This is a genomic window from Acidovorax sp. GW821-FHT09B03, from assembly GCF_059418305.1.
In genome coordinates, this window is the sequence record NZ_JBWKPP010000019.1 from 71,510 (window position 1) to 115,612 (window position 44,103).

Here is a 44,103-nt window from a genome sequence, read left to right on the forward strand (position 1 = left end):
GGGGGAAACCCCCCCCCCCCCGCGACGAATTCGCACGCCTTCACCCCTCCACGCTTCGGGACCTTGGCATGGGCCGCTCGGAGTTCGCCTCGTTCTGGGCGGAAAGCCAGGGCCTTGCAGAGCGCACCCGGGTGCGCGCGGAGCCAATCGCCAAGCCCTGCCGCGAAAGATCGGCAGCTCCAACGTAGAAGCAGCGCAAAGGCCAGAATCAGCGGCGCACAGGTGCTGCGGTCCACGTTCAATGCAGGCCGAAACACCGATAGACTGCCAAACCGCATGCAGGTGCCATGCATGGTGCTGGTGCTCCAGGATTCGCCGCAACACGTCAGCCGCCCCCTCCCCCCACTACTCCCTCTTCGCCATGCACCTCACGCCCACGCACCTGCAGGACCTGCTGCTCGACCCCGCAACCCACCCGCGCGGCCAGGCCCACCTGAGCGCGGCCAGCGGCCTGGTGCGGGCCGGCGCATGGCTCTACCTGGTGGCGGACGATGAGCACCACCTGGGCCTGCTGCCTGCCGGCGCAGCCGTGCTGCAGCACTTGCCACAGGCACCGCTGGTGCAGTTGCACCGCATCCTGCCAGGCGACCTGCCGGCAGACCCGAAGGCCCGCAAAAAGCGCAAGCCCGATCTGGAAGCGCTGGCCCTGCTGCCAGCGTCGCCCGCACACCCGAGCGGAGCGCTGCTGGCCCTCGGATCCGGGTCCAAGCCCAATCGGCAGCAGGGCGTTGTCATCGCGCTCGATGCCACCGGGCGCCCCGATGGCGTAGCGCAGGTGGTGGACCTGTCTGCGCTCTACGCGCCCCTGCGTGCGGAGTTTGCCGACCTGAACATCGAAGGCGCATTCATCGCGAATGACTGCCTGCACCTGCTGCAGCGCGGCAACAAGGGCGACGCGCGCAATGCCTGCATCAGCTACACGTTGGCAGCATTACTGGCCTGGCTCGCTGGCACGCGCACGGAGCCACCGGCGGCCTTGCGAACCACCCAGTTCGACCTGGGCATGGTGGATGGGGTGCCACTGGGCTTTACCGACGGCGCGGCCTTGCCCAATGGCGAGGGCTGGCTGTTCAGCGCCGTGGCCGAAAACACCGACGACAGCTATGCCGACGGCGAATGCGTGGCATCGGCCATCGGCTGGGTGGGTGCGGATGGGGTGCTGCAGCGCATGTCGCCGCTGGAGGGTGCGCCCAAGGTCGAAGGCATTGCGCTGGCGGGCGACCGGCTGCTGATGGTCACGGATGCGGACGATCCGGCGTGCGCGTCGCGCTTGCTGGCGGTGGCGCCGGCCCCATCGGCGTACCCTGCGGGGTTCTTCTTCCAGTGACTACGACAACCATGGTTCCCTTGGCCTTGCCCCTACGCAGTTCCTCGCTCGATACCGCCGATGCCTGGACCGGGCCGCGCCACACCTCATTGCTGAACTGAGAAAGCTCATTGCCCGGCCTGTGCCTGACACACGGTGCGGGAGGCCAAGGTGCAGATCTTCATGGCCGAAGATGGTGAGGCCGCGCCTGACGCGCGGATCTACTTCACCAGCCCCGCCAACCGAGTGGACCGGTCGGAAAGGGCATCCATCTTCGCCGGCCAGTCCCTGTAGATCGCCTGCGGGCTCGATGGCATGGACCGGTTTGATGCGCGCTATTTCACCGACGATGATGAGGACTTTGGCGGCTTGGGCTTAGCGGCCAACGCCGCGAAAGCCTGGTTCGCCGAATACTGGCGGAAGCCGGCGGCTGGGGCTACTCGGTGCCGGCCAGCGTCTTCGTTCACGACGATAAAGGCGATGGGAATGCCATCGCACTCTCCGAGAGCCGCAGGCGATGAAACCGGTCAGTCGGGTTCAGCTTCCAAAGGCGGGGGGCACCGCGAGGCCACGAATTCTGGTCTAGTATTCGGCATGCAAACCCATGTTCACTGTGGGCGCGATGTGGGGTAGGCACTCGCATCACGCCCATCCGTACGCGAGCCGGCGATAGAGCAAAAGGAAAAGGAAAATTTCGTGACTGCGATCAACAAGCTCATCGAATTTTTGCGGTTCACCACAAAACACATTTACCTTAAAAATTATCACATCACCCGTTAAAAATATCAAAACATTTCAACTCAACATCACAAAACGGAGGAAACATGAATGAGAGTGCCGCTTTAAAATCACTCGGAGAGCTGGGAAAGCGAATGGAACGACTATTTTATTTTGGAATAATAATTTTATTACTTGGATTTCTAGACTTGTATTTTGTAAGCATTGCAAATTTCGTCGAGCGGGAAAAACACAATGATATAAAAATTTTGATATCTGCAATGGAGGAAAACATTGAGAAACTGGATCGACTATTCCGAAACCCGCCCAAAGAACCGCCTCCTGCCAGCTCCCAAGCAGAAAGCCGACGATCAATAGAGATTAGAAAAAAGCTTGGCCTTGAGCCAGCAATTGACGACCACGATAAGTCCGTTACCTCAAAATTAGAAAATTACCCAAACACATTAAAAGAAATTATTGAAGATACAAAGTTTAAGACCCGAATTGGCTCAGATTTTACCTCTCTTGCTCTAGACTCATCAAAATCCCCCCGAGAAATAATTTTATCACTTCAAAATAAGAGAGATCAATTAATTCAAAAACCCGTAACAATCTGGGGAGTTGAATCTCCGTTGATTGTTCCAATACAATACGGAGGCGCACGCTATCAAATCCCCTCAACTTTCATTGCAAAATCACTATTACTAGCATTAATTCCAATATTCTCAGGCTGGCTTGCATCGCTCTATCTAACAAGGCAACGGGAATTGCTTATAATCAGAAAACTGAGATATTTTGGATCAACTTTTCCTCATATTTTGAATGTTTTCCCTATTACCCTCGGAATGGGAGAGATTCTTGAATCAAAACTTCGGCTAAGAAACAGACGTAAGACTAGATTTGATTTATGGATGGAAACCATCAGCCCAATTGTTTTCAGGTCAATCGTCATACTAGTTATAACCACCCCTTCAGCGGTTATTTTAGGGTACAACTCCCTGCAACTACTCCTCATAGATAGCGAATCCTCACTTGGGTTATGGTTATCATTTATGGCAATATGTTTTTTATTCTTCCTACAGATATCATATTTAATAGCACAGGAATGCCTATTGCTCTGGGAAAAATTTTACTATGCATAATTTAAAAATTTTTACTCCCCTTTTATTTTTCAGCACAATCCTGCTCTCACACTCCGAAATCAGAGCGCAGGAAACTTACACCCTATTTTCCCCTGTGACATGTAAAAAATGGACTGAAGACATAAAAAAATTCAACCAGAAAGATAACTCTTATGCATGGATTGGTTTTGCGCAAAATAGAACGTGGCTACTAGGATTTGCAAGTGGGGTAAATTCAATGATCAGCAAAGACAGGCTGGGTGAGCTTGATCATAAAATAATTGAAGATTGGACAAGCAAATATTGCAAAGAAAACCCAGAGAGGCACATATCGGATGGCATCTTCGAGTTAACAAAATTCATGCGGGAAAAAATAAAAAAGAAAAATGAAAGATACTCAAAAAAATAATCAACTACACCCTGAACGCCGCCCCCAACACCCCCACAGCCTCCCTCCCCCGCCCACCCCGCACCCGCGAATGCAACACCACCGGCAGCCGCGGCAACGCCGGCAAGCCCAGCCGCGCCCCAACATCCACCGCCCCCAGCGGCAGCATGCGCGACGCCAGTGCCGCCACGCCCAGGCCGGCGATGACAGCCGCAGACACAGCCGCCACCCCGCCCCCCACAAACGACTCGCGCCAGGGCACACCAGCCTCGTCAAGCAACCGGCTGGCCATCACGCGCACGCCACAGGGTTCGGCCAGCGTCACGACAGGCAAAGGCTCGCCCGCATGGCGCTGCCAGGTGGGCGCGGCAAACCAGCCAAAGGGCTCTTCGGCCAGCACCTGCCCATCGCTGCGGTCGGCGTGAAAGCGCACGATGGCCACATCGAGTTCGCGCCGGTCATAGGCCTGGAGAAGATCGCCTGAGGAGCCGATGCGGATCTCGATCACCAGGCCCGGGTCGTGTGCGTTCATGCGCGCGATCAGGGCCGGCAGGTCGGGCCCCGCCACGTGGTCGCTGATGCCGATGGCAATGCGCTCGCGGTCGCGTTGCTCGGCAAAGGTGGCCAGGGTGCGCTGGTGCACGGCCAGCAGTTCGCGCGCGGGGGCCAGAAACGCTGCGCCGCGTGCGGACAGCTCCACATGGCGCGGGGTGCGTTCGATAAGGCGGCAGCCGAGGCGGTCTTCCAGGCGCTTGAGCTTCAAACTCACCGCCGCCTGGGTGGTCTGCATGGCCTCGGCCGCGCGGGTAAAGCTGCCCAGCTCGGCGATGCGGACGAAGGCTTCGATGGCGTCGAGGTCGAGGGGGCGGTGCTGTGGTAGCGATTGCGGTTGCTGCGCGTCTGTGGCCATATGCAACCATTATCACTGGTATAAATTGCAATAACAAACCGTGATGATTAGCATGGCGCCATCACCACTTCACAGAGCTGACCTACATGCCCCTGCTCCACATCGCCATGCGCTCCGGCAAACCCGAGGCTTACCGCCAGGCCCTTTGCGACAGCCTGTACCAGGCCATGCGCGAGACCTTTAACGTGCCCGAGGACGACAAGTTCATGCTCATCACCGAGCACGATGTCGCCAACTTCAGCTACAACCCCACCTACATGGGGGTCGCGCGCAGCGATGATCTGGTGTTCATCCAGATCACGGCCAACAACACGCGCACGCTGGAGCAGAAGAAGGCGCTGTACCAGCGCATCGCGCAATTGCTGGGCGAGAGCCCCGGCCTGCGGCCAGACGATGTGTTCATCAGCCTGGTCGAAGTGGCTAAAGAAAACTGGTCGTTCGGGCACGGCTTGGCCCAATACGCTTAGAGCCGCGCTCGGCGCAACACCGACAGCGTTAACCTGCCGGGCTACGCATCAGATCAGACGCGCTGGCCATCCCTGATGCGGTAGCTCGGCTGGTACATGGTCACCAGCTCTTCCGACGCCGTGGGGTGCACGGCCATGGTGCGGTCGAAATCGTCCTTGGTGACGCCGGCCTTGAGCGAGATGCCCAGCAACTGCACCATCTCGCCCGCATCGTGGCCGAGGATGTGGGCGCCCAGCACCTTGCGGCTGGCGGCATCGACGACGAGCTTCATGATCATCTTTTCCGCGCGGCCCGACAGCGTGGCCTTCATCGGGCGGAACTCGGCGCGGTAGACCTCGACCTCTGCGTAGCGTTGGGCAGCGTCTTCCTCCGACAGGCCCACAGTGCCGATCTCGGGCTGCGAGAACACGGCGGTGGCGATCAAGTCGTGGTCGGGTACAGTGGGCTTGCCCCGGTACTCGGTGTCGATGAAGCACATGGCCTCGTGGATCGCCACCGGCGTGAGCTGCACGCGGTTGGTCACGTCGCCCAGCGCCCAGATGCTGGGCACATTGGTGCGCGAGTAGGCGTCCACGACGATGGCGCCGCGCTCGTCCAGCGCTACGCCAGCCGCCTCCAACCCCAGGCCGCGGGTGTTGGGGTCGCGGCCGAGCGCCAGCATGACGGTATCGACAGCGATGGTCTCGCCGTTCTTCGTGGTGGCGATGAGGCCGCCGCCCTCGCCCTCCACCTGGGCCACGTTCTCGATGACATCGGTGAGCAGGATGCGGATGCCCTTGTCCACCATGGCCTTGTGCAGGCCCTGGCGCATGTCGTGGTCGAAGCGCGAGAGGATTTCCTTGCCGCGGTAGATCAGCGTGACCTCCACACCCAGGCCGTGGAAGATGTTGGCGAACTCGACGGCGATGTAGCCGCCGCCCGCGATCAGGATGGAGCGCGGCAGCGCGGCCAGGTCGAAGGCCTCGTTGGAGCTGATGCACAGTTCGTGCCCCGGCAGCGCCGCATGCGGGTTGGGCGTGCCGCCCGTGGCGATGACGATGCGCTCTGCGGTCACCGTCTTGCCGGTGGCCACGATGCGCACGGTGTGCGCGTCCACCAGCTCGGCGCGGCTGTCGATGATCTCGGCACCGTTGGTGTCCAGGCCACGGCGGTACAGGCCTTCGAGCCGGGCGATCTCCTTGTCCTTGGCGGCGATCAGCGCCTTCCACTCAAACGTGGGCTTGCCCACCTGCCAGCCATAGCCCGCAGCGTCCTCGAAATGCTCGTGGAACTGCGAGGCGTAAACGAACAGCTTCTTGGGCACACAGCCACGGATGACGCAGGTGCCGCCAAACCGGTGCTCCTCGGCAACGGCCACGCGCTTGCCCAGCGATGCGGCCACACGGCCGGCCCTGACGCCACCGGAGCCGCCGCCGATCACGAACAAATCATAGTCATACGTGCCCATGGCATCTTTTCCTTGTCACTGTGTTCTGCGGCCCTGTGCACGCACATGCATGGCGCTGGCAGGCAATCTGCATGCGCACGGGGATGGTAAAGCAACGCTGAACAAGAGAGCGTTGCAGGGCCAAGTTCGGCCGCGTGCCGCGTACCAAGCTGGCGGCTCAGGCGCCGACGGCAGTGCCCAGCACCAGGCCCCCGGCAAAAAGCAGCCAGTCATTGGCGATGTGGGCCATGGCCGACACCGTGAGGTTCTTGGTGCGCAGGTAGGCCAGCGACAGCACCAGCCGCGCCGAGCCAATCACCAGCAGGCACTGCGCCACGTTCCAGCCATAGGTGGGCAGGTGCAGGGCGCCGAAGATCAGCGCCGACACCAGCCAGGCCCCCACGATGGCCTTGCCCCGGCCCAGGCCCAGCGGGCCCGACAACCCGGCGAGCACGGCGAGGAAGGGCAGCACGGTGATGATTTCTTCGCCAATGAGCTGGGGTATGGTGCGCGCAAAAAAGGCCATGCGCTCGCCCGTGTCCATGCGCCCGAGCGCACCGAACGCGGGGTTGGAAGCCTCCTCGCCGAACAGGCGGCTGACCAGCAGGGCCACCAACACGGTCACCGCGATATTGAGCAGCGCCACGCCCAGGGCCAGGCCCAGGTCGCGCCAGCCCACGCGCCGGAACAGCACCTGCCAGTGCGGCCCGGCCACCAACCGCAGCGCCAGCAAGGGCACCAGGGGGAACAGGACGGCCGGCACCATCGATCCCCAGCCACCCCAGGCTGCAGGCATGGGCAGGTAGAGCGCGGCAAAGCCCAGCGCGGCGCCCAGCAGCAGCACGCACCAGCGGCCCGCACCCAGGGCGAGCGGCCGGCCGCTGTAGAAGGGGAAGTCGGCGTCGCCAGGCGTGGCTGCGGGGGGCTGCGCAAGGGTCATGCGGGTAGGTGCAAGGGGCGGCATGGGCCGCATTGGAAGGCATATCGGAGCGCCGGTAAACCCCGGCTGCTGGGTTTGTGTTTCAGGCGCTGCACCGGTGGCCAGCACTTCACACTGGCCTCACCATGCCGGGCAACACTGGTGGGCACCTTGTCGTGCGCATGCCGACCCTGAAAAAATGACCTACTTGCTCAACCAGCTACGCTGGTTCTCCCTGCCCTTCGTGTTCATAGGCGCGGCCTGCCTTGCCATCTGGCTGTGGCTGGCGTTCGGGGCCATTGCCGTGGCCCATTGCCCGCCTGACCTGGTGTGGCACGGCGGCCTCAGCGGCAACAAGAAATGCAGTTGGCCACTGGCCGTGTACCTTCTCAAGGACATGGGCGGGGCCTCGGCCATGGGTGCCCTCACCGTGCTACTGTGTGCCGTGGTGGCCCCGGCGCGCAAGGCGGCCACGGCCAGTGCGGCAGCCATCGCGGTCTGCGCTCTGGCACTGCTGTTTCTGGTCGGCGGGGACCATGGGGCGCGCCCCGCCAGCCTGGTGTTTGCCGTCAAGGTGGCTTTCGGGGTGTCTTCATGGTTTGCGGTGTGGGGCGTCTCGCGCTGCGTACAAAGGCGGCAGGCATGATCTCGTCAATGGCTCAGCCGATGATCGCCCCCAGCAGCAGCACGAAGCCCAGCAGCAACCAGTCGTTGAGGATGTGCGCCAGCGCAGCCACAGACAGGTTCCTCGTGCGCAGGTAGGCCAGCCACAGCACCATGCGCGATGTGCTGATGATGACCAGACTCTGCGCCACGTTCCACCCGTAAGTGGGCAGGTGCAAGGCACCGAACAGCACCGATGCCAACACCCAGGCGCCCACGATGGCCCGACGCCGTGGCCAGCCCACCGGGCCGGCCAGCCAGGTGAGGAAGGCCAGGAACGGCAGCACGGTGAGGATCTCTTCGCCGATGAGGTGCGGGATGGTGCTGGCCATGAAGACCACCTTTTCTGCCATGCCCATGCCGGTCAGCGCCTTGATTACGGGATTGGGCACGGCGCCGAACAGGCGCGAGACGACGAGGGCCACCACCACCGTTACGGTGATGCTGAGCAGCACCAGGCCGATGGCCAGCCGCACGTCGCGCCAACCCATGCTCCGAAACAGCACCTGCCACTGCGGCCCCGCCACCGCGCGCAGCGCCAGCAGCGGCAGCGCCGGGAACACGATGGCCGGGATCGCGGCAGCCCAACCGCCGGACATGCGCCACGCCACCATGGCGGGGATGTACAGCGCACCATAGGCTGCCGCCAAGGCCAGCAGGACGAAGCACCACTGCCGCGCACCCAGCGCCACGGGCTGGCCGTTGTAGAAGGGGAAGTCGGCTCCCTGGGGTGCGGTTGGGTGGTCTGGTGTCATGCAAGGCAGAAAAAGGGCCCGGTGGGCAAGGGCGGTATCGCAGTGGCCGCCAGCGGCATGTGCTGTGCAGAGCATAGCGCGGGGCAGCACTTCATACTGGCCTCACTGTGCGGGCCAACACTGGGGGCCATTTGCTGTCCCTCCACTGTATGAACCATCTGAAAACCTGGCTTCGCTGGTGTGCCCTGCCCTTCGTGTTCGTGGGCGCCATCCTTCTTGCCTTCTGGTTGTGGTCGACATTCCCCTATGTTTCCGCGGCGACTTGTTCACCGCCGCTGGAATGGGGCGGCAGCGCCCCTCCCAGTGTGAAATGCAGCCTGCGGCTGGTCGCACGCGTGTTGCAGGACATCGGCGGGGCGTCGATGCCTGGTCTGATGGCGGTGTTTCTCTGCGCGGCGGTGGCCCCGGCGCGCAGGCCCGCCACGGCGTGCGTTGCGGCCCTCGGGGTCTGTGCGGTGGGCCTGGTCTATGGTCTGTTCACCGCCTCACTGCGCAGCCCGATGAAGCTCACCGTGCGGGCCGACCTGGTGGCGATCTTCGCATCGCCCTGGCTGACGGTCTGGCTCGTTGCGCACCTGGACCGGCTGCCAAAGGCCGGGTTCAATCCGCCGTGGCGTCCAGCCGGTAGCCAAAGCCGCGCACGGTCTTGATGAGCGCCAGCGCGTGGCCCTCGTCGATCTTGCTGCGCAGGCGGCGCACGTACACGTCGACCACGTTGGTCAGCGGATCTTCGTTGGTGCCCCAGACGTTGGAGAGGATGCGCTCGCGGCTGTACACGCGGCCCGGGGCGCTGATCAGCAGTTCCAGAAAGGCCAGCTCGCGGGCGGTGAGCGCGATGGGCTGGCCGGCGCGGCTGGCCTGCATGCGCTCCAGGTCGAGCACCAGGTCGGCCACCTGCAGGGTGCTGGCGCGCGGGCGCTGCTCGCGGCCCCGGCGCAGCAGGGCCTCGATGCGGGCCAGCAGTTCCTCGAAGGCGAAGGGCTTGGTGAGGTAGTCGTCCGCCCCCAGGCGCAGGCCGTTGACCTTGTCTTCGGTGTTGCTCAGCGCGCTGAGCATCAGCATGGGCATGTGGCGGCCTTCGGCGCGCAGGGTCTGGCACAGCTCCAGCCCGCTCAGGCCGGGCAGCATCAGGTCCAGGAGCAGCAGCACGCCGGGCTCGGCGCTGCGCGCCAGGGCCAGGCCTTCGGGCCCGGTGCGGGCCAGCTCCACGCGGTAGCCCTCGGCCTTGAGGCCGCGCACCAGGAAGTCGGCCACGCGTGCGTCGTCTTCCACCACCAGGATGTGCTTGTTCATGTTCATGCCAGCGCTCCCTGCTGTGCTCCCACCTGCGGGGCACCCTGCGGCGGTGGTGCCATCACCCGCGGCAGTTCGATGCGCACCACCGTGCCCTGCTGGGGCACGCTGGTGATGGTGATACGGCCCTGGTGCACCTGCACGATGCCCTGGGCGATGGACAGGCCGATGCCCGTGCCGTCGGCCCGGTGGGCGCGCGCCCGGCGCCCGCGCACGAAGCGCTCGAACACGCGGGGCAGTTCGTCCGCGTCGATGCCGATGCCTTCATCGCGCACCACCACCGCGACCACACCCACCCCATCCGCCCCGGCCACGCCTTGCAGGCCGATGCGCACGGTGGTGCCGCGCGCCGAATAGCGCACCGCGTTGTCCAGCACGATCACCAGCGCCTGGCGCAGGCGGTCGGCGTCGGCCAGCACGGTGACCTGGCCGGTGGGCAGTGCGCCGCTGCCATCGCCATCCCCTTCGGCGCCGTCCAGCAGCCATTGCACCTGCACACCCTGCGGTGCGCCCAGGGCGGCGGCCTGCTCTGCGGCATCGCCCAGCAGGGCGCGCAGGTCCACCGGGGCCGGGTGCATCACCAGCTGGTCGGCCTCGGCCTTGGCGATGAGCAGCAGGTCGTGGATGACGCGGGTGAGCTGGTCCACCCCGCCCACGATGCGCGCCAGGGTCTGGCGGTACTCATCGGCCGGCTTGTCGCCACCGCGCAGCGCGATCTCGGCTTCGCCGCGGATCGAGGTGGCGGGGGTGCGCAGCTCGTGGCCCAGGTCGGCAAACAGCTGGCGGCGGCGCTGGTCCAGGCGCTGCAGGGTGTCGTGCGCGGCGCTCAGCTCCTGGGTGCGGGCCTGCACCGCGTCTTCCAGCCCGCGGCGCGCGGCATCGGCGCGCGCACGGTGCTGCTGCAGCTCGGCCGCCATGGCGTTGAAGTGCTGGGCCACGCGGTCGAATTCGTCGTTGGAGCCGGTGGCCACGCGGTGGTCCAGCGCCCCGGCCTGCAGGGCCTGCGTGCCTTCGAGCAGCCGGTCCAGCGGGCGCTGCAGGCGCCGCTTGAGGTGCAACGCCAGCACCACGGCCACGGCCAGCGTGATGAGGGCCATGCCGATGGCCTGCGCACGCAGCACGTCGAGCCCGCGCTCGGTGGCGGCGCGGGCTACCGGCACGGCCGCGCGCTGGTGCGCGATGGCACCGTTGATCAGCTCGCGCAGGTCGCGCCCGCGCGCCATGTCGAACACCTGGGTGAGCTCGCCCCACAGGGCCGGAAAGTCGGCGCCCTGCTCCAGCGGCACCAGCTGCGCCAGCCGTGCCTCCACTGCCTGGATGTTGTCGCGCAACAGCTCCGTCACGCCCACGAGCTGGGGCACCTCGGCGGGCATGCTCACGCCTTCGCGGCGCACGAGCTCGGTCCACAGCGCCAGGTCGCGCCGCACCAGGTCGTCGAGGTTGGCGGCGCTGGCGACCATGCTGGCCACCAGGCGCTCGCGCTGTTCGGGCTGGGCATCGGTGTCCATCAGGCGCTGCATGGCCCACACGCGCAGGCGCTGCTTGTTGGCCGACAGGTCCAGCAGCTCGGCCTGGATGTCGCTGGCCAGCCGGCTGTGCTGGGCGTAGTCGTTGACGCGGTTGGCGCCCCAGTACACAAAGGCGGCCTGGATGCAGACCAGGGCCACCAGGGCAGCAAAGGCCAGGGAGAGTCGTGCGCGGTACATGGGGGCGAAAGGCCTGGTCGGGAGGCTCGGATTATGAAGCCTGGCAGGCGCGCCGGCGGTGCGTCCGGCAGGCTGGGCACGGGGGTGACGTACCCGGCCCAGCCATCCATCGATCAGTTGCCGGTGAACGGCAGCGACGAGTGGTGCACCACGATGCGCAGCTTGCCCGCATCGTCCTTGACGAAGGCCCAGGTCTTGTCCACCGTGGTCACCTTGCCGGCCTTGTCGGTGAACATCACGTTGCCCATGGTGTTGGCCGAATCACCGGCGATGAACACGGCGGCATTGGTGATTTCGCACTTGGTCCAGCCCTTGAGGGCGAAACCCGTGTCCTTGGGGTAGGCCGGGTTGCCGCCCACGAAGTAGGCCAGCGCGCCCTCGCGGGTGGTGCGGAAGGTCTGCGGCGTGGTGGTCAGGGTCGGCTTGAACAGCACGGCGCCCATCTGGTAGCCGTAGGCGGCGTCGATCACCTTCTCGGCCAGCGCCTTGGCTGCCACCGGGCCGCTGGCGGTGTGGGTGGTGCTGATGTCGACAAGCGCCTTGCACCAGGCCTGCTGGGCCGCCAGCACTTCGCTTTCGGAAATGGCGTGGTTGACGACCGGGCCCTTGGCGGCGGCAGGCACAGCGGCGGCGCCCACCAGGAGGCTGGCGACGGCGATGCAGATGGATGTTTTCATGGTTTTCTCTGGTTGAAATGGTTGGTTTCCCCCGGCGGCCGGATGGCTGCCTGGGGGACCTACAGTTCACCAAAGCGGTATGGATGCGGCCTGAATGCCGCATGAAAAGGCCGTGAGCAGAAGATGAACGCGTGATGAACGGCCAGGGCAGCCGTCGTCCGCCACCCGCCTCCCGGTGACGACTGGCCTCAGCCCTGCTGCACCCGGTTGCGCCCCGCCTGCTTGGCCGCATACAGCGCGGCATCGGCGCGGCCATAGATGCGCTCGGCGTCCTCGCCCTCCACCAGCGTAGCGGTGCCGACGCTGATGGTCACGGGCATCTCGGGCCAGGGACCGTCTTCCACGGCTCTGCGCATGCGCTCGCCGACCTCGTGGGCGCCGGCCTCGCCGGTGCTGGGCAGGATGACGGCGAACTCCTCGCCGCCCACGCGGGCCACCACGTCCACCGTGCGGGCGCAGGCCTTGAGGTGGCCGGCGATGGCCTGCAGCACGCGGTCGCCGCCATCGTGGCCCAGGGTGTCGTTGACGCGCTTGAAGTGGTCCACGTCGAGCATGAGCAGGCTCAGCGGCGTGCCGCGGCGCTGCACGATGGCCAGCTCCTGCGCCATGTGGGCGTCGAAGGCGCGGCGGTTGCGCAGGCCCGTGAGGGGGTCGGTGGTGGCGAGCTCCTCGAGCTTCATGTTGAGCTCGGCCACGCGCTGGATCTGCCCGACCAGTTGCTGGTTGACGTTGGCGGCATGCTGCAGGGCAACGCGCAGGCGGATCTCGCGCAGGGCGGACTGGCCCAGCTCGGTGAGCACATCGATGTCCTGCCCGGTCCAGTGCCGCGGCGCGAAGTCGAGCGCGCAGAAGGTGCCCAGGGCGTCGCCCTCTTCCGTGAGCAGCGGCACGCCGGCATAGGCGCGCACACCCTTGGCCTTGACGCCGGGCAGGTCGCGGAACACGGGCAGCAGGGTGGCGTCTTCGATCACCAGGGGCTGCCTGGAGGCAGCCACGTAGTGGCAGAAGGTGCGCCCCATCTGGTCGCGGCTGCCGCCGGGCGTGGCCACGCCAGGCCCCAGGGCGGTGGTGCTCATGTGGAAGTCGCGCGCCCGGTCCAGCAGCGAGACGAAGACCACGGGCGCGCCGGTCAGCCGCGATGCCAGGCTGGTGAGGCGGTCAAAGGTCTCTTCGGGCGGGCTGTCGAGCAGGCCCGTGCGCTGCACGGCGTCCAGACGCCGGGGGTCGGACAGCGCGGTGTGGATGCTGGCGTCGTCCGGCGGGGGGGAGAGCACGAGGTCCATGGCGTGGGGTACCTGGAAGTGGTGGACGAAAGGTACATCATCGCCACCCGCTGCGGGCGCCTTGTAGGGAAGACCCTGTCACGGGCCGTCGGCCGATGCCGCGTACGTCGCTGCCGGTATGCCCCCGAAACGCGGCCCGCCCAGCGTGGCGCCTTCGAGCGATTGGCCGCCGTTGAGCGCGTTGTTCACGGCCTGCAGCAGGCCGCTGCGGTCGGTGACGGTCTGGAATTTCAGGCGCGGGCCGGCATGGAACATGCGCTGTGCGGCCAGCAGGGCCGCGACAAAGACCGGCTCGCGGGTGAGGGGAAAGTCCACCCACTCGCCAGCCGCATCCTGCACCGAGAATTCGGTGGGCAGCTGCAGGGTGGCGGCGGGCTCGACGTGCGAGACCAGCACCAGGCCAAAGCCTTCGGGCACCACGTCGATGAGCCGGCGTGCCAGCGTGGCATCGCCGCCCGCAAGGGCCAGCACGGCGGCCTCTATCTCAGCAGCGGACAGTTCGGGGTTGCCCAGGGCATCGATGGCCTGCTCGACCAGGGCGGTGATGTCTGGGTCCATCACTGCTGGCGCGGCCGGATGGCCACCAGCACGTTCTCGCCCTCCACCCGCTCGGCGCGAAACTCCACGCGCGCACCGGGCTGCAGGCCCTTGAGCAGTGCCGCATCGCGCACCCGGTAGGTGATGGTGGAAAACGGAATCTTCACGCCCGGCGCCACCTTGATGTGCGCAAAGGTGTCGCGGCTGCCCTGCTCCTGCGAGACGGCGCGGAACTCGCCGTGGGTGTAGATGGTGGCAGGCTCGGCTGCTGCTGCGGGGGCCGTCGCCTGGGCCAGGGCAGCCACCGGCAGGCAGCACAGCAGCGCCGCAGCGGCGGCCAGGGAGCGGAGCGTGGGCAGGAGGGGTGTGGCGGTCATGCGAAAAAGCATACCGCACACCGCCGCCGGATACCAAGCGGGCAATGTCCACTGCCCATGCGGGCAAGGTCCATTCATTTGCACAGGCTGCTGTCGCCCGATACCGCCAGCTCGGTGACCTTGGCGATGGCCCCGTACTTGCCGGCGGGGCCGGCCTGGTCGTGCTTGCGCACCGACGCCTTGACCCGAACGGGTGCCACCCACAACGGTGCATCGCCCTGCAGCGCCTTGATCTGCGCCATGACCTCGCGGCTGACCTCGACAAAATAGATCTGGTCCGGGGCCGTGCGCAGATCAAACCGGCCCGGCCCGACCGCCATGCAGCCCGACAAGGTGTCTGCCGCCATGGTGCAGCCACTGGCCGCGGCCGCAACAATCACGGCGGGAATGCGCTGGATGAGGTTCATGCAATGCGATGAAAGGGTGACACGCTACCAGACTCATTGCCCGGCAGGAGGTTCCGCCGTTCTGCCAGCCCCCGGGCGGAAAGACGGCCGCGCCGCCAGCGCAATCCCCAGCGCCGCCACCACCAACGCCGCCGCCACGCCAAAGGTGGCCTGCATGCCCGCCGCCACCGCGCCAGGCTGCACCATGGCACCGCCCTGCCCGCCTGCGCCCCAGGCGAACACGGCACCCATGGCCGATGCACCGGTGACCAGCCCCAGGTTGCGCGACAGGTTGAGCAGGCCGGACACCACGCCGCGCTGCTGCGGCTGCTGCACCGTGGCGGCCATCACGGCCGTGTTGTTGGCGGCCTGGAACAGCGCATAGCCGGCGGTGACAACGGCCAGCGGCAGCACATAGCCGGCCACGCCCAGGCCTGCCGGCAGCAGCGCCAGCGCAGCCGAGCCCACGGCCATGGCGATCAGCCCCGCCCGCGTGGTGCGCTGCGTGCCCAGGCGGTCCACCAGCCGGCCGGCCGGCACCCCCGCCAGCGCAGAGACCAGCGGCCCGCACGACATGGCAAGCCCCACCTGGGCAGTACCCAGCCCCAGCGCCCCCGACAGGTAGAACGGGCCCACCACCAGCGTGGCCATGACCACGGTGGTGACCAGCGCGCCCATGGCAAAGCCGGCGCCCAGGGCCGGGCTGTTGAGGAACAGCGCCAGGGGAACCAGCGGTGCGGCGCCATGCTGCTCTGCCCGGCGCTGCGCGCCAATGAACAGCGCCAGCCCCAGCCCGGCACCTGCCAGCAGCGCTGCGTTCAGCGCACCCCACTGGCCCCGGCCCAGCGTCATGGCCAGTGCATAGGCGGCCAGCGTGACGGCCAGCAGCAGCATGCCCACCACGTCGAAGCGCGGGCGCTGCACGCCTGCACGGGCACTGTCTGTAGGCAGGTAGCGGCGCGCCGCCCACCATGCCGCCCCGCCCAGCGGCAGGTTGATGGCAAACAGCGCCGGCCAACCCCAGCCCGCGATCAGCGCCCCGCCCAGCGTGGGGCCCAGCGCCGTGCCCACGGCCGACATCGTGCCCAGGAGGCCCATGGCGCTGCCGGTGCGCCCTGGCGGCACGGCATCGGCCACCAGGGCCATGGCCAGCGCCATCATGACGGCAGCACCCAGGCCCTGCACGGCGCGCGCCGCTACCAGCCAGGCCAGCGACGGCGCCAGGGCACACAGCGCCGAGGCCGCGGTGAACAGCGCAATGCCCGCTAGCAGCAGCCGCTTGCGGCCCCACAGGTCGCCCAGGCGCCCCACGCCGACCACCGCGGTGGTGATGGCCAGCAGGTAGGCCAGCACCACCCACTGCACCTGCTGGAATGTGGCGCCCAAGGCCTGTGCCAGCGTGGGCAGGCCCACATTGGCGATGCTGGTGCCCAGTGAGGACAGGAGCATGGCCAGCGACAGGCTGGCCAGAACGCCGCGTGGCGTGGCGGAAGATGAAGACGGGTTCGCAGTGGTGGTGGTCATGGTGCAGCGGCAGACAACTGATCGATGCAGTGAGCGTAGGCATTTGCCAGCCATGGCGGAAGGCGCAGCATTTGCATTCAATCAGTGCACCAGACGCCATGCCAACCCATAATGGCGAGCGTATGTCCCGCCCCGACCTGAACCTGCTCGTCACCCTCGATGTGCTGCTGACCGAAGGCAATGTGGCGCGCGCCGCCAAGCGCCTGCACCTGAGCCCCTCGGCCATGAGCCGGGCGCTGGCGCGGCTGCGCGAGACGGTGGGCGACCCGCTGCTGGTGCGCGCCGGCCGCGGCCTGGTGCCCACACCCCGGGCGCTGGAACTGCGCGAGCGCGTGGGCCAGCTGGTGCACGACACCGAGGCGGTGCTGCGCCCGGCCCGGGCGCCGGACCTGGCACAGCTCACGCACGTCTTCACGCTGCGCACCAGCGATGGCTTTGCCGAGACCTTCGGCCCGGCGCTGATCGCCCGCGTGGCGGCCGAGGCGCCCGGCGTGCGCCTGCGCTTCGTGCAAAAGCCCGACAAGGACAGCACACCGCTGCGCGATGGCGAGGTGGACCTGGAGACCGGCGTGCTCGGCCCCGCCATGGGGCCCGAGGTGCGCGTGCAGGCGCTGCTGCGCGACCGCTTCGTGGGCGTGGTGCGCATGGGCCACCCGCTGGCGGGCGGCCGCATCACGGCCAGGCGCTATGCCGCGGGCCGGCACATCGCCGTGTCGCGCCGCGGACTGGACCAGGGGCCGGTGGAGCAGGTGATGGGCCCGCTGGGCTTGGTGCGCGACATCGCCACCATCGTGAGCGGCTTTGCCACGGCGCTGGCGCTGGCCCGCGCCACCGATCTGATCGCCACCGTGCCCGAGCGGCACACCGCCGGCCTGCGCGCGGGCCTGCACACCTTTGCCCTGCCCGTGCCGGTGCCCGAGATCACCGTGTCGCTGCTGTGGCACCCGCGCCTGCATGCGGACCCGGCGCACCGCTGGCTGCGGGCACTGGTGCTGGAGGTCTGCGGGGGCGCTGCGCCGACCTGAATCGCTGCGCGCTACAGGCTGTCCAGCGTGCTGCGCAGGTGGCTGGCATGCCCACGCAGTGCCTGCAGCTGCGGGCCCTGCATTTTGTGCAGCTGGCGGTACACCATGCCCAGGCGCAAGTTGCTGCCCAAGGTGGCTTCGTGGCGGGCAAAGAAGTCCCAGTACAAGGCGTTGTAGGGGCAGGCGCGCTCACCCACTTTCAGCTTCTTGTCGTAGTGGCAGCCCTTGCAGTAATCGCCCATGCGGTCGATGTAGGTGGCGCTGCTCACATAGGGCTTGGTGGCCAGCAAGCCGCCGTCGGCAAACTGGCTCATGCCCACCGTATTGGGCAACTCCACCCACTCGAAGGCGTCGACGTACACGCCCAGGTACCAGCGGTGCACGGCGGCAGGGTCCAGCCCGGCCAGCAGGGCAAAGTTGCCGATGACCATGAGCCGCTGGATGTGGTGGGCGTAGGCACCATCGAGCGACTGCCCCACGGCATGCTGCAGGCAGCGCATGCGGGTGTCGCCGCTCCAGAACCACTGCGGCAGCGGGGTGCTGTGGCCCAGGGCGTTGCGCCCGTCGTAGCCGGGCATGTGGGCCCAGTAGATGCCGCGCACGTACTCGCGCCAGCCCAGGATCTGGCGGATGAAGCCTTCCACCGCCGCCAGCGGCGCAGTGCCGGCCTGCCATGCGCCCTGGGCGCGCTGCACCACCTCGCGCGGGTGCAGCATCTTGGTGTTGAGGGCGAACGACAGCAGCGAGTGGAACAGGTGCGGGCTGCACGTGCTCATGGCGTCTTCGTACTCGCCAAAGTGCGGCAGCGTGGTGGCGATGAAGTGGTCGAGCCCGGCCAGGGCCTCGGCCCGGTTCAGCGGCCAGCGCAGTTGCGCGGCCTGCGGGTTGCCAAAGCTCTGCACACCGGCGGCCGTGATGGTGGCCCACAGGGCGCTGTGGTCGTGCACGGGCCGCGCGTCGGGCGGGGTGGCGGGCGTGCCGGGCCAGGGCTTGCGGTTGTCGTGGTCGTAGTTCCACTGGCCGCCTTCGGGCTCGCCGGCCTCGTCGATCAGCACGCCATGCCGGTGGCGCATGCGGCGGTAGAAGTGCTCCATGAGCCACTGCTTTCGGCCCGCAAACACCTCGGCCACCTCGCTGCGGCTGGTGTAGAAATGCTCGCTGCCCACGGCCTGGGTGGCAAAGGGCTGCTCTGCGCACCAGTGGCGCAGTTGCTCGTCGAGCCGCCACTCGTCGGGGTGCTGGTACTCAAGCCGCTGTGCGCCGTAGCGCGCCATGAGGGCGGCCAGGTTGCCGGGCAGGGACTGGCGGTTGCTGGCGTCGTCGATGGCCACGTAGCGCACGCGGTGGCCGGCGCTGCGCAGGTGGCGCGCCAGGTCGCGCATGGCCGCAAAGATGGCGAGGATCTTTTGCGCGTGGTGGAGCACGTAGTCGGTCTCTTGCCGCACCTCCATCAGCACATAGACCACGCCGGCATCGCGCGTGGCAAACCAGCTGTGCCCGGGGTTGAGCTGGTCGCCCAGCACCAGGCGCAGGGTGTGGGCCGGTGCGGGCTCGCGGCTGCTCATGCCGTGCCCCACAGGCGGCGGTAGCTGCCGTCGGCATCGTGCTCTTGCGCCTGCTTGGCGGGGTTGAAGCGGCGCCCGCCGCGCGGATCGGTGCCGCGCCCGGCGATGTAGAGCCAGTTGCCCTGGTTGCTGTAGGGGTCGTAGTCCAGCAGTTGCGATTCGAACCAGGCGGCGCCCGCGCGCCAGTCGCCCTGCAGGTCGTGGATGAGGTAGCAGGCTGCCACCTGGCGCAGGCGGTTGCTCAGGTATCCGGTGGCGGCCAGCTCGCGCAAGGCGGCGTCCACCAGCGGCTCGCCGGTCTGCCCAGCGCACCAGCGCGCAAGACCGGCCGCGTTGTGGGGCGCCAGCGCCTGGGCCGAGAGGCCGCGCGCGCGGTACAGGGTGCGCCCGTGCTGCAGGTGCAGCAGCCGGAAATAGTCGCGCCACAGCAGTTCGAACCACAGCCAGTAGGTGCCCTCGTTGGCTCCGTGCGCGGCCTCGAACCGGCGCAGCGCGGCCATGGCATGCCGGGCCGAGAGCGCGCCCGTGGCCAGCCAGGGCGAAAACTTGCTGGAGTAGCCCAAACCCGTGAGCCCGTTGCGGGTGGCCTTGTAGGTGTGGGGGTGCCCGCTGGCCAGGTACTGCTGCACATGGGCCAGTGCGGCGGTTTCGCCCCCATCGCAGGCGGGGGTGCCGTAGGGGAAGGAGGAGCGCACGTCGCAGCCGGCGCCCTCACCCGCCTCCACTCCGTCACCATGCCCGCCCTGCCGTTGCGCCGCACCCACGGCACCGGTCGTGTGCAACACCTCTTGCCACGCTGCATCGGTCAGCGCTGCGGGCGGCGGCAGCAAGGCCGCAGGCGCCGGCAGCGGCTGCGGCGGCTGGATGCCAGCCTGCTCCACCGCCTGCCGAAAGGTGGTGAACACGCCGGGCAGGGCCCCCACAGGCCACGGCAGATCACACGGCTGCAGCAGGCTGCTGTGCCACACGGTCTGCACCTGCAGGCCGGCTGCGCGCAGGGCGGCCACCTCGGCCTGCTCTTGGGGGGCGGCAATTTCTTCACACACCACGGTGGTGGCGCCCACGGCGCGGGCCAGCACGGGCAGCACGGCGGCGGGCAGGCCCTGGCACTGCCGCAGCGGGTTGCCCAGCCCGGCCATGCCAGCCGCCAGGTCGCGCAGTGCAGCCCCCTCGAAGGCACGGCGGTGCGGGCCCCGGCGCGCAAAGCCCCAGGGCGTGGTTTCGTCGGCCACGGGCTGGCAATGCACGGGCACCAGGTGGGTGGCGCCGCCGCCCAGGGCAGCGGCCAGCGCGCCCGGGTCGTGCAGGCGAAGGTCGCGGCGCAACCAGAGGAGCACGGTGGGGCTGGTGCTCATGGCGTGCCGCCGGATCGCTGGCGCCCGTTGCGGCAGCGGTCAGAGCAGTACTTCACCTCGTCCCACACCTTCTCCCATTTCTTGCGCCAGGTGAAGGGCAGGCCGCAGTGCAGGCAGACTTTCTGCGGCAGGTCGTGCTTCTTGCGCATGCGCATGGGGGGCGATCGGTGACACGGGGCCATCAGGCCGGCCACAGTGTGGCACTCATGGCTGCGGGTCGGTGCGTTGCTGGCTTACCCAGATCAGCGCCTGGGTATCGATGCCCAGCGCACTGGCGCGGGCGACGAGCTGCTCGCGCACACCCGGGGCCAGTTGCTTGCTGCGCGACAGGATCCAGCAGTAGCTGCGATCAGGCCCCACCACCAGGGCCCAGCCGTAGTCGGCATCGAGCGCAGCGACGTGGTAGCCGCCATAGAACGGCCCGAAGAACGATACCTTGAGCGAGGCGGTCTGCGCATCGCCCGTGAACAGCGCCTTGCCCACGGCCTGGCGCCATTCGCCGCCCTGGCTGCCCTTGGTGGTGTCAAAACCCCGGTTGAGCACACGCACGCTGCCGTCCGGCTGGCGCTGGTACGTGGCGCTCACGTCCGTCATGCCGCGCTCGAAGGAATGGTCGAGCCGCGCCACCTCGTACCAGCGGCCCTCGTAGCGCGCCAGGTCAAACGGAGTGACGGGGGGGATGCCTGCCGGCGGGGCGGTGGATGAACAGGCGGCCAGGACCAGTGCCGTGGAAGCGAGCAAGGCCAGTGCGGCGCGGCGAAGCCAGGGGGATCGGTTGAGGAGCATGGACAATGAACGCAAGAAAACCGTGCAGCCTCCGGAAGCCCGCTGCACATGGCTTCCGGGGGTCTGCGCGGAGGATGTGGCCAGACTACTTGGGCAAAAGCACCCGGTCCACCGTATGCACCACGCCATTGCTGGCAAACACATCGGTGCCGATGATGCGGCTGGTGCGCAGGCTCTGGTCGGTGATCACGAGGCTGGGGTTGACCGTGAAGCTCTGGCCCTGCACGGTGGCGATGGCGGTGTTGACGGGCACCTCGGCCTTTAGCACCCGTGCCGGCACCACATGGTAGGTGAGCACGCGGGTCAGCAAGGCGGTGTTGGCCAGCAGCGCCTCCTTGGTCAGGCCCAGCTCGGCCAGCAGCGCCGCAAAGGCGGCATTGGTGGGCGCGAACACGGTGAACGGGCCAGGCCCTTTCAGGGTGGCCACCAGGCCGGCGGCGGCGACCGCCTCGACCAGGATGCTGAAGTCGGGCACGGCCATGGCAGTGGCCACGATGTCCTTGTCCGCCGGCAGCAGAACGCGGTCTACAAGGTGCACCACGCCATTGCTGGCCTGGATATCGGTGCTGGTGATGCTGGTGACGCGGTTGCGGCCATCGGTGATCTTGAGGCCGTTGGCAGACTCGATCTTGAAGAAGCCGCCCGACACTGGAGTGATGGCCTTGCCCAGGGGCACATCGGCACGCACCACCCGGCTGCCGAGCACATGGTAGGTGAGCACGGCGGTGAGCAGGGGCTTGTTGGCCAGCAACGCCTCCTTGCTCAGCCCCAGCTCGGCCAGCAGTGCAGCGAAGGCGGCGTTGGTGGGTGCAAAGACGGTGAGGCTGCCCGTGCTCAACGTGGGCGCCAGCCCCGCGGCCACCACGGCCTCGACCAGGATGCTCAGCTCCGGGGTGTTCTGCGCCAGCTCGACGATGTTGCGCTGCGGTTCGTCGTCGCTGCCCCCGCAGGCCTGGAGCACGCTGGTGCTGGCCCCCAGGGCGGCGGCCAGAAGGACGCTACGGCGGTTGAATACAGTGTTCATGGGAATCTCTCCTCGCTGTCAGACAGTGGATGAAAAGAGAGGGGGTCTGCCTTGCAGGCCCCCTTTTGCATGGGCGCCGCCCGGTGCCTGTGCACGGGCAGGCGCGCAAACGACGGGCCGCTTACTTGGGCATCAGCACCGTATCGATGGCGTGGATGACGCCGTTGCTGGCGTTGACGTCGGTGGCGATGACCTTGGACTGGTCGACCATCACGCCTCCACTGGTGGCCACGGTGATCTCCTGGCCTTGCACGGTCTTGACCTTGCCGGCCTTGACGTCCTTGGCCATGACCTTGCCGGGCACCACGTGGTAGGTGAGCACCTTGGTGAGCGCGGCCTTGTCCTTGAGCAGGCCGTCGAGCGTGGCCTTGGGGATCTTGGCAAAGGCTTCATCGGTGGGCGCAAACACGGTGAACGGGCCGGGGCCCTTGAGCGTGTCCACCAGGCCGGCCGCCTGTACGGCAGCGACCAGGGTCTTGAAGTTGCCGGCCTTCACGGCGGTGTCGACGATGTCTTGCGCCATTGCGCTGAAGGTGGCGCCTGCGGTAAGGGCCAGGGCAACCAGGGTCTTTTTCATGATTTCATTCCTCAATCCAGGGATGGAACTCACACGCCAAGATGGGCGCGACCGGATTGTATGACCGCTTGGTAATTATTTCTACTATTTAGTTTTATTAAAACCAATTGGTTTCTTTCGGATACATGAGCGCGTTTTCAGTGCCCTCCAAAGATCAGCGATTGGTGCGTGGCCGCGCCGGCCATCGTGCCGTCGCCCACCGCCAGCGGCAGCGAGCCGCCCTGGCGCGCCGCATCGCCGCAGGCATACACGCCGGGCACGGTGGTGGCCTTCATGAAGTCGGTCTTGATGGTGCGGCCCAGCGGGCCGTCCTCGAACTCGCAGCCCAGCTGCGCGGCCACGGGGCTGGCCACCTCCACGCGGCTCAGGGTGAACAGGCCGTCCTGCGGGACCAGGCGGCCATCGCGCATCACGATGTCCATGGCGCCCTCGATGCGGTCGATGAGGCCGCGCTCCAGCGCCACGCCGCGCGCCTGCAGCTGGGCCATCTGATCGGCATCGGGCTCGAAGGCGCCGTTGAGGAACAGCGTGGCCTGGCCCCAGTCGGGCAGCATCAGCGCGACATGCATGGACATGGGCGACACACCCAGGGCACCCAGCCGGCCCTGGTTGAGCTCGTAGCCATGGCAGTACGGGCAGTGGAACACATGGCGGCCCCAGCGCTCGGCCAGGCCGGGCACCTCGGGCAGGTGGTCGATGACGCCGGTGGCCAGCACCAGGCGGCGGGCCTCGATGGCCTCAACCGCACCATCCACCTCGATGCGAAAGCCCTGCCCTGCCCGCTCGGCCGTGGTCACCTGGCCCTCGCGCCACTGCACGGTCGGGTAGGCCATGAGCTGCGCGCGCCCCTGGGCCGCGATGTCGGCAGCGGGCGTGCCGTCCTGCGTGAGAAAGCCGTGCGAGTGCTCGGCAAAGCGGTTGCGGCGCTGGCCGCCGTCCACCACCAGGATGCGCCGGCGCGCCCGCGCCAGTTGGGTTGCGGCGGCCAGGCCGGCATAGCTGCCGCCGATCACGATGGCGTCGTAGTGCATGTTGGGTTCCTTTCACGAATCACGATACTTTTGAAGTTTCATGATAGCCCCGCAAAGCATTTCATGCAACTTACAATGATTCAAGACCACAAAAGGACCCCACCTTCATGCGCAGTGACAGCCGCCTTTCCCGCATGCTCCACGTGCTGCTGCACATGGCCCGGCACGATGCGCCCTTCACCTCCGAGCAGATCGCCACCATGCTGGGCACCAACCCCGTGGTGGTGCGCCGCACGATGGCGGGCCTGCGCGAGGCGGGCTATGTGCGGTCAGAAAAAGGCCACGGCGGCGGCTGGACCATTGCCTGCGACCTGCAAGAGGTGACGCTGCTCGACATCCACCACGCCGTGGGCGGGCCGCACCTGTTTGCCATCGGCAACGGCAGCGACAACCCCGAGTGCGCGGTGGAGCGCGTGGTCAATGCCGCGCTGGACGACGCGCTGCGCCAAGCGGAGGCGCTGCTGATTGCGCGGCTGGGGGCGATTTCATTGGCGGACCTGGCCAAGCAGTTCGATGCGGAGTGCGTGGCGAAGGGGTGGACGGGGCATGGGGCTGCGGGGCATTGAGGGCGGGCTTGGGGAGTGACACGCAGGGCAATGCCCGACTCTCCTGAATGGCATCTGCCATGGGCCTAGACTGAGGCACAGGGTTGCCGGCTCCAACCGTACACCCCTGCCCTTCCCGCCATTTGCGGGGCTGCATTGTTCAGGACCGCACGATGACTACCACTACCGGACGAGAAAAAGCCCTTGCCGTACTTCAGACTGCATGCATTTGCATCGCGGTCGAGCTGGCCATTGTGCTGCTGCTGGGAGCCCTCACGGGCTCGTACCTGGGCGCATTGGGGGTATCGCTCGTCATCCTGGGCCCCGCATCCCTGTGGCTTGCTCCATCTGTGTACGGCCGCCTGCTCCGCACCCAGCCCCAAGTGGGGGCAAAGGCGTAAGCGGAGAGATTGCCACGCGCTGGCAACAAGTCCGATGCAAACCCGTCGCCCCGTCCAAAGGGTCGTTGAAGTCGATGGAGCCAGCTACAGCTGGATGGTTCGGCGCGAACCTCAGTGGTCTTCAATGCATCGGCATAGCCGCAGCTAGGTGTCACTTCCGGCGTTCCTCGACCGCCACCTGTCGGCGTGAAATGCGAGGCCGAGCCAGGCAAGCGGGCGCTGCGAAAGACCCTGGACGCACGCATGCACAATGCAGGCACAACAGGGAGGAGCGATGGACATCAAGCGCAGGGATCTGGCCGCATGGCCGTTGGGATGGGGGTTGCTGGCATCGGGCGCAGCAGTGCATGCGCAGGCCGTTGCCACGGACCCGCACGCATGGCTGGAGGATGTCGATTCGGCGCGCGCGCTGGAGTGGGTCAACGCACGCAACAGCGAGGCGATGGCGCTGATCGAGCGCCAGTCGCATTTCGCACGGCGCCGCAGGGATGTACTGGCAAGCCTCTCGAATCCGGCGAATATCCAGTATCCCACCCGGCACGGTGACCACCTCTACAACTTTTACCGCAGCGCGCGGCAGCCCCACGGCATCTTGCGGCGCACCTCGCTGGAAGAGTTCTCGAAGGAGCGGCCTTCCTGGCGGGTGCTGATCAACTTCGACGACCTGGCGCGCGACGAATCGCGGAACCTGGTCTACACCGGCATGGCCGTGCATGCACCGACGCAACGCGCGCTGATCTTTCTGTCTTCGGGCGGCGAGGACAAGGTCGAGATGCGAGAGTTCGACCTGGAAAACCGCGCCTTCGTCGCGGGTGGCTTCAACCTTCCGGCGGCGAAGATGACGGCTGGCTGGTTCGGCGCCGACGAGGTGCTGGTTGCGGCCGATTTTGGACCGGGCACCACCACCAGCAGCGGCTACGCGATGACGGCGCGGCGCTGGAAGCGTGGCACGCCTGTGGCCGCCGCGCCCGAGCTTCTGCGCGGCCAGGCTTCGGATGTGTCGGTCTCCGTCCGGTCGGGCGGGCGCGACGGCCTGCCCCCCGTGGCGCTGGTGCGGCGAAGCAAGCAGTTCCACCAGACGGAGCGGCACCTGCTGCACCTGGACGGCACGCTGGCCAAGATCGACGTGCCCGATGACGCCGATGCCTGGATCGAGCGCGATTGGCTGCTGGTGCTGCTGCGCACGCCCTGGACCACGAGCGGCCGCACGTTCAGCGAAGGCAGCCTGATCGCCGTGGCGTTGCCACAGGCCACAGAGGCGACCCGTGAGCTGCACCTGCTGTTTGCAGGTGAGCCGCGCAAGCGCCTGGCCTGGACGGATGCGGTGCGCGACGGCATCGTGATCGCCTCGGGTGAGGACATGCGCCCCCGCCTGACCTTTGCGCGCTGGGACGGCAAGGCTTTTGCGTTGGAGCCGCTGCCTGCGCCCGAAGCGGGGGTTTTGCACGTGCGTGCCGACCAGGGGGCAAAAGACAACCGGGTCTGGCTGACCACCCAGGCGCCGGTCACCCCGCAGGCCCTGGCCTTGGTGGATGTCTCCGCGCCGCAGTCGTGGCCCGCCCCCCTGAAAACCCAGGCTGAGGCATTCAAGGCCGATGGCATGGTGGTGCGCCAACTGCAGGCCCGCTCGAGCGATGGGACGATGGTCCCCTACACGGTGATCGGGCCCGCACAGCCGGCCGCCGACGCGCCCGTGCTGCTGTACGGCTATGGCGGCTTCGGCATCGCGCTGGAGCTGGACTACCAGCGCATGCCGGGCATCAACTGGTTGCAGTACGGCGGTGTCTATGTGATGGCGCATATCCGCGGCGGGGGCGAGTTCGGGCCGGCCTGGGCACTGGCCGCAAAGGGCGCAGGGCGGCAACGCGCTTTCGACGATTTCATCGCGGTGGCTACGGATCTGGCGCAACGCGGCATCGCGCAGCCCGCGCGGCTGGGCATCTACGGTGCCAGCAATGGCGGAGCGCTGGTCACGGCGGTGATGGTGCAGCGCCCCGAACTGTTCGGCGCCGTGGTGTCGAGGGTGCCGCTGACGGACATGCTGGGCTTCTCGAGGCTGTTTGCCGGCGCATCCTGGATGGAGGAATACGGCGATCCAGACAAGCCGGCCGATCGCGAATCGCTGGCACGCTGGTCGCCCTACCAGAATGCCAAGCCCGCGAGTGAGGCGGTTGCCTACCCCCCGATCCTCTTTCTGGGCAATCGCAACGATGACCGGGTGCACCCTGCGCACGCACGGAAGATGGTGGCACATCTGCGGGCGCTGGGCCATGCCAGGGTGTGGCTGTATGAAGAGATCGCCGGCGGCCACTCGGGGCGGACCGACCCCAACATCCACGCGCGAAGAGAGGCCTTGCTCTACAGCTTCCTGTTCCAGCAACTGGCTCCCAAGGCTTAGAACCTGTTCAAGATCTTTTTGATGGGCCAGGCCAACGGGACCATCCGGGCATGCGACGAGGCACGGACGGCCGATCGGCCGCCTGGAAAAACCGGATGACGACTGGCGTTGAAAAGGTGCGGCTGCCGGTCACGCCAACGGCTGCTGCTGGCGCGGCGCATGCACCGCCATCAGCTCCACGACCCAGTCGATGAACACCCGCAGCTGCTTGCTCACATAGCGGTTGGGCGGGTAGGCCACATAGAGCGGCATGGCATCGATGCGCCAGTCCGTGAACAGCGGCACCAGCGCGCCGCTGGCCACATGCTGCCGGGCCATGTAATCGGGCAGCCAGAGCGCGCCCAGCCCCGAAAGCCCCGCGGTAAGGTAGGCGTTGCCGTCGTCGATGGCAAGCATGTAGCGCCCGCCGACCTGGGCCGTCTCGCGGCCCTTGCGCATGGCATAAGGCAGGTCCCCGTCCCACCGGTAGCGCACGATGCGGTGGCGCGGGTCGCGCAGTTCATCGGGGTGCCGGGGCGTGCCGGCCTGTGCCAGGTAGGCCGGCGCGGCATACACGCCCAGCTGCAGGTCACCGACCTGGCGCGCTACCAGGCCCTGGTCGCGGATCTCGCCGCCGCGGACCACGCAGTCGACGTTCTCGCCGATCAGGTCGACCTTGCGGTCGCTGGCGCCCATGTCGAGCTGGATGTCGGGGTAGCGCGCATGGAACGCGGGCAGCGCCGGCACCAGCAGGATGTTGGCCAGGGGGCTGGGCACGTCCACGCGCAGCAGGCCGCGCGGTGCCGTGGGGGCACCGGGCAGGTTGCCCTCGATGTCGTCGAGCTCGGCCAGCAGGCGCACCACCCGCTCGTAGTACGCGGCGCCATCGGTGGTGACGTTGACGCGGCGCGTGGTGCGGTGCAGCAGCTTGAGCTGCAACCGCGCCTCCAGCTGCTGCACCAGCTGGGTCACCGTGGTGCGGCTCCAGCCCAGGTTGTCGGCCGCCCGGGTGAAGCTGCCCGACTCGACCACCCGCACAAAGGCCCGCATGCCGTCAAACCTGTCCATGCAAGTTCTCCTTGGATTGTCTGCATTTTACAAACAGTGATGCAGGAGATGGTGGCTTTATCCAAACAATCGCCAGGACTACAGTGGCTCCATCAACCAACCCATGGAGCCCCCAATGAGCCAGCGCAAACCCATTTTTCCTGCCGATCGCCACGATCTGTATGCCAACCACCGGTATTCGGCAGCCATCCAGTCCGGCGATCTGCTGTTCGTGTCCGGTCAGGTCGGCAGCCGCGGCGACGGCTCGCCCGAGCCCGATTTCGAGGCCCAGGTGCGCCTGGCCTTCGCCAACCTGCAGGCCACCCTCCAGGCCGGCGGCTGCACCCTGGACGACATCGTGGACGTGACCACCTTCCACACCGATCCGCAAAACCAGTTCGAGACCATGATGGCCGTGAAGAACGACATCTTTCCGAGCGCCCCTTACCCCAACTGGACGGCGGTCGGGGTCAACTGGCTGGCGGGGTTCGACTTCGAGATCAAGGTCATCGCGCGCATCCCGGGTTGAAGCGGGCGGCCATTGCACAAAGCCGCGGACCAGGGCATGCTGGCGCGCCGCTGCATGGCTGCGGCTCCAATCCAAGGGACACCATGACCACCTCGACCGGACGAACGCTGCTTTCCCTGTCTGCCACCACCGCTGCCCTGCTGGTGCAGGTGGCGGCCACCACTGCCGCCCATGCGGCAGACCTGCCGCCAGTACCTCCACCGCCACCGCCCGCCCCCACCCGCCCCGCGAGCCAGCCGGCTGCGCAGGCACCGGCGCCGGCAGCGGACAGGCTGGCCCAGGCACGCTATTTCACCCGGTCGCTGCAGTGGTCCGCGGCGCTAGATGAACTCCGGCGTGTCAACGACACGGCCAGCGCCGATTGGCACAACCTGATGGGCTACACCCTGCGCCACGGCAAGGCGCCGGACCTGGCCGCGGCCGGCAGGCACTACGACGAGGCGCTGCGCATCGACCCGCGCCACCGCAACACGCTGGAGTATTCGGGCGAGCTGTACCTGGTGAAAGGCCAGCTCGGCAAGGCGCAGGCGCGACTGGCCACGCTGTCGGGAGAATGTGGCGCCAGCGGTTGCCAGCAGCACGCACAACTGCATGCCGCCATCGAGCGCTACAAGGCGGCGGGCAACCGGTTCGTGCCGTCGACCTGGTAGGCCGGCAAGGGCCGACCTGGCGGTTCAGAGCAGGCCCTCCGGGCCACCAGGGCGAACCCTTAGCGCCGCGCTGGTATTCTGCGCGGGCGGCCCCCTCCGCATTCGGGACACCCACCGCTCGCACCACCCATGGCCCCAGACACCCACCTGCCCGCCCTGATGGCGCGCGTCGCGCTACAGGACCGCGCCGCGTTCAAATCCCTGTACCAGGCCACCTGCGGGAGTCTGTTTGCGGTGGCGCTGCGTATATTGAGGAATGAGAACTGGGCAGACGACGTGCTGCAAGAAGCCTACGTGAACATCTGGCACAACGCGGCCGCGTACAAGCCAGGTGCGGGCGCGCCGATGACCTGGATGATCAACATCGTGCGCAACAAGGCCATCGACGCGCTGCGCGCGCGCAAGGCCGAGCTGGCGCTGACCACCGACCTGGGCGACGAGGCCCAGGACGCCCGGGACGGCCTGGCGGCCGATGCCGCGCACGGGCCCCAGCAGCTGCTGGACGACAGCCTGGTGAAGGCGAAGATCGACGGCTGCATGGGTGCGCTGCCGGCCGCGCAGCGCCAGGCGCTGGCGCTGGCCTACTACCGGGGCATGGTGCACACCGAGATTGCCCAGGCGCTCAATGCCCCGCTGGGCACGGCCAAGGGCTGGGTGCGGCGCGGCCTGGAGCAGCTCAGGGCCTGCCTCGAAGCCGCGGGGGTGACGCAGCCATGAACTACCTGCTGCCCGAACGCCTGGACCGGCTGGCCCGCGAGTACGCGCTGGGCACGCTGGCCGGCCGCGCGCGGCGCCGCTTCGAGCGGGTGCTGCAATCATCCCCCGCCGCAGTGCAGGCCGTCGATGCCTGGCGCCGGCGCCTGGCGGTGCTGGACCTGTCCACTGTACCCCAGCAGCCGCCCGAGGCGACCTGGCGCGCGATCGAACAGCGCCTGTTCGGCACGCCCCAGCCAGCACAGGCAGCATCGGCCTGGCAGCGGGCGGTGCAGGCCCTGCTGGGCGTGCTGTCGGGGCGCACCATCGCGGGCGCGCTGGCCGGCCTGCTGCTGTGCGCAGTGCTGGTGCGCGTGGCACCGGGCATGCTGGGCCTGGAGCCCCGGGCCGATGCGCTGCCCGCCAGCTATGTGGGCCTGCTGCTCGATGGCGGCGGCAAGCCCACGCTGGTGGCCAGCTCGCGCCGCCAGGGGCGCCAGCTCACGGTGAAGCTGCTGCAGCCGCTGGCCGTGCCTGCCGGGCAAGTGGCCCAGCTGTGGGCCCTACCCAAGGACGGCGGCGCCCCCTTCGCGGTCGGCGTGGTGCCGGCCAGTGGCTCGGCCCGCATCGCGTTGCCCGACAGGTCGGAAAAGCTGTTCTTCACGGTATCGCAGCTGGCCGTGAGCTTCGAGCCCGCGCCGGTGCAGGCCGGGGGGGCGCCATCGGGGCCGTTCGTGCTCACGGGGCATTGCGTCAAGGTCTGGTGAGGCAGGCAGCGAACCGCAAAAAGATCTGCCTCCCCGGGATCCGTCTGCCCTCTTGTGTCGTAAGTAGCTTCGGTGCCCTTTGTTTCACCGCTTTCACCGACCGCTACTTGAAGAAGGAAGAACGCCATGACCACATCCCCGAGCGCACGGCTGCTGCCCACCTTGTCGGCCACCATGCTGGCGCTGCTGCTCGCCCAGGCGGCGTATGCCGCCGACCACCCGCCGGTGTTCCCCGCACGCCCCGCAGCGCCTGCCGCGGCCCCGGCGCCCGCCCCGGCTGCGGACAAGCTGGCCCAGGCACGCTACCTGACCCGGTCGCTGCAGTGGCCGGCGGCGCTCGACGAGCTCCGGCGCATCAACGACACGGGCAGCGCCGACTGGAACAACCTGATGGGCTACACGCTGCGCAACAGCAAGGCGCCGGACCTGGCCGCCGCCGAACGGCACTACGACGAGGCACTGCGCATCGACCCGCGCCACCGCAATGCACTGGAGTATTCGGGCGAGCTGTACCTGATGAAGGGCGAGCTCGACAGAGCGCAGGCGCGCCTGGCCACGCTGGGCAGCGAGTGCGGCGCCAGCGGCTGCCAGCAGCAGGCCCAGTTGCAGGCTGCGATCGAGCGCTACAAGGCGGCGGGCAACAAATACGTGCCGTCGAACTGGTAGGCCGCCTGCTTCAACACCGCCCTTCTGGTGTGCCCTCCAGCTCGCCGAGCTTGTCCACCACCAGCGCGATGAAGGCCGAGACTGCCAGCGGCAGGTGCCTGCGGCTCGGGTACAGCACGGTGAGGCCCTGGCCCTTGCGCTGGTACTGGGGCAGCACGGGCACGAGCAGGCCGGCCTGCACGTCGAGCCGGGACATGCCGGCGGGCAGCAGCGCAATGCCCAGGCCGGCCACGGCGGCGCGGCGCAGGGCCTGGGCGGTGTTGGCGCCAAAGCGGCCGGTGGCCTGCGGCACCTCGTGCACGCTGCCATCGGGCCCCACCAGGCGCCACGTGCCGCTGCTGCCGGCATGGCTGGCCACGACGGCATCGTGCCCGGCCAGGTCGGCCAGCGTGGCGGGAACACCGCGCGCGGCCAGGTAGGCGGGGCTGGCCACCAGGCCGTCGCCCCGGGCGCCGAACAGCTGGCGGCCCACGTAGCCCGAGTCGCCCACCTCGCCGCCGCGAAAGGCCACGTCGATGCGCTCGGCGATCAGGTCGGAGCGCGCATCGCTGAGCACGAAATCGAGCCGCACACGCGGGTGCGCGGCCAGGAAGCCGGCGATCCATTCCATGGGAAAGAAGTCGAAGAAATCCGCCGGCACCGCCACGCGCACACAGCCGGTGGGCTCGTCGCTGCCCAGGCGCAGCTCCTGCCCCGCCTCCTGCAGGCCATCGACCGCGCCCGCGCAGCGCTCGTGGAAGGCCTCGCCCGCGCTGGTGAGGGTGAGCTTGCGGGTGGAGCGCTGCAGCAACCGGGTGCCCAGCTGCGCCTCGAGCTGCTGCACGCGCCGGCTCACGGTGTTGGGCGGCTGGCCCAGGCGGCGCGCGGCCTCGGCAAAGCTGCCGCTGCGCACCACCTGCACGAACAGGGCGATGTCGTTGAGATCCAGCGCGGCGGTGGTGGCATCGGTGGCCATGGATATCTATTAAAAATGGATGAGTTCAATCCCATTGTGCCATCTAGTCAATCAATGGGGTGCGCCCTAACCTTCATGGCATCGGGGCGCACAGCCTCTTCACGAACCCACCAGGAAGGAAAGCACCTATGACAATTTCCCATTTGCCCCACATCGGCATCGTGATCGGCTCCACGCGCGAGGGCCGCTTTGCCGACAAGCCGGCGCAGTGGTTCCACGGCATCGCCAGCCAGCGCACCGATGTCTCTGCGGAGCTGGTGGACCTGCGCGACTACCCCATGCCCTTCTTCGATGAGCCACTGTCGCCCGCCTGGGCACCGGTGAAGAACGAAGCCGCGCAGCGCTGGGCGCAGAAGCTGGCCACGCTCGATGGCCTGGTGGTGATCACCGCCGAGTACAACCACGGCCCCACGGCCGTGCTCAAGAACGCGTTCGACTATGCGTACAAGGAGTTCGCGCGCAAGCCCATCGGCTTTGTCGGCTACGGCGGCGTGGGTGCGGCGCGCGCCGTGGAGCAGTTGCGCCTGGTGGCCACCGAGGTGCAGATGGCGCCCGTGCGCAATGCCGTGCACATCGGCATGGCCGAGTTCATGGGCATCTGGCGCGAGGGCAAGGCTTTTGCCGATTACCCGCACCTGGCGCAGTCGGCCAGCGGGCTGCTGGACGACATGGCCTGGTGGGCCCAGGCCCTGAAGACCGCAAGGGAGGCTGTATGAGCATCGACTTGGCAGAAGCCCCTGTGGCCACGACAACCCGCGCCATTGCCTACCGCACGCGCGGCAGCATGCACGGGCCCATCACGCGGCTGGTGAGCCCCGGCGACGTGGGCGAGTGGATCAAGCCCTTTGTCTTTCTGGACCTGTTCGCATCGGACTCGCCCGCGGCGTTTCGCGGCTTTGGCATGCACCCGCATTCGGGCATTGCCACGCTGACCTATTTGATCGACGGCGCCATCTCGTACGAGGACACCACCGGCAAGAGCGGCGCGCTGAGCGCCGGCAGCGTGGAGTGGATGCGCGCGGGCAATGGCGTGTGGCACACCGGCGCGCCCGTGGGCGATTCGCCTTCGCTGGGCTTTCAGCTCTGGGTGGCCTTGCCCGCCGCACTGGAGAACGCACCCGCGCTGAGCCAGTACCTGGCGCCGCAGGAGATCCCGCAGGCCGGCCCGGCCCGCGTGCTGCTGGGCAGCCATGGCGGGGTGCTGAGCCCCATCGAAGCGCCCTCGCCCATGGCCTACCTGGCCGTGCAACTGCGCGATGGCGAGCACTGGCGCTATGTGCCGCCCGCCGGCCACACGGTGGCCTGGGTGGCGGTGGCGGCCGGTGCGCTGAACGCCGGGGGTGCCGTGGATACCGGGGAGCTGGCCGTGTTCGAGGAGTCCGAAGGCGCCATCGACTTCACGGCCCGGGGCGACACGCACTTCGTGCTGGGCTCGGCCGCCAAGCACCCGCACGAACTGGTGATGGGCCGCTACTCCGTGCACACCAGCCGCGCCGCGCTCGCGCAGGGCGAGGCGGAGATCCGGCGCCTCGGCACGCAGTTGCGGCAAGAACGCCGGCTGGGTTAGCTCAAGCGCATTCGGCAACCGGCCGGGTCGCAGCCACCGGGCTGCGCCCCGACCAGACCACCAGGGCCAGGGCCATGACGGCCAGGCCTGCGCCCGCCAGCATGACACTGTGGTACCCCAGGCCGCTGCCCAACACGATGGCGCCCGCAGCCGCCCCGATGGCGTTGCCCAGGTTGAAGGCGCCGATGTTGATCGACGATGCCAGGCTGGGCGCCTCGGCCGCGGCGCGCATCACCTTCATCTGCACCGGGGGCACCAGGGCGAAGGCGGCCGTGCCCCAGACCACCAGGCCGATGGCCGCACCCAGCTTGCTCGTGGCCAGCCAGGGGAAGACCACCATGCTGGCGGCCACCAGCAGCAAAAAGCCCACCAGCGTCTTGTCGACGGAGCGGTCGGCCAGCTTGCCGCCCACGGTGTTGCCAATGGTGAAGCCGACGCCCACCAGGGCCAGCAGGCCCGTGATCTCGCCCGGCGTGGCGCCCGAAAAGGTCTTGAGCACGGGGTTGATGTAGGTGTACAGCGCGAACATCGCGGCCGAGCTGAGCACCGTGGTCATCAAACCCACCACGACCACCGGCCGGCGCAGCACGCGCAGTTCCGAGCGGATGGCGATGGGCGCCTGCATGGCCTGGCCCGGTGGCAGGGCCAGCCGCAGCGCAGCCATGGCCAGCACGCCCAGCGTGGCGATCACGGCGAAGGAGGTGCGCCAGCCCAGGCTGTCCGACAGCCAGGTGGCCGCCGGCACGCCGCCGATGTTGGCCAGCGTGAGCCCCAGGAACATGGTGGCCACGGCGCTGGCCTGCCTGTCGCGCGGCACCAGGCTGGCCGCTACCACGGCGCCGATGCCGAAGAAGGCGCCGTGCGTGAGGCTGGTGACGATGCGCGCCACCATCAGGCTGGCATAGCCCGGCGCCATGGCCGACAGCAGATTGCCCAGCGTGAAGATGGCCATGAGCAGCACCAGCGCCCGGCGCCGGGGCCAGCGGCCGAGCAGCAGCGTCATGAATGGGGCGCCCAGGGTCACGCCGATGGCGTAGGCCGACACCAGCATGCCGGCCGAGGGGATGGACACATCCACGCCCTTGGCAATGTCCAGCAGCATGCCCATGGGGCCGAACTCGGTGGTGCCGATGCCGAATGCGCCGATGGAGAGTGCGGCCAGCGGCCACGCAGAGGACGAAGTATCTGGCGCCGATTCGGCCGGGACAGGGGATGGTTGGGCGTGCATGGGATTCAGAGAGGGTTGCGGGTTTTCCCGGATGGGCTGATTGTGGGCAAGCAGTCTTTCCCAGTAAAGTGGACAATCAAGAAAATACTTTTCTGGATTTCGGGAATATGAAGGCAACGCTGGAAGAGGTGGAGGTGTTTCTCGCGGTGGTGGACACGGGCTCGCTCACGTCTGCGGCCGAGCACCTGGGCCAGCCGGTGTCCACCACCAGCCGGCTGCTGGCGCGGCTGGAAGAAAAGCTGCAGACCACCTTGCTGCAGCGCACCACCCGTCGCCTGCACCTGACCGACGAGGGCTGCGGCTTTGCCAAGGACGCCCGGCGCATCCTGGAGTCGGTGCGCATTGCCGAAGACCGGCTCATGGAGCGGCGCGGCCGGCCGTCCGGCCCGCTGCACGTCGACGCGGCCTCGCCCTTCATGCTGCATGTGCTGGTGCCGCTGCTGCCGGCCTACCGCGCGCAGCACCCCGAGGTGGAGCTGGTGCTGCACAGCAACGAGGGCTTCATCGACCTGCTGGAGCGCCGCGTGGACCTGGCCATCCGCATCGGCGAGCTCAAGGATTCCACCCTGCACAGCCGGCTCCTGGGGCACACCCGGGTGCGCCTGGTGGCCAGCCCGGGCTACCTGCTTCGCCATGGGGTGCCCGAGGACGCCGATGCCCTGCGGCGCAACCACGAGTTGATCGGCTTCATCCAGCCCGACGTGCTGAACGTATGGCCGCTGCTGGCCGGCGACGGCCAGCCCCTGCGCATCGAGCCGACCATCATGTCGGGCAGCGGCGAGACCATCCGGGAGCTGGCGATCGCAGGCATGGGCATCGGCTGCCTGTCGGATTTCATGACCGCGCGCGACCTCGCCGAGGGCCGCCTGGTGGAGGTGCTGTCCCAGGTGGTGATGGCCAAGACCAAACCGGTGAGCGCGGTGTACTACAAGCAGTCGGCGGTGTCGGGCCGCATCGCCTCGATGGTGGGCTACTTGGCAGACGCGATGCGCGCGCCGGAGGCGCTGTGGGCCGGAGAGCGCGGTCAATGACCCCCTGCGTCTGCGCAGGGTCTCGCAGCAGATAGTGCGCAGGCTCTCGCGCCCCGGCTGGCCAGGCCCGCCACGGTGCCGGCCGCCGCCGCCACCGCGAGCATGGCCGCCAGGTGTGCAGCCATCGCGGCCAGCACATCCAGCAGCACGGGGCTGGTCCACAACGCTGCGCCCTGCCCCGGTGCCGGGCCGCCCAGGCACAGCGGCGCCAGCGCGGGCACCAGCATGAGCCCCGCACCATGCAGCAGCGAGACGAGAAAGCAGCCCAGCGCCAGGCCGGCATGCACCGCGGCATGCCGTTGCCGCCATTGCCTTGCCGCCAGCCCTATGGCGGCAAGGCCCAGCACCCAGGCCAGGGCCTGCGGCAGGGCCAGCCCGCCCAGCGCGCCCGCCAGCACCCAGGCCACGGCGGCCGCATGCCCGGCCGCCAGGGGCAGCAGCATTTGCAAGGCATGGGCCCGACGCGTGGCGGCGACGCACCCGTGCAGGGCGCCCATGCCCGCCATGGCGAGCCAGGGCCACAGCGCTTCCATGGCGGTGCCCCCGTCAGGCCTGGGCGTGGCAGCAGCCGCCGGCCGTGGCGCCCACCGCTTGTGCCGTTGCTGCCAGCGGCGATGGCGCGGGCTGGAACGGCGCGGCGCCCTCGTAGCGGTCGTGGTGGCGCACCCAGTCCATGGTGTACTCGGGGTTGGGCTCGTTGCGGCCCACGGGGGTCAGGTCGACCAGGGGATAGGTGCCCATCATCACCTCCACCCCGCGGCCGTAGGTGGAGTAGGTGTGGAACACCTCCGCCCCCTCGCCCGGCTCCTTGTGGAACACGCTGATGCCCGGCGCCTCTTCGGCCGGAAAACGCTGCACCGTGTAGTTGTAGGGCACCTCGCCGCGCGCCACCTGATCGGTGCTGAAGCTCACGCCGAAATCGTGGTTGAAGTCGCTGCCGTGCGACGACACCCAGTGGAAGCGCCAGCCCATGCGCTGGCGAAAGCGTTCGATCTGGTCCAGGGGTGCGCGGGACACGACGACCAGGGTGATGTCACGGCTCGCCAGGTGGATGTTCATGCCATCGATGTGGTCGGCCATGTACGAACAGCTCGGGCAGCCCTGCTCCCACCCGGGGACGAACATGAAGTGCTGCACCAGCAGCTGGCGCCGCCCGTCGAACAGCTGGGCCAGGGTGCGCGGGCCGGCGGTGGTGTCGAAGGCATAGGCCTTGTCCACCCGCACCCAGGGCAGCGCGCGGCGTTCGGCGGCGATGCGGTCCTGCTGGCGCGAAAGCTCTTTTTCGCGCAGCAGCAGGGCCTGGCGCGCGGCCAGCCATTCGCTGCGCGGGACGACGGGGTGGTGGGTGGGTGTTGTCTGGGTCTCGGTCATAAGGTGCTCCTTCACGGGGTTGTCGAACAGGGGCCCATGCGGCGGCTCCAACTGCCCGACATGGGGCAATTGCTGCACAGGGTTTTGGTGAGATGAGGGAGAGCGGGCCGCGGCTGGCCCGCCGGGCGCTATGCCGCTTTGGAGCGGCGGACGGCGCGGACTTTTCCGCTTTCGCCACCGCCGGCATAGAACAGGTCGGCGCCGTCGGATTCGAGCCCGCTCACACCCGTGCCGGCGGGCATCTGCAGGCGCTCAATCACGGCGCCGCTTTGCGGGTCGATGCGGCGGATGTCGCTGGCATCGCCCTCCCAGGTGCCGTGCCACAGCTCGCCATCGACCCAGGTCACGCCGGTCACGAAGGCGTTGGATTCGATGGTGCGGCGGATGGCGCCGGTGGCGGGGTCGATCTGGTGGATCTTGCGGTCGCGGTACTGGCCCACCCACAGGCTGCCCTCGGCCCAGGTGAGGCCCGAGTCGGCGCCCTTGCCGGGGGCCGGGATGGAGGCCACCACGGCGCCTGTGGCCGGGTCGATCTTGTCGATGCGCGACTCGGCGATCTGGTACAGGTGCTGGCCGTCGAACGCCATGCCCGCATCGCAGGGCAGGCCCAGGGTGCGCGTGGTCTCGCCACTGGCGGGGTCGAAGGCGACCAGGCTGGCACCCGTGGCGGCCCACACGCGCTGGCCGTCGTGCGTGACGCCGGCCACGGTGCGGGCACCGGCAAAGGGGCCGTACTCGCGCACGATCTCGGCGGGGCGGGCGGGGACGCCCGTGGGCGCGGTGCGGCTGGCGCTGTCGGGGCTGCAGTCGGTGATGGGCATGGGGTACTCCTTTGGGGTTCGACCCCGGCTTGTGGGGGGCGATGGATGAACTCTATTCAAATGAGCGAACGCCAGGGAGTAACAAGATTGTCGTGAATCCCGCCAGGGGCGGGGCCAGCCAACGCTGCGTGCGTGCTTGGCCGATGGAGCGCACGCGGCCTTGCGCCTGCAGTTCGGCCAGGGCGCGCTGCACCGTGCGCTGGCTGTCGCCCAGCGCCAGCGCCAGGGCCGAGGTGGACCAGGCCGCACCGTCGGCCAACAGTGCCAGCAGCGAGGCCTGCTCGCCCGCGATGGGCGGCGCCAGCACCACCACCTCGCGCCCATCCAGGGGCCGCAGCGCAAAGCCACGCGCCGTGGCCTCGATGCGGGCCCAGGGCTTGGCCAGCGCACGCAGGCGGCCCAGCTCCACGCGCAGCCGGGCACGGTGGGTTTCGTCGGCCTCGCGCGTGCGAAAGGCGCTGGCGATCAGCGCATCGCGGTCCGCATCGCCGGGCCAGGCCTGGGCCAGGGCATAGGCCAGGGCAAGCAGGATGGGCCGGCGCGCGAGGGACAGCCAAGTGGGGGCCGCACCACCGCCCTGCCCCTCTGGCGCCTCCGCCGCCCCAGCGCCCAGCCGGTGCCGGCAGGCATCGACCACCAGCAGATCCGAGGCGAGCAGCGCCGCCACCTCGTCCAGGCGCAGCGGCTGCTCTTGTGCGGCCCCGCCATCGCCCGACAGCAGGCGCCGCGCTGCGGGGCGCTGCAGCGCGGTCAGGGCTTCATCGACCTCGACCACCAGTGCAGGCACGCGGGCATGCGCGGCCGCTTCGCGCGCCTGGGCCAGCGCATCGCGTGCCGCGGCCACGCGCAGCGAGCGCAGGGCCAGCTCGGCCCGGGTGAGCCCCGCCACCGCGGCCAGCGCGGGCGGCATGCCCGGCTCCTGCAGTTCGATGGGGGCCAGCAGGGCCGCGGCCTCGCCCAGCCGGCCCATCAGCAGCCATTGGCGCGCCGCGATGAGCCTTGCCTGCAGGGCGTTGGCCCGGTCGCCGCGCACCGCCAGCGCCGCCGCAGCGGCCACCAGGACATGCGGCGGGCCGTTCAGGTCGCGCTGGGCCAGGGCCACCTCGGCCTCGGCCACCACGCAGCGGGCGCGGGCCAGTTCCTCGTGCGCGCCAAACCCCTTGGCCGCGCGGCGCAGCAGCTCACGCGCCCGGGGGTGCTCGCCCAGCTGCGCCATGGCAATGCCGCGCAGCGCCAGCGCAGGCGGGTCATCGCGCAGGGCCACCCGCTGCAGCGCGCCCAGCGCATCGCCGGCGGCAAGCGCACGGGCGGCGGCGGTGATCAGCGAATCCATGGTGCGGCAGGCTACACGAACGTGGGTCTTGTATTTTGTTTCCAAGGAAACTACACTCGCCAACGAAATAGTTTCCCAAGAAACAAATCATGAAAAAAACCAACCCGCCCAGCCCCCTAGAAGCCCACCTGGGCTACTGGATGCGCTTTGTCTCCAACAAGGTGTCGGCCGGGTTCCAGCAGGCGGTGGAGGCATCGGGCGTGTCCGTCACCGACTGGGTGGCGCTGCGCACATTGTTCGACGCCAGCGATGGCGGCCCGCAAGGCGCGGCCACCCACGCCACGCTGACCCAGGCCCTGGGCATGACCAAGGGCGCCGTCTCCAAGGTCGTGGCCCGGCTGGAGGACCAGGGCCTGGTGGCACGCGCGGGTGCGCCAACGGACGCGCGCAGCCACACCCTGTCGCTTACCCCGGCCGGCCGCGCCCTGGTGCCCGTGCTGGCCGCCAAAGCCGAAGCCAACGACGAGAAGTTCTTCGGCCACCTGCCCCAAGCCGAGCGCCAGCAGCTGGCGCGCCTGCTGCAGGAGATGGTGCGCCTGCACCAATGGCAGCAGGTGCCGCGCAGTTGAATCCAAGAACCCATCCCTGAAAGACGCCCATGAACGAAACGACCATCGCCACCATCGAACGCTGCGCCCAGGCCTCCAAGGACGGCACGGCCCATTTCGGCGCCATCGTGCAGGCCCTCACCGGGGCCGGCGTGGAGGCGTATTTTGCGGACTACCGCAGCGAGGCCACCACCTACTACCTGCCCAGCGGGGAGACCCATGCCGTGGCCCTGCCGCCACCGCCAGCCACGCCCATTGCCGAGGCCTTCGACGCTGCAGGCATCCAGGCCGCCATCCGCGGCGCGCAACGCGGCGAGGTGATGTACCCGGAGTTCCTCACGCTCTCCCGCGCCGCGGGCTGCGTGGGCTACATGGTGTGTGCGTATTTCGGCTCTCTTGGACATGTAGTTCGGCACCGTGGACACAGAGTTCGGCACCGGGAGCATAGAGCGGCAGATGGCAGATGGCAGATGGCAGACAACCCATCGTGGAGGATAGTGGGGACGGTGGGCTAAACTTCCGCTATCGACCAAGAGCCGTCTTTCGACGAGGTGAATCCTGTCGCAGCAATAGCTTGCTTGAGGCGGCTCTGAACTCGCACCCACCTTTCGCCAACTGCTCAATCTGAGAGGCGCACGTTCTGTACCTGCGCGCCCAGCTTAAGGTACAGCAGCCCGTCTGCCCCCATCCACCAGGCGCTCGCCTGCGATGGCACCTGGGCCGCCGGGCCCGTGGGCAGCACCCACTGCGGCACAAGGTGCCATGGCTGGCCAGCCAGATTAACGGTGAAGGCGCCTTCGCTCGATGCAGGCTGTAGCACCAGCGTGGCGCCGGGCACCGCCGCCGCAAAGATCGCCTGGGCCTGCGTGGGGTTGAGCAGCGATGGAAACAGCCATTGCCGCGTACTGCCGTTGTTCTGCAAAAAGATCCGGCCTTGCCCGTCCACGCCGATCTGCGGCGTGCCGCTGGTGGTGGTGCCACCGCCCGTCCAGTCGGGCCGCAGCACATAGGTATGCCCGCCCGTGCGCAGTTGCAGCACGCCTTCGGCGCCCAGCTTCAGCGTCGCATCCGGCAAAGCGGTGGTGACCGCGCTGGCCAGGCCGGCCAAGTCCGCCACTGCGGGGGCGAAGTGCACCACTACCCCGCCGCGCACCCAGCGCAGCAGGCCCAGGGGAGTAAATGACAGGCCATCGGGCAGCGTGGCATCGATGGTGATGGGCAGGGTGGGCAGCAACTGGAACACCAGGCCACCATCGCGCGCCAGGTAGACGCCGGAGGCGGCGACTTCAAGGCCTTGCGCCAGGTTGCCGCCGGACAGGCGCGCCAGCGCCCCGTTCAATCGGGCGAATGCTGTGTTGTCCACCGTGATGGATGCTGGCAGGCCCGCAAAAGCTATGGCATCCCCCGGCTGCCGGGTGTCGCCCTTGAGCGAACCCAAGGTGATCGAAGCCACGGCACCGGCCGCATTCACGGCCAGCCGCTCGCCCGCCTGCAGGCCCATGCTGCCCAGCGCTGGCAGGCTGCCAAGGGGGGCGTTGAGCGAGCCCACCAGCACAGCCACCGCCAGCGGCTGGGCCTCGATGGTGGTGTCCGCCACGCCCGAGCGCAGCAACACCGGCCCCGCCAGCGCCATGGGCTGGCCCACGCTGGTGCTGGCCATCGATGCCCAGCCCTGCAGCACCGTGAGCACCAGCACGGTCTGCCCATCGGCGCGCGATACCTGCAGCTGCGTGCCTGGCGTGGCCTGCACCTTCAGGGGCTGGCCGTTGGCGGTGATCTGCAGCATGACCGGCGTGGTGCCCGTGCCGGGTAGCACGATGGTGGCACCGGCGCCGCCGGGGCCGATCACGATGGGCCGCGATGGATCGGTGATGGTGGTGATGGCTGGCGTGTCGATGGGCAGCGCGCCCGGGCCGGGGTCGTCTGCGGGTGGCCCGACGACCACCGGGGCCGTGGGCGTGACGGCCAGGCTGGCGCTGGAGGCAAGGCTTTCGCCCGCTGCGTTGGTGGCCTTCACCGTGAAGGTGTAGGGCGTGCCGTTGGCCAGCCCCAGCACCGTGCAGGTGGTGGGCAGCGGGCTGCCGGTAGTGACCGTGCAGGTCTTGCTCGCATCCGCCACTGCCACCGCGGTGTAGGCGGTGATGGTGCTGCCACCATCGCTGGCCGGGGCAGTCCACGCCACTGTGGCCTGGGCATTGCCCGCGCTGGCGGTGACCGCGGTGGGGGCACCGGGCACCCCCGCGCCTATGGAAAACAGGCGCGACTGGCTGGGTGCCGCCGCGAAGTACGCGCCATCGCTGCCCGCGCCGCCAGCCTGGCGTGCCTGCACACCGCACAGATAACCGGACTTGCCGGCCAGCACGGTGAGCGTGGTGCCGCTCACCGTGCACACACCGGGTGTGAAGGATGCAAACGCCACGGGCAGGCCGCTGCTGGCGCTGGCCGACAGGGTGGCTGAGGCGCCCGAGGCAGGTGCCCCTGCCGCTGTAAAGTCGATGGACTGCGCTGCGGCGATATGCGTTGGTACCTCGCGGTCAGCCGTGCTGCCGTTGCCCAGTTGGCCGGAACCGTTGAAGCCCCAGCATTGCAAGGCCCCGGCCGTGGTCAGCGCGCAGGTGTGCCGGATCCCTGCCGCAATGGCCGCCACCCCGCTGGCCAGGCCCGTGACGGGCTGGGGCGTGGTTTTGTCGGTGGTGCTGCCATCGCCCAGTTGACCGTAAAAGTTGAGGCCCCAGCATTGCGCGGCCCCGGCCGTGGTCAGCGCGCAGGTGTGCTGGTACCCTGCCGCAATGGCCGCCACCCCGCTGGCCAGGCCCGTGACGGGCTGGGGCGTGCTTTTGTTGGTGGTGCTGCCATCGCCCAGTTGGCCAAAATTGTTGGCGCCCCAGCACTGCAGGGCCCCGGCCGTGATCAGCGCGCAGGTGTGCTGGTACCCTGCCGCAATGGCCGCCACCCCGCTGGTCAGGCCCGTCACGGGCTGGGGCGTGCTTCTTTGGGTATTGCTGCCATCGCCCAGTTGGCCGCTAAGGTTAGCGCCCCAGCACTGCACGGCCCCGGCCGTGGTCAGCGCGCAGGTGTGCTGGCTCCCTGCCGCAATGGCCGCCACCCCGCTGGCCAGGCCCGTGACGGGCTGGGGCGTGATCTTGCTGGTGGTGCTGCCATCGCCCAGTTGGCCGCTAAAGTTGTCGCCCCAGCACAGCAGGGCCCCGGCCGTGGTCAGCGCGCAGGTGTGCTGGTTCCCTGCCCCAATGGCCGCCACCCCGCTGGCCAGGCCCGTGACGGGCCGGGGCGTGCTTTTGTTGGTGGTGCTGCCATCGCCCAGTTCGCCTGCGGCGTTGCGGCCCCAGCACAGCACGGCCCCGGCGGTGGTCAGCGCGCAGGTGTGGTTGCCCCCTGCCGCAATGGCCGCCACTCCGCTGGATAGGCCCGTCACGGGCTGGGGCGTGGTTTTGTCGGTGGTGCTGCCATCGCCCAGTTGGCCGAATAAGTTGTAGCCCCAGCACTGCACGGCCCCGGCCGTGGTCAGCGCGCAGGTGTGCTGGTTCCCTGCCGCCATGGCCGCCACCCCGCTGGCCAAGCCCGTGACGGGCTGCGGCGTGATCTTGTCGGAGGTGCTGCCATCGCCCAGTTGGCCTTGGCCGTTGAAGCCCCAGCACTGCACGGCCCCGGCCGTGGTCTGCGCGCAGGTGTGGTAGTACCCTGTCGCAATGGCCGCCACCCCGCTGGCCAGGCCCGCGACGGGCTGGGGCGTGCTT

General features: G+C 68.2%; 46 protein-coding genes. 19 read left to right on the forward strand and 27 right to left on the reverse strand.

Going from position 1 to position 44,103, the window contains the following annotated elements:
* Positions 1-361 precede the first annotated feature (361 nt).
* From AC07PA_RS26540 to AC07PA_RS26550, 3 genes are all read left to right on the forward strand, one after another.
* Positions 362-1,327: a DUF6910 family protein gene (locus AC07PA_RS26540; RefSeq protein ID WP_494607796.1), complete on the forward strand. Its 966-nt coding sequence runs from the start codon at positions 362-364 to the stop codon at positions 1,325-1,327.
* An 803-nt stretch (positions 1,328-2,130) separates the two neighbouring features.
* Positions 2,131-3,165, forward strand: coding sequence for a hypothetical protein (locus tag AC07PA_RS26545; protein ID WP_494607794.1), 1,035 nt, complete (start codon positions 2,131-2,133; stop codon positions 3,163-3,165).
* Positions 3,158-3,553 carry a hypothetical protein gene (locus AC07PA_RS26550; RefSeq protein WP_494607792.1) on the forward strand — a complete coding sequence of 132 codons (396 nt, stop codon included), beginning with the start codon at positions 3,158-3,160 and terminating at the stop codon, positions 3,551-3,553. The genes AC07PA_RS26545 and AC07PA_RS26550 overlap by 8 nt, the downstream gene beginning before the upstream one ends.
* 4 nt (positions 3,554-3,557) lie before the next feature.
* On the opposite strand, the gene AC07PA_RS26555 is transcribed toward AC07PA_RS26550, so the two are convergent.
* Complete coding sequence (locus AC07PA_RS26555; protein ID WP_494607790.1) at positions 3,558-4,442, reverse strand: LysR family transcriptional regulator; 885 nt, start codon at positions 4,440-4,442, stop codon at positions 3,558-3,560.
* Between the two features lie 86 nt (positions 4,443-4,528).
* On the opposite strand from AC07PA_RS26555, the gene AC07PA_RS26560 reads away from it, so the two are divergent.
* On the forward strand, positions 4,529-4,909 hold the full coding sequence (locus AC07PA_RS26560) for a tautomerase family protein (RefSeq protein WP_494607788.1): 381 nt from the start codon (positions 4,529-4,531) through the stop codon (positions 4,907-4,909).
* A gap of 53 nt (positions 4,910-4,962) precedes the next feature.
* Here AC07PA_RS26560 and gor read toward each other — a convergent pair whose 3' ends face one another.
* Together gor and AC07PA_RS26570 are read right to left on the reverse strand one after the other, a co-directional pair.
* On the reverse strand, positions 4,963-6,357 hold the full coding sequence (gor, locus tag AC07PA_RS26565) for a glutathione-disulfide reductase (protein ID WP_494607786.1): 1,395 nt from the start codon (positions 6,355-6,357) through the stop codon (positions 4,963-4,965).
* 157 nt (positions 6,358-6,514) lie between these two features.
* Positions 6,515-7,276, reverse strand: a complete 762-nt coding sequence (locus tag AC07PA_RS26570) for a CPBP family glutamic-type intramembrane protease (protein WP_494607784.1) — start codon at positions 7,274-7,276, stop codon at positions 6,515-6,517.
* 178 nt (positions 7,277-7,454) lie between these two features.
* On the opposite strand from AC07PA_RS26570, the gene AC07PA_RS26575 reads away from it, so the two are divergent.
* Entirely contained in the window at positions 7,455-7,901 is a 447-nt protein-coding gene (locus AC07PA_RS26575; RefSeq protein WP_494607782.1) for a hypothetical protein, read from the forward strand.
* 13 nt (positions 7,902-7,914) lie between these two features.
* On the opposite strand, the gene AC07PA_RS26580 is transcribed toward AC07PA_RS26575, so the two are convergent.
* Entirely contained in the window at positions 7,915-8,673 is a 759-nt protein-coding gene (locus AC07PA_RS26580; RefSeq protein ID WP_494607780.1) for a CPBP family intramembrane glutamic endopeptidase, read from the reverse strand.
* A gap of 149 nt (positions 8,674-8,822) precedes the next feature.
* Here AC07PA_RS26580 and AC07PA_RS26585 point away from each other — a divergent pair, with 149 nt between their 5' ends.
* Positions 8,823-9,323 (forward strand): hypothetical protein, encoded by a 501-nt coding sequence (locus AC07PA_RS26585; protein ID WP_494607778.1) that lies wholly within the window; start codon positions 8,823-8,825, stop codon positions 9,321-9,323.
* Here the strand turns inward: AC07PA_RS26585 and AC07PA_RS26590 are convergent.
* The 8 genes from AC07PA_RS26590 to AC07PA_RS26625 form a co-directional block, all read right to left on the reverse strand.
* Positions 9,274-9,966 (reverse strand): response regulator transcription factor, encoded by a 693-nt coding sequence (locus tag AC07PA_RS26590; RefSeq protein WP_035201983.1) that lies wholly within the window; start codon positions 9,964-9,966, stop codon positions 9,274-9,276. The genes AC07PA_RS26585 and AC07PA_RS26590 overlap by 50 nt on opposite strands.
* Positions 9,967-9,968: 2 nt before the next feature.
* On the reverse strand, positions 9,969-11,672 hold the full coding sequence (locus AC07PA_RS26595) for a sensor histidine kinase (RefSeq protein ID WP_494607776.1): 1,704 nt from the start codon (positions 11,670-11,672) through the stop codon (positions 9,969-9,971).
* Positions 11,673-11,785: 113 nt separating this feature from the next.
* Positions 11,786-12,349, reverse strand: coding sequence for a metal-independent carbonic anhydrase family protein (locus tag AC07PA_RS26600; RefSeq protein WP_494607774.1), 564 nt, complete (start codon positions 12,347-12,349; stop codon positions 11,786-11,788).
* Positions 12,350-12,537: 188 nt separating this feature from the next.
* Positions 12,538-13,632, reverse strand: coding sequence for a sensor domain-containing diguanylate cyclase (locus AC07PA_RS26605; RefSeq protein WP_494607772.1), 1,095 nt, complete (start codon positions 13,630-13,632; stop codon positions 12,538-12,540).
* A gap of 78 nt (positions 13,633-13,710) precedes the next feature.
* On the reverse strand, positions 13,711-14,190 hold the full coding sequence (locus AC07PA_RS26610; protein WP_007848647.1) for a hypothetical protein: 480 nt from the start codon (positions 14,188-14,190) through the stop codon (positions 13,711-13,713).
* On the reverse strand, positions 14,190-14,546 hold the full coding sequence (locus AC07PA_RS26615; protein WP_157405876.1) for a copper-binding protein: 357 nt from the start codon (positions 14,544-14,546) through the stop codon (positions 14,190-14,192). Before AC07PA_RS26615 ends, AC07PA_RS26610 begins: the two co-directional genes overlap by 1 nt.
* 74 nt (positions 14,547-14,620) lie before the next feature.
* The gene (locus AC07PA_RS26620) at positions 14,621-14,953 is read right to left on the reverse strand and encodes a hypothetical protein (protein ID WP_494607769.1); all 333 of its coding nucleotides are present in this window, start codon (positions 14,951-14,953) and stop codon (positions 14,621-14,623) included.
* 33 nt (positions 14,954-14,986) lie between these two features.
* The gene (locus AC07PA_RS26625) at positions 14,987-16,456 is read right to left on the reverse strand and encodes an MFS transporter (protein ID WP_494607767.1); all 1,470 of its coding nucleotides are present in this window, start codon (positions 16,454-16,456) and stop codon (positions 14,987-14,989) included.
* A 122-nt stretch (positions 16,457-16,578) separates the two neighbouring features.
* On the opposite strand from AC07PA_RS26625, the gene AC07PA_RS26630 reads away from it, so the two are divergent.
* Positions 16,579-17,481, forward strand: a complete 903-nt coding sequence (locus tag AC07PA_RS26630) for a LysR family transcriptional regulator (RefSeq protein WP_494607765.1) — start codon at positions 16,579-16,581, stop codon at positions 17,479-17,481.
* A gap of 11 nt (positions 17,482-17,492) precedes the next feature.
* On the opposite strand, the gene AC07PA_RS26635 is transcribed toward AC07PA_RS26630, so the two are convergent.
* The 7 genes from AC07PA_RS26635 to AC07PA_RS26665 form a co-directional block, all read right to left on the reverse strand.
* On the reverse strand, positions 17,493-19,046 hold the full coding sequence (locus AC07PA_RS26635) for a cryptochrome/photolyase family protein (RefSeq protein ID WP_494607764.1): 1,554 nt from the start codon (positions 19,044-19,046) through the stop codon (positions 17,493-17,495).
* Entirely contained in the window at positions 19,043-20,401 is a 1,359-nt protein-coding gene (locus AC07PA_RS26640) for a DASH family cryptochrome (RefSeq protein ID WP_494607762.1), read from the reverse strand. Before AC07PA_RS26640 ends, AC07PA_RS26635 begins: the two co-directional genes overlap by 4 nt.
* On the reverse strand, positions 20,398-20,556 hold the full coding sequence (locus AC07PA_RS26645) for a DUF2256 domain-containing protein (protein ID WP_007848658.1): 159 nt from the start codon (positions 20,554-20,556) through the stop codon (positions 20,398-20,400). Before AC07PA_RS26645 ends, AC07PA_RS26640 begins: the two co-directional genes overlap by 4 nt.
* A gap of 49 nt (positions 20,557-20,605) precedes the next feature.
* Positions 20,606-21,187: a lipocalin family protein gene (locus AC07PA_RS26650; RefSeq protein WP_494607760.1), complete on the reverse strand. Its 582-nt coding sequence runs from the start codon at positions 21,185-21,187 to the stop codon at positions 20,606-20,608.
* Between the two features lie 85 nt (positions 21,188-21,272).
* A complete protein-coding gene (locus AC07PA_RS26655) occupies positions 21,273-22,211 on the reverse strand; it encodes a fasciclin domain-containing protein (RefSeq protein ID WP_494607758.1) in 939 nt (312 codons plus the stop codon).
* Between the two features lie 121 nt (positions 22,212-22,332).
* Positions 22,333-22,788, reverse strand: a complete 456-nt coding sequence (locus AC07PA_RS26660) for a fasciclin domain-containing protein (RefSeq protein WP_145697880.1) — start codon at positions 22,786-22,788, stop codon at positions 22,333-22,335.
* A gap of 137 nt (positions 22,789-22,925) precedes the next feature.
* Positions 22,926-23,819 carry an NAD(P)/FAD-dependent oxidoreductase gene (locus tag AC07PA_RS26665; protein ID WP_494607756.1) on the reverse strand — a complete coding sequence of 298 codons (894 nt, stop codon included), beginning with the start codon at positions 23,817-23,819 and terminating at the stop codon, positions 22,926-22,928.
* A 107-nt stretch (positions 23,820-23,926) separates the two neighbouring features.
* Here AC07PA_RS26665 and AC07PA_RS26670 point away from each other — a divergent pair, with 107 nt between their 5' ends.
* Together AC07PA_RS26670 and AC07PA_RS26675 are read left to right on the forward strand one after the other, a co-directional pair.
* Positions 23,927-24,385 carry an Rrf2 family transcriptional regulator gene (locus AC07PA_RS26670; protein ID WP_494607754.1) on the forward strand — a complete coding sequence of 153 codons (459 nt, stop codon included), beginning with the start codon at positions 23,927-23,929 and terminating at the stop codon, positions 24,383-24,385.
* 654 nt (positions 24,386-25,039) lie between these two features.
* Complete coding sequence (locus AC07PA_RS26675) at positions 25,040-27,163, forward strand: prolyl oligopeptidase family serine peptidase (protein ID WP_007848678.1); 2,124 nt, start codon at positions 25,040-25,042, stop codon at positions 27,161-27,163.
* A gap of 129 nt (positions 27,164-27,292) precedes the next feature.
* Here AC07PA_RS26675 and AC07PA_RS26680 read toward each other — a convergent pair whose 3' ends face one another.
* On the reverse strand, positions 27,293-28,210 hold the full coding sequence (locus AC07PA_RS26680) for a LysR family transcriptional regulator (protein WP_494607750.1): 918 nt from the start codon (positions 28,208-28,210) through the stop codon (positions 27,293-27,295).
* Between the two features lie 115 nt (positions 28,211-28,325).
* Between AC07PA_RS26680 and AC07PA_RS26685 the strand changes: the two genes are divergently transcribed.
* From AC07PA_RS26685 to AC07PA_RS26705, 5 genes are all read left to right on the forward strand, one after another.
* Positions 28,326-28,718: a RidA family protein gene (locus AC07PA_RS26685; RefSeq protein WP_007848685.1), complete on the forward strand. Its 393-nt coding sequence runs from the start codon at positions 28,326-28,328 to the stop codon at positions 28,716-28,718.
* Positions 28,719-28,801: 83 nt separating this feature from the next.
* Complete coding sequence (locus tag AC07PA_RS26690; RefSeq protein WP_007848688.1) at positions 28,802-29,368, forward strand: tetratricopeptide repeat protein; 567 nt, start codon at positions 28,802-28,804, stop codon at positions 29,366-29,368.
* A 129-nt stretch (positions 29,369-29,497) separates the two neighbouring features.
* Positions 29,498-30,085, forward strand: a complete 588-nt coding sequence (locus AC07PA_RS26695) for a sigma-70 family RNA polymerase sigma factor (protein WP_007848691.1) — start codon at positions 29,498-29,500, stop codon at positions 30,083-30,085.
* Complete coding sequence (locus AC07PA_RS26700; RefSeq protein ID WP_494607747.1) at positions 30,082-30,828, forward strand: anti-sigma factor; 747 nt, start codon at positions 30,082-30,084, stop codon at positions 30,826-30,828. Before AC07PA_RS26695 ends, AC07PA_RS26700 begins: the two co-directional genes overlap by 4 nt.
* A gap of 126 nt (positions 30,829-30,954) precedes the next feature.
* The gene (locus tag AC07PA_RS26705; RefSeq protein ID WP_494607745.1) at positions 30,955-31,494 is read left to right on the forward strand and encodes a tetratricopeptide repeat protein; all 540 of its coding nucleotides are present in this window, start codon (positions 30,955-30,957) and stop codon (positions 31,492-31,494) included.
* Between the two features lie 10 nt (positions 31,495-31,504).
* On the opposite strand, the gene AC07PA_RS26710 is transcribed toward AC07PA_RS26705, so the two are convergent.
* The gene (locus AC07PA_RS26710) at positions 31,505-32,449 is read right to left on the reverse strand and encodes a LysR family transcriptional regulator (protein ID WP_007848696.1); all 945 of its coding nucleotides are present in this window, start codon (positions 32,447-32,449) and stop codon (positions 31,505-31,507) included.
* Positions 32,450-32,577: 128 nt separating this feature from the next.
* On the opposite strand from AC07PA_RS26710, the gene AC07PA_RS26715 reads away from it, so the two are divergent.
* Both AC07PA_RS26715 and AC07PA_RS26720 read left to right on the forward strand, forming a co-directional pair.
* Positions 32,578-33,165, forward strand: coding sequence for an NADPH-dependent FMN reductase (locus AC07PA_RS26715; RefSeq protein ID WP_494607743.1), 588 nt, complete (start codon positions 32,578-32,580; stop codon positions 33,163-33,165).
* The gene (locus AC07PA_RS26720) at positions 33,162-34,016 is read left to right on the forward strand and encodes a pirin family protein (protein WP_494607741.1); all 855 of its coding nucleotides are present in this window, start codon (positions 33,162-33,164) and stop codon (positions 34,014-34,016) included. The genes AC07PA_RS26715 and AC07PA_RS26720 overlap by 4 nt, the downstream gene beginning before the upstream one ends.
* 1 nt (position 34,017) lies before the next feature.
* On the opposite strand, the gene AC07PA_RS26725 is transcribed toward AC07PA_RS26720, so the two are convergent.
* Positions 34,018-35,244: an MFS transporter gene (locus AC07PA_RS26725; RefSeq protein ID WP_494607739.1), complete on the reverse strand. Its 1,227-nt coding sequence runs from the start codon at positions 35,242-35,244 to the stop codon at positions 34,018-34,020.
* A 107-nt stretch (positions 35,245-35,351) separates the two neighbouring features.
* Here AC07PA_RS26725 and AC07PA_RS26730 point away from each other — a divergent pair, with 107 nt between their 5' ends.
* On the forward strand, positions 35,352-36,275 hold the full coding sequence (locus AC07PA_RS26730; protein ID WP_007848704.1) for a LysR family transcriptional regulator: 924 nt from the start codon (positions 35,352-35,354) through the stop codon (positions 36,273-36,275).
* Here AC07PA_RS26730 and AC07PA_RS26735 read toward each other — a convergent pair.
* From AC07PA_RS26735 to AC07PA_RS26750, 4 genes are all read right to left on the reverse strand, one after another.
* Positions 36,269-36,808 carry a hypothetical protein gene (locus AC07PA_RS26735; protein ID WP_494607737.1) on the reverse strand — a complete coding sequence of 180 codons (540 nt, stop codon included), beginning with the start codon at positions 36,806-36,808 and terminating at the stop codon, positions 36,269-36,271. The genes AC07PA_RS26730 and AC07PA_RS26735 overlap by 7 nt on opposite strands.
* 13 nt (positions 36,809-36,821) lie before the next feature.
* On the reverse strand, positions 36,822-37,646 hold the full coding sequence (locus AC07PA_RS26740; protein WP_494607735.1) for a DUF899 domain-containing protein: 825 nt from the start codon (positions 37,644-37,646) through the stop codon (positions 36,822-36,824).
* A gap of 128 nt (positions 37,647-37,774) precedes the next feature.
* Positions 37,775-38,467, reverse strand: a complete 693-nt coding sequence (locus AC07PA_RS26745; RefSeq protein WP_494607733.1) for a Vgb family protein — start codon at positions 38,465-38,467, stop codon at positions 37,775-37,777.
* Between the two features lie 52 nt (positions 38,468-38,519).
* Complete coding sequence (locus AC07PA_RS26750; protein WP_494607731.1) at positions 38,520-39,800, reverse strand: helix-turn-helix domain-containing protein; 1,281 nt, start codon at positions 39,798-39,800, stop codon at positions 38,520-38,522.
* An 89-nt stretch (positions 39,801-39,889) separates the two neighbouring features.
* Between AC07PA_RS26750 and AC07PA_RS26755 the strand changes: the two genes are divergently transcribed.
* Both AC07PA_RS26755 and AC07PA_RS26760 read left to right on the forward strand, forming a co-directional pair.
* Positions 39,890-40,369: a MarR family winged helix-turn-helix transcriptional regulator gene (locus AC07PA_RS26755; RefSeq protein WP_494607728.1), complete on the forward strand. Its 480-nt coding sequence runs from the start codon at positions 39,890-39,892 to the stop codon at positions 40,367-40,369.
* A 29-nt stretch (positions 40,370-40,398) separates the two neighbouring features.
* Positions 40,399-40,863, forward strand: a complete 465-nt coding sequence (locus AC07PA_RS26760) for a DUF1398 domain-containing protein (RefSeq protein WP_494607726.1) — start codon at positions 40,399-40,401, stop codon at positions 40,861-40,863.
* Positions 40,864-40,967: 104 nt separating this feature from the next.
* Here the strand turns inward: AC07PA_RS26760 and AC07PA_RS26765 are convergent, their stop codons facing one another.
* Positions 40,968-44,066, reverse strand: coding sequence for an RCC1 domain-containing protein (locus tag AC07PA_RS26765; RefSeq protein WP_494655398.1), 3,099 nt, complete (start codon positions 44,064-44,066; stop codon positions 40,968-40,970).
* Positions 44,067-44,103: the final 37 nt, after the last annotated feature.

Excerpts from the sequence above, each read along its gene's own strand:
- AC07PA_RS26540 (WP_494607796.1), top strand. The coding sequence starts at position 362 with ATGCACCTCACGCCCACGCACCTGCAGGACCTGCTGCTCGACCCCGCA.
- AC07PA_RS26730 (WP_007848704.1), top strand. The coding sequence starts at position 35,352 with ATGAAGGCAACGCTGGAAGAGGTGGAGGTGTTTCTCGCGGTGGTGGAC.
- AC07PA_RS26695 (WP_007848691.1), top strand. The coding sequence starts at position 29,498 with ATGGCCCCAGACACCCACCTGCCCGCCCTGATGGCGCGCGTCGCGCTA.
- AC07PA_RS26700 (WP_494607747.1), top strand. The coding sequence starts at position 30,082 with ATGAACTACCTGCTGCCCGAACGCCTGGACCGGCTGGCCCGCGAGTAC.
- AC07PA_RS26615 (WP_157405876.1), bottom strand. The coding sequence starts at position 14,546 with ATGACCGCCACACCCCTCCTGCCCACGCTCCGCTCCCTGGCCGCCGCT.
- AC07PA_RS26755 (WP_494607728.1), top strand. The coding sequence starts at position 39,890 with ATGAAAAAAACCAACCCGCCCAGCCCCCTAGAAGCCCACCTGGGCTAC.
- AC07PA_RS26655 (WP_494607758.1), bottom strand. The coding sequence starts at position 22,211 with ATGAACACTGTATTCAACCGCCGTAGCGTCCTTCTGGCCGCCGCCCTG.
- AC07PA_RS26610 (WP_007848647.1), bottom strand. The coding sequence starts at position 14,190 with ATGGACCCAGACATCACCGCCCTGGTCGAGCAGGCCATCGATGCCCTG.
- AC07PA_RS26675 (WP_007848678.1), top strand. The coding sequence starts at position 25,040 with ATGGACATCAAGCGCAGGGATCTGGCCGCATGGCCGTTGGGATGGGGG.
- AC07PA_RS26705 (WP_494607745.1), top strand. The coding sequence starts at position 30,955 with ATGACCACATCCCCGAGCGCACGGCTGCTGCCCACCTTGTCGGCCACC.
- AC07PA_RS26625 (WP_494607767.1), bottom strand. The coding sequence starts at position 16,456 with ATGACCACCACCACTGCGAACCCGTCTTCATCTTCCGCCACGCCACGC.
- AC07PA_RS26745 (WP_494607733.1), bottom strand. The coding sequence starts at position 38,467 with ATGCCCATCACCGACTGCAGCCCCGACAGCGCCAGCCGCACCGCGCCC.
- AC07PA_RS26630 (WP_494607765.1), top strand. The coding sequence starts at position 16,579 with ATGTCCCGCCCCGACCTGAACCTGCTCGTCACCCTCGATGTGCTGCTG.
- AC07PA_RS26680 (WP_494607750.1), bottom strand. The coding sequence starts at position 28,210 with ATGGACAGGTTTGACGGCATGCGGGCCTTTGTGCGGGTGGTCGAGTCG.
- AC07PA_RS26640 (WP_494607762.1), bottom strand. The coding sequence starts at position 20,401 with ATGAGCACCAGCCCCACCGTGCTCCTCTGGTTGCGCCGCGACCTTCGC.
- AC07PA_RS26750 (WP_494607731.1), bottom strand. The coding sequence starts at position 39,800 with ATGGATTCGCTGATCACCGCCGCCGCCCGTGCGCTTGCCGCCGGCGAT.
- AC07PA_RS26605 (WP_494607772.1), bottom strand. The coding sequence starts at position 13,632 with ATGGACCTCGTGCTCTCCCCCCCGCCGGACGACGCCAGCATCCACACC.
- AC07PA_RS26555 (WP_494607790.1), bottom strand. The coding sequence starts at position 4,442 with ATGGCCACAGACGCGCAGCAACCGCAATCGCTACCACAGCACCGCCCC.
- AC07PA_RS26715 (WP_494607743.1), top strand. The coding sequence starts at position 32,578 with ATGACAATTTCCCATTTGCCCCACATCGGCATCGTGATCGGCTCCACG.
- AC07PA_RS26650 (WP_494607760.1), bottom strand. The coding sequence starts at position 21,187 with ATGCTCCTCAACCGATCCCCCTGGCTTCGCCGCGCCGCACTGGCCTTG.
- AC07PA_RS26725 (WP_494607739.1), bottom strand. The coding sequence starts at position 35,244 with ATGCACGCCCAACCATCCCCTGTCCCGGCCGAATCGGCGCCAGATACT.
- AC07PA_RS26575 (WP_494607782.1), top strand. The coding sequence starts at position 7,455 with ATGACCTACTTGCTCAACCAGCTACGCTGGTTCTCCCTGCCCTTCGTG.
- AC07PA_RS26685 (WP_007848685.1), top strand. The coding sequence starts at position 28,326 with ATGAGCCAGCGCAAACCCATTTTTCCTGCCGATCGCCACGATCTGTAT.
- AC07PA_RS26710 (WP_007848696.1), bottom strand. The coding sequence starts at position 32,449 with ATGGCCACCGATGCCACCACCGCCGCGCTGGATCTCAACGACATCGCC.
- AC07PA_RS26560 (WP_494607788.1), top strand. The coding sequence starts at position 4,529 with ATGCCCCTGCTCCACATCGCCATGCGCTCCGGCAAACCCGAGGCTTAC.
- AC07PA_RS26735 (WP_494607737.1), bottom strand. The coding sequence starts at position 36,808 with ATGGAAGCGCTGTGGCCCTGGCTCGCCATGGCGGGCATGGGCGCCCTG.
- AC07PA_RS26760 (WP_494607726.1), top strand. The coding sequence starts at position 40,399 with ATGAACGAAACGACCATCGCCACCATCGAACGCTGCGCCCAGGCCTCC.
- AC07PA_RS26600 (WP_494607774.1), bottom strand. The coding sequence starts at position 12,349 with ATGAAAACATCCATCTGCATCGCCGTCGCCAGCCTCCTGGTGGGCGCC.
- AC07PA_RS26720 (WP_494607741.1), top strand. The coding sequence starts at position 33,162 with ATGAGCATCGACTTGGCAGAAGCCCCTGTGGCCACGACAACCCGCGCC.
- AC07PA_RS26620 (WP_494607769.1), bottom strand. The coding sequence starts at position 14,953 with ATGAACCTCATCCAGCGCATTCCCGCCGTGATTGTTGCGGCCGCGGCC.
- AC07PA_RS26665 (WP_494607756.1), bottom strand. The coding sequence starts at position 23,819 with ATGCACTACGACGCCATCGTGATCGGCGGCAGCTATGCCGGCCTGGCC.
- AC07PA_RS26690 (WP_007848688.1), top strand. The coding sequence starts at position 28,802 with ATGACCACCTCGACCGGACGAACGCTGCTTTCCCTGTCTGCCACCACC.
- AC07PA_RS26570 (WP_494607784.1), bottom strand. The coding sequence starts at position 7,276 with ATGACCCTTGCGCAGCCCCCCGCAGCCACGCCTGGCGACGCCGACTTC.
- AC07PA_RS26585 (WP_494607778.1), top strand. The coding sequence starts at position 8,823 with ATGAACCATCTGAAAACCTGGCTTCGCTGGTGTGCCCTGCCCTTCGTG.
- AC07PA_RS26590 (WP_035201983.1), bottom strand. The coding sequence starts at position 9,966 with ATGAACAAGCACATCCTGGTGGTGGAAGACGACGCACGCGTGGCCGAC.
- AC07PA_RS26635 (WP_494607764.1), bottom strand. The coding sequence starts at position 19,046 with ATGAGCAGCCGCGAGCCCGCACCGGCCCACACCCTGCGCCTGGTGCTG.
- AC07PA_RS26645 (WP_007848658.1), bottom strand. The coding sequence starts at position 20,556 with ATGCGCATGCGCAAGAAGCACGACCTGCCGCAGAAAGTCTGCCTGCAC.
- AC07PA_RS26670 (WP_494607754.1), top strand. The coding sequence starts at position 23,927 with ATGCGCAGTGACAGCCGCCTTTCCCGCATGCTCCACGTGCTGCTGCAC.
- AC07PA_RS26580 (WP_494607780.1), bottom strand. The coding sequence starts at position 8,673 with ATGACACCAGACCACCCAACCGCACCCCAGGGAGCCGACTTCCCCTTC.
- AC07PA_RS26740 (WP_494607735.1), bottom strand. The coding sequence starts at position 37,646 with ATGACCGAGACCCAGACAACACCCACCCACCACCCCGTCGTCCCGCGC.
- AC07PA_RS26660 (WP_145697880.1), bottom strand. The coding sequence starts at position 22,788 with ATGAAAAAGACCCTGGTTGCCCTGGCCCTTACCGCAGGCGCCACCTTC.
- AC07PA_RS26545 (WP_494607794.1), top strand. The coding sequence starts at position 2,131 with ATGAATGAGAGTGCCGCTTTAAAATCACTCGGAGAGCTGGGAAAGCGA.
- AC07PA_RS26550 (WP_494607792.1), top strand. The coding sequence starts at position 3,158 with ATGCATAATTTAAAAATTTTTACTCCCCTTTTATTTTTCAGCACAATC.
- AC07PA_RS26595 (WP_494607776.1), bottom strand. The coding sequence starts at position 11,672 with ATGTACCGCGCACGACTCTCCCTGGCCTTTGCTGCCCTGGTGGCCCTG.
- gor (WP_494607786.1), bottom strand. The coding sequence starts at position 6,357 with ATGGGCACGTATGACTATGATTTGTTCGTGATCGGCGGCGGCTCCGGT.